The sequence below is a fragment of the Stenotrophomonas sp. G106K1 genome, from assembly GCF_037969685.1.
GTDB classification, from domain to species: domain Bacteria; phylum Pseudomonadota; class Gammaproteobacteria; order Xanthomonadales; family Xanthomonadaceae; genus Stenotrophomonas; species Stenotrophomonas lactitubi.
Window position 1 is genome coordinate 1 of the sequence record NZ_JBBPFR010000026.1, and the last position, 55,356, is coordinate 55,356.

Below are 55,356 nucleotides of genomic sequence, written 5' to 3' on the forward strand. Positions count from 1 at the left end.
TTGCGCCAAAAAACCGTTTCTTTTTACCCGGTTACATGGGTTTTCAGCGAAGGGCGCCGCCCCTGGGGGGGGGGGGGGGGTGGGGGGGGTCGCGGAAAGCCCGGTGGGATTTGTGGGGTTGGCCGGGCGGATGGGACTGCGCAGGGGGCGCTGCAAGTACGTCCCTGTAAGCTCGGTCGCCGCATCCATGCGGCTCACGCCCCTGCGCAGCCCACCCGCGCGGCCTTGGACGGTTTCCGTGGGCGCTCAGCACGGAATCAACAGAAGAAGCGAAAAGCAGAAAAGCCGCGGCGATGCCGCGGCTTTTCCTGTAGAGCCGAGCCCATGCTCGGCGAACGCGAAGGCCTTAGTGCTTGGCCTCTTCCTTGGCGGCAGTGGCCTTGGCGTCGTCGGCGACGTCGCGGGCCTTGTCTGCGACCTTCTGCGCGGCATCGGCAGTGGCGTCGCTGGCGTGCGCGGCGGCATCGGTCGCCGCGACCTTGGCCTTGTCGGCCGCGTTGGCGGTGGCTGCGGCAGCGCTGTCCAGCGCCTGCTGGGTGTCGGCGGCGGCCTGCTCGGAGGCGGCGGCGGTCTTGTCGGCGGCGTCACGGGTGGCTGCGGCGGCCTTGTCGACGGCATCGCGTGCGGCGGCACCGGCGCTGTCGGCGGCCTGCGCGGCATCCTGCTTGGCCTGTTCGGCTTCCGGGCCCTTGCAGGCAGCCAGTGCAAGCAGCAGGGAGGCGGCCAGCAGGGTAGTGGTCAGCGGGCGAATCTTCATGGCGGTCTCCGGCACTGCAATGGATGGGGACGCCAGCCTATTCATATCGTTGTGAAGACGTGGTGGTGACCTGCGCCCTGCGCACGGAACGGCGCGCAAAGAAAAAGCCGCTGGCGAACCAGCGGCTTCTTCAGAACAGCTTGAAGAAAGAAGTTATTACTTCTTGGCTTCTTCAGCAGCGTCCTTGGCCTTCTCGGCGGTGCCTTCAGCAGCCTTGGCAGCGTCGGCAGCAGCGCCGGCAGCAGCGTCGGTGGCAGCGCCAGCAGCCTGGGCAGCGGCGTCAACCGAAGCGTCAGCAGCGGTGGCGGCGGTGTCAGCGGCCTGCTGGGCAGCGTCGGCGGTCTGGGCGCCAGCAGCGGCGGCCTGGTCGGCAGCAGCCTGGGCTTCGGTGGCGGCCTGGTTGGCCGAAGCAGCGGCGTCCTGGGCAGCTTCCTGCTTCGAGCAGGCGGCCAGGGCCAGAGCCAGGGACATCGCGACCAGCAGCTTGTTGATGCTCATTGTGTAAATCCTCGTCGTTAGAATTAGGCAACGCGCATGCTGCGCGCCGACAACATGATGACAAGCCAAGATTGGGTGTCAAGCGATCCCGCATTCATTTTTGCGAAATAGACGTTAAACCCTTTCAGATCAACTCGATGGCGATAGCCGTCGCTTCGCCGCCGCCGATGCACAGGGTGGCAATGCCGCGCTTGCCGCCGCGCGTGCGCAATGCGTTGACCAAGGTGACCACCAAGCGTGCGCCGGAGGCACCGATGGGATGGCCCAGCGCGCAGGCACCGCCATTCACGTTGAGCTTGTCGTGCGGGATGCCCAGTTCGCGCATCGGTGCCATCGCCACCACGGCGAAGGCCTCGTTGATTTCGAACAGATCGACCTGGTCCAGCGACCAGCCGGTCTTCGCCAGCAGGGTGTGGATGGCGCCGATCGGGGCGGTGGTGAACCACTCCGGTTCCTGCGAATGGGTGGCATGGCCGACGATGCGCGCCAGCGGCTGCAGGCCGCGCGCGGCAGCATCTTCTTCGCTCAGCAGGACCACGGCGGCAGCGCCGTCGGAAATGCTGGAGGAACTGGCGGCGGTCACGCTGCCGTCCTTCTTGAAGGCCGGGCGCAGGGTCGGGATCTTGGCAATGTCCGAGCGGCCGGGCTGTTCGTCGCTGGCGACCTCGACGTCACCCTTGCGGGTGGCGACCTTCACCGCAACGATTTCGTCGGCGAAGGCGCCGTTGGCCTGGGCCGCCTGTGCGCGCTTGACCGATTCGATGGAGTAGGCGTCCTGCTCTTCGCGGGTGAACTGGTACTTGTCCACGGCACATTCGGCGAATTCGCCCATGGCCTTGCCGTCGTAGGCATTGACCAGGCCGTCGTGGGCCATATGGTCCACGGCCTGGAAGTTGCCGAAACGGTTGCCGGTGCGCGAGTTGGGCAGCAGGTGCGGGGCGTTGGACATCGATTCCATGCCGCCGGCGACCACGACCTTGGCCGAGCCGGCCTTGATCAGGTCATGGCCGAGCATGATGGCCTTCATGCCCGAACCGCAGACCTTGTTGAGGGTGGTCGCGCCGACCGACAGCGGGATGCCGGCGGCGATCGCTGCCTGGCGGGCAGGGGCCTGGCCGAGGTTGGCCGGCAGCACGCAGCCCATCAGGACTTCGGAGACGTCGCTGGCAGGAACGCCCGACTGCTCCAGCGCCGCGGCGATGGCGGCCGCGCCGAGGGTCGGGGTCGGAACGCCGTTGAACTGGCCGAGGAAGGAGCCGATGGCGGTGCGCTTGGCGGCGGCGATGACGATGTTGGACATGGCAATCTCGTTGATGCGTGAGCAATGTTCGGAAAGGAGACGACGGGCGTTGGAAGCGGCGCCGTTTCCCGGCAGACTGCGTGGGGGTCGGCCCAGTATAGAGGGTCGGCGAAGACTGCCGCTGGGCAGTACTGGATGCCTGCCCGGATGGCGGCAGGCCAACGTTCATGGGAAGGAAACGATGGAACGTAAGACGATGGGAAGGTCGGTCCTGGCATCGGCGCTGGCGGTGGCGCTGTCGGCGTGTGGCGGTGGAGGCGGCGGCAGCAACGTGCGCGTCGACCCGCCACCGACGACGCCACCGGTCACGCCCCCGGTCACCCCGCCTCCCGCGTCCAAGCCGCTGGAACCGGCGGTGGATGCGCATCTGGCACAGACCAACGCGCGTGCCGCACTGGCCACGGGCGCGACCGGCCGCGGCGTGCGCATCGGCATTGTCGATTCGGGCGTGCTGCGCAACGCCGAGGCACTGAACGGACGGGTAGTGGCCAACCTCAACTACATCGACCCGAGCCGCAACAATCTCAACGTCGATGACGTGCTTGGCCATGGCACGGCCGTCGCCAGCCTGGCGGCCGGTGCATCGGTGGGTGTCTGGCCCGGAGGCATCGCACCGGGTGCGGAGATCGTCTCGGCGCGTATCATTTCCGACACCACGCCCCAGGATGACGGCAGCGGCAAGGGCAACTCCTTCAGCGGCACGCTGGGCGTGGCCGGGGTCCACCAGGATCTGATCGGCTACGGCGTGAAGGTGATGAACAATTCCTGGGGCGGCCTGTACTGGACCGACCTCGGTACCACCGCGCAGGTCGCGGCCGAATACCGCCCCTTCATCATCAACCACGGTGGCCTGGTGGTGTTCGCCGCAGGCAACGAGGGGCGCGACCAGCCCAGCAGCGTGGCCGCGCTGCCCAGCCAGCGTGGCCTCGGCGGATCGCTGCCGGCAGCCGACCTGGAAAAAGGCTGGCTGGTAGCCACCGCGATCGATCCGAACAAGCCAGGTGAGCGTGCCCCCTGGGCCAATGCCTGTGGCGACGCCGCACGCTACTGCCTGACCGCTCCCGGCAGTGCCGTGTTCCCCGAGCCGGGTACCGGCAAGTATCTGTGGAACTACGGCACGTCCTTCGCCGCGCCGCTGATCTCCGGTGCTGCTGCGCTGGTCTGGCAGCGCTACCCGTACTTCGACAACGACCTGGTGCGGCAGACCCTGCTCGGCACCGCCACCGACATCGGGGCGCCGGGCGTCGATCCGATCTACGGTTACGGCATGCTCAACGTCGGCAAAGCGGTGAACGGTCCCGGCCGCTTCGATTGGGGCGATGTCACGGTCAATGTCGATGCGGCTTCCTCTGGCTCGATCTGGAGCAACGACATCGCCGGCGCTGGCGGCCTGGTCAAGCGCGGCGATGGCCGGCTGGAACTGAGCGGCAACAACAGCTACAGCGGTGCCACCCGCATCGAGCGCGGCAGCCTGGCCCTGCGGGGCGGCGCTGTGATCCGTTCCAACGTCAGCATCTCTGGTGCCGGCGGTGCCTCGATGGCCGGCCTGCAGTTCATGCCGGGCACGCCGCGGGTGATCGGCAACGTCGACAACGGCGCCAGCGTGGTGCTGGTCAACGCCAACACCACCGCGACCATCGAAGGCAATTACAGTCAGCGGCCGGATGCGCAGCTGATCGTCGCGCTGGGCGTGAACCCGCTGCAGGTGACCGGCACCGCACGCCTGGCCGGTGGCGTGGTGGTCGATGGCATCGTTTCCGGTTACGTGCCGCAGGCCGGCAGCCGCCAAGGGCTGATCCATGCCAACGGCGGTATCAACGGTACGTTCACCACGCCGGTGGCCAACACCGGCGCCAACGGCCTGACCCTGCTGCAGGCACAGTACGGCTATGGCAGCAACGATGCGTGGATGGACCTGACCCAGGTCAACGTTTCCGCCGCCGCGTCCGGCCTGGGCGCCAATGCACAGGCATCGGCACTGCGGGTGGCATCGGCATTCACCGCGCTGGACCGCAATGCGGATCTGCAGGGTTCGGCATTCGGTGCGGCCGCCGGCGCGCTGCAGCGTACGGCGGGCGGGGCCGATGGCCTGTCGGCGAGCCTGGAGAGCCTGTCCGGACAGGCGCATGCGCGTGCTGAAGCGTCGACTTTCGACAGTGTGGACATGTCGCGCCGTGCGGTTGCCGAGCGCTTCGACCGGGTGCAGGCAGCACCGAAGCTGCGTGGCGCCTGGCAGAGCGCGCTGGGCGAAGCCGGACAGGGCAGCTTTGCCGGCAACGCCGCCGAAAGCCAGGGCTGGATGGCAGGCCAGGACGTGGCACTGGGCAGCAACGGTCTGCTGGGCATGGCCTTCGGCGAAACCCGCAGCAACGGCGGCAGCAACTTCAGTGGTGATCGTGGCCGCGATCGCCAGACGCAGGCGCAGTTGTATGCCGGCTGGAACCTGGGGCGTGGCTATGCCCTGGCCCAGTTCGGTACCGGCCAGTTCACCCGTGAGCTGGACCGCCAGTTGCTGCTGGGCGCCGGTGCCTACGGTGTGTCCGCGCGCTACGGCGGGCGTTTCAGCAGTGCCAGCATCGAAGGTGGCTATCGTTTCGGGCGCATCGGTGCGTCGTTGACCCCGTACCTGGGAGCCAGCAGCACGCGCCTGGATACCGATGGCTTCAGCGAGCAGGGCGGCTTCGGCTTCGGTCTGCGCGGTGAGGCGTCACATGCACAGCGCAGCCAGATGCTGGCGGGCCTGCGCGGCGAGCGGCAGTGGGGTCGTTGGACCCTGCGCGGCCATGCCGAGTGGCAGCAACGGCTGGATGGCAGTGAGCAGGCCTGGCAGGCAAGCTTCGTCGGTGTTGATGCCTGGGCGCCGTTGGCCGGTGTCGACGCACCGCGGGGCAGTGCCTTGTTCGGCCTGGCGCTGGAATCGTGGTGGGGCCGCAATGGCCGCCTGAGCCTGGGTATCGACCAGCGCGTGGGTGGCAGCGATGCACGTCAGGCGGCGCTGCGCTACAGCGCTGGCTTCTGATCGTAGCGCCGGGCCTGCTGCCCGGCGCGTTCATCCGGCGCTGCCGACCATGGGTCGGCACGCGCACGGTTCGCGAGGCGGCGATCAGCCGCCGCGCAGATTGCCCAGGCGCGGCGTGCTGCGGCCCAGCGGCATCTTCAGCTTGCCGATCGACAGGATGCGCGCTTCGGCGATCCGGTCGGCGGCACGCTGCGGGGCGATGTTCTCGCGCTGCGACAGTTCGAAGATGCGCGTCAGGTTGTGGTAGATGCTGCGGATCAGCCGCATCGCGCGCTCGCGGTTGTAGCCGTCGATTTCCAGCGACACGTTCATCACGCCACCGGCGTTGACCGCGTAGTCAGGCGCATACAGGATGCCGCGCGCATGTAGTTCGTCGCCGATCTCCAGGCTGGACAGCTGGTTGTTGGCGGTGCCACAGATGATCTTCGCCTTGATCCGCGGCAGGGTGTCGGCGTTGATCGCGCCTTCCAGTGCACACGGCGCGAACACATCGGCGTTCACTTCGTGGATCTCGTCCGGCTTGACGGCCTCGGCGCCGAAGTCGTTGACCGCACGATCCACCAGCGCGCTGTCCAGATCGGTGACATACAGCTTGGCGCCACGGTCGCGCAGCAGCTTCACCAGTTCCATGCCGATATGGCCCAGGCCCTGCACCGCGATGCTGGTCTTGCCCACTTCCTCATGGCCGAACTTGAAGCGCATCGAGGCCATCAGCGCCTGCAGCGCGCCATAGGCGGTGAACGGGGCCGGATCTCCCGAGCCGCCATGGACCTGGTGCACGCCGGTGACGAACTGGCTCTCCAGGTAGATGTTCTCCATGTCGTTGACGTCGGTACCGACATCCTCGGCGGTGATGTAGCGACCGCCCAGCGAATCGACATAGCGGCCGAAGGCGCGGAACAGCACTTCGGTCTTGTCGACCTTGGGGTCGCCGATGATCACCGCCTTGCCGCCACCGACATTGAGACCGGCCAGCGCATTCTTGTAGGTCATCGTGCGGCTCAGCCGCAGCACATCGGCCAGCGCATCGTCGGTGCTGGCGTAGGGGCGCATGCGCACCCCGCCCAGGGCGGGGCCCAGGGTGGTGTTGTGGATGGCGATGATCGCCCGCAGGCCGGCATCCTGGCTGTGGCAGAACACCACCTGTTCGTGGCCGGTAGTTGCGAGGGTTTCGAATAGCATGGGGTCTCCGATGGCGCGATCTGCGGTGAACTGCGGCGAACTGCCAATGAACGGTAGGGTCCGAAAACAAAAAAAGCGACGTCGTCGGTACAGGGGGACGGGTCGCGCGGCGCCATTCTAGTCCATTCGCCCGGGATATGCCGTCGACGCCGGAGGCGCCCGGGTTAAAGAAGATGAAAGTGCGGCCGATGCTGCGACGACGGCAGGTGGCCGGATGTGATGAAGGCGCAGGCAGTGGCAGCAGCAGGACAACGACAGGATGGGCGGCGATGACCGCAGCGTGGTGGCGATCTGTGCTCCGTTTGCTGTCGCGGCTGAGCGGGCAAGCCCCGGCACGCCTGGCCGCGGCGCCCCGCCAGGCCGTGGCCGCAGCGGCGGCCAGCCTGCGGGGCGACGCCTTGCCGGCGGCCGAGGTCGCCGCTCACCTGCAGCGCGGGCTGCATGCGCTGGCCCTGTATCCGCGCTTGGCCGGCGAACCGGCGGCGGTCAGCGCGTCGGGTCTGGCCGAGGCGGTGGACCGCGCGCTGCAGGACCGCGACTGGGCTACCCGACAGCTGCCGCGGCGTCCGCAACTGCTGCCGCAGCTGATCCAGACGGTCAATGATGACGTTGCATCGGCGCGGGTGATGGCCGCGATCATCGGCCAGGATCCGGTGCTGACCGGCAACCTGCTGCGGATCGCCAACAGTCCGGCCTACAAGGTGCACGAGCGGCCCGTGGAAAGCCTGCAGCGGGCGGTGACCCTGGTCGGCACCGAAGGCGTGCGGCAGATCATCAGCGCCGTGCTGGTGCAGCCGGTGATGCAGGTGCAGTGCGAGGTGTTCCCCCAGTTCAGTTCGATCATCTGGGAGCACGCGCTGCTGGCTTCGCGCGCGGCCGCCGACCACGCGCGCACGGTCACCTTCGGCGATGCCTTCGCTGCGCAATGGCTGGGCTTGGTGCAGGGCCTGGGCGCAGCGCTGGTCATGCGGCAACTGCTGCAGGAAGCACAGGCACGCGGCGAAGAGGTGGAGCCGGTGCTGGCCCTGCAGTTGCTGCAGCAGTGGTCACTACCGCTGGCACAGCGGGTGGCTGCCGCCTGGGAGCTGCCCGAACCGGTGCATCAGGCCTTGGCGGCGGACGCTGCCGGTTCGCTGGCCGACAGCCTTCGATTGGCCAGCGCCGCTGCGGCGGCCAGCCTGCTGTGTCGGCACGGGCATGCCAGCCAGGGCCGCATGCTGGCCTTGCTGGAGCAGTTGCCGGCAGCGCCGCCTCACGCGCTGCGCTGGATCTGGCGGCGCCTGCACGGGCGCAATGTGGAAACCCTGGACGAGAGCCTGCACGGCGATGGCGAAGGGCTCGCCCCCTGATCGTTACAGCTGCGATTCCAGCGGTAACCAGCTGATCACCCGCGCCGTCCAGCGCTTGCCGAGGCTGCTGCCGGGTTCGGCTTCGACCCAGTGCGGCGGTGGCTCGCGCTGCAGCCAGCGCAATTCGTCATCAGCGCCCAGTGCCAGCCACCAGCTGTGTTCCGGACTGGCCAGGCGCAGGTATTCCGCGCGCAGCTGCGCGCCCAGGACCGGGTCGTCGAACAGCACGCCCATCTCGGTGTTGAGATAGGCCGAACGCGGATCGAGGTTGAACGATCCGACGAACCCGCGCTGGTCGTCGACCAGCAATGCCTTGGTGTGCAGGCTGGCGCCACTGCTGCCGAACAGGCTGCTGTCACCGCTCTGGCCGCTCGCCTTCAGTTCGTACAGCTGCACGCCGGCCTTCAGCAGCGGCACCCGGTAGCCCATGTAGCCACCGTGCACGGCGGCCACATCGTTGGCCGCCAGTGAGTTGGTCACCACGCCGACCTGGGCGCCACGCCCTGCCATCGCCGAAAGGCCGTCCAGCCCTTCGCTGCCGGGCACGAAGTACGGCGAGATCAACAGGGCCTTGTAGCGCGTCGACTGCAGCTGCCGGACCAGCGCGGTGACCAGCCAGTCGTCATGCGCATCGCCGTGGTGCTTCATCGGTGGATCGGACAGGATCCTTACCTGCGTGCTCCAGTGCAGTGGCTCGGGGCTGGCGCGCTGGCGCTGGCGCGACTCTGCCACGCGCTGCAGGTACGGTTGCGCCAGGGCATGCAGCGCGTCCAGATCGGACTGGCGTACCAGCTGGCGCAGCTGCGCATCGGTGTAGGTCGCCAGCGCCGAGATCGGAATCGCCGCGTCGCTGTTCCAGTAGTCGTCGAAGATCTGGTTGGCCTGCTGCACGGCCGGGCCGGCCACCACCAGGTCCAGATCCTGGAAGTTCACGTCGCTGCGCGCGCTGAAATACTCCTCACCGATATTGCGTCCACCCACGATGGCGATGCGCCCATCGGCGATCCAGCTCTTGTTGTGCATGCGGTGGTTCACGCTGAAGGCGCGTTGCACCAGCTCCAGCGTGCGGGCGATGCCGCTACGGTTGCGGAACGGGTTGTACAGGCGAAGCTCGATGTTGGGATGCGCATCGAGCGCCATCATCAGCGCATCCTTGTCCTTGGCGTTCATGTCATCGAGCAGGATGCGCACGCGCACGCCACGTTCGGCAGCGTCGTACAGCGCCTTGGCCATCAGGTGGCCGATCAGGTCGTCGTGCCAGATGTAGTACTGCAGGTCCAGGCTGCGGCCGGCATGCTCGGTGATCATCGCGCGTGCAGCGAACGCATCCATGCCATCGCTGAGGAAGGCCACGCCCGATTGCCCAGGATGGGTAGCCTGCAGGGGCATGATCTGTCGATCGATGGTCGTCTGCGCAGGCTGCAGTGGCAGGACCTGCGACGCTTCACCGCGCGCCTGTGGGGCCAGGTGGTCGGCCAGCAGCAGGCCAGACAGGACCAGCAGAAGCAGGGCGGCGATGATGATCGCGGCAACGCGCAGCAGGCGTCGCCATAAGGGTTTGCGCAGGCTCATGACGCCGATGGTAGGTCCACACCGCGCGTAGATCCACGCCACACGTAGATCCACGCCACGTCTGGAAGTAGATCCACGCCATGCGTGGATGAGTAGATCCACGCCATGCGTGGATGAAGTGCCGTGACTCAGAACCGCTCGTCGCTGCCCAGGTAGCGCCATTGGCCCACGGCCAGCGGGCCCAGCGCCACCCGGCCGATGCGCAGGCGGCGTACGGCCACAACCTGCAGGCCGGCAGCCGTCACGGCGGTCCTCAGCCCCTTCGCAGTCAGCCCCTTGCCTGCAAAGCGCAGGCGCTGCTCGCTCTGCCAGCTGACCTTGGGGCCGCCTGCTTCGTGCTGCAGCCGGGCCATCAGCCACGGGCCACGTTCCGGGCCGCCTTCAGCCACTTCGACCAGATATTCCTGTTCGGTGCGGCCCAGGTTGCGCTGCAGGTGCGCGAGCACGGCCGGATCCTGGCTGACCACCACCAGCCCGTTGTCGTCGGCCGGCAGTGAGGAGGCCAGCTGCAGGCCGTGGAAGTGCCGCTGCAGCGGACGGATGTCACTGGCATCCAGTTCGCTGCGGGTCTCGGTGCGGATCAGCGCACAGAGGGCATCGGCGGGCACGCCCGCCGGTTTGTGCAGCAGCATGCTGGCGCGCTCGGCCTTGCTGTCGCTGGCCTGCTCGGCCACCACGATGCTGGCGCTCTCGTCCACCGGGCGTTGCGGCTGTTCCACCACCTCGCCATCGACGCTGACCCAGCCGCCCTCGATATAGCGCCGCGCTTCACCACGCGGGATGCCGAGCAGGGCGGACAGGCGTTTGTCGAGTCGGGTCGGTTCCATGGCGAAAGGTCGGGCAGGGGGCGCGCAGTGTAGCCGCTACGCGGTTTCAGCGCTGGCCACGGTTGGCCAGCTCGGTCAGGTACAGCCGGGTATCGAACTCCAGCTGCAGGTAATCGGGCTCCATGTGCTGGCACAGCTGGTAGAAGGCCTTGTTGTGGTCGGCCTCCTTCAGATGGGCCAGTTCATGCACCACGATCATGCGCAGGAAGGCGGCTGGCGCCTGCCGGAACACGGTGGCGATGCGGATCTCGCGGCTGGCCTTGAGCCGGCCACCGTGCACCCGGGAAATGGCGGTGTGGGTGCCCAGGGCGTGCTTGATGACCTCCAGCGTGTTGTCGTAGCAGACCTTGTTGAGCGGTACCGACTTGCGCAGGTAGCGGTCCTTCATGTCCTGGGTGTAGTCGTACAGCTGGCGGTCGCTGCGCACCTCATGCGGGTCCGGGTAGCGCTGCTGCAGCCACGGGCCGAGCTTGCCCTGTGCCAGCAGGTCGCTGACCTGGGCGACCAGGGGTTCGGGGTAGCCGGTGAGGTACTTCAGTACAGCCATGCAGGGGCGTCGGCGCGTCGGTAGAATGGGGCATCCAGATTACACGCGGTACGTATCGACCATGGCAAAGCCCAACGCGCTGCAGGAACAATTGCTCAAGGCCGGCCTGGCCAAGAAGTCGCAGGCCAGCGCCGCCGCGCGTGAACAGGCCAAGGCCCGCCAGGGCAAGGCCGAGTCGACGTCGGCGGAAGTCCAGCGTGAAGCTGAACGCGCTCGCGCCGAGAAGGTCGAGCGCGACCGCGCGCTGGCCGCCGAACGCAACGCGCAGGCCAAGCTGGCTGAGCAGAAGGCGCAGGCGAAACAGATCATCGCGGCCCACGCCGTGCCGCACAAAGGCGAGGACGAGTACCGCTTCAGCGATGGCGCGGTGATCCGCACCCTGTTGATCGATACCAAGCTGCGCAAGGCGCTGTCGGTGGGCGTGCTGGTCATCGTGGCCCACGGCGACGGCTACGCGGTGCTGCCGCGCGCGGCGGCTGAAAAAGTGCGTGAACGCGCCCCGGAAGCCATCATCGTCGACCATGGCACGCCCGGCTCCAGCGCCGAGATTTCCACCGGCAACGCCGAGGACGACGCCTACTACGCGCAGTTCCAGGTTCCCGACGATCTGGTCTGGTAAGGCGGCGCTGAACCGGCCGCAGCGTCCGCCGGGCATGGCCCGGCGCTACCGATTGCGGCGGGGTGTATCGTCCCCATATCAGGCGACACCCCTGCGGAGGATGGCCATGGCTACCGGTTGGGCCGGAGATGGCGCGGTCCAGGACCAGATCGACGCCACCGTCGACGATGCGATTGCCCGCGCGCGGCGCCAGCTGCGCCAGGGCCCGGGTCTGGAACACTGTGAGGAATGCGACGCGCCGATTCCGTTGGCGCGGCGTCAGGCAGTGCCTGGGGTTCGGCTGTGCGTGAACTGCCAGCAGGCGCACGACGAAGAGGAACAGGCGCAGAGTGGCTACAACCGGCGCGGCAGCAAGGACAGCCAGCTGCGGTAAGGGGTGTTCGGCAACTGCAACACCGTGCCCTCATGGCCGTTGCCGGTTTCCTGCAGCGTGGTGTAGATCAGGTTCACGTCGATCACCCGGCCCTTCAGCCCGGGCTTTTCGCCGTTTTCCAGCACTTCGATGTAGTCATGCAGGCGGAACGGTCGCGTGGTGAAGATCAGCAGCGTGCAGAAGATGTTGGACAGCACGCTCCAGGCCGCGAAGAACGCCACCGCGCCCACCGCAGCGAAACCGGTGAAGGCCGTCCACAACACCGAGGGCGAGGCGCCGAGCAGGCTCAGGATGTACAGCACCGCGCTGAAATAGACCACGAAACTGGTGATCCGGCGCGCACCCATCACCATTTCCGGTGGCAGCGTGTAGTGATCGGCGAAGCGGCGGATCAGGCGCCGGGCCAGCACCCGCAGCAGCCAGGCGGCCAGCAGGGTGATCAGGATCTGCAGGGCGATCCCGATGTCATGCAGCCAGGGGTGGGTCCAGGTGGGCAGGTGGTCCTTCAGCGACAACATCATGGGGCGACAACATGCGACGGAAACGGGTCTTGATGTTACCCGGCGCGTGTCGACGTATCGACCGCCTGTGCCCAGGCAAGGCAGACAAGGTCCTGTTTGTGCTGCTGCAGGCAGGCGCGGCCGCTCTCGGCACGCCAGTGCAGGGAAACGCTGAACGCCTGCAGCAGCATGCAGGCCACGATCGCCAGCAGGGCGGCGCAGGAAGGACTGGACATGGGAGGCTCCTGGCCGGGAAGGCCTGCGGGGGACCTGTGATGGATGCAGCCAGCCGCGAAAAGGTTGCAAGCAGAAAGCGCGTCGGCAGATCTAAACCTTTTTCCGGCTGGCCGCATCCAACGGATATGCTCGACACCACCATGCACGCGCCGCCTGCCGCCAACGACGTCGTCGACGAAACCGCTTTGGTGCGTGCGGCGGCGGCCGGCGATACCGCTGCCTACGAACTGCTGTATCGGCGGCACTCGCCGCGGGTGTTTGCCTCGTTGTGGCGCCTGTGTGGCGGCCAGCAGGCACGCGCCGAGGATGCACTGCAGGAAGCGTTCCTGCAGGCATGGAAGGCACTGCCCGGCTTCCGTTTCGAGAGCAGCGTGTCGACCTGGCTGCATCGGTTGGGGGTCAACGCCGCGTTGATGGAACTGCGCGGGCGTGCCGCCGGGCATGACCACGACAGCCTGGACGACGTTGACGGTGGGATACCAGAGATGGCGGTGCATGACGGCTGCGCCGGCACCGAACGCGATCTGGAACGCGCGTTGGCGACCCTGCCGCCGCGCGCACGTGCGGTGCTGGTGCTGCACGATATCGAAGGCTGGAAACACCATGAAATCGCCGGCCAGCTGCAGATGGCGGTCGGTAGTTCCAAAGCACAGCTGCATCGCGCGCGTGGCCTGCTGCGCGCGCGCCTGGGAGACATGAAATGAGTACGCACGACCCCGATCACGACCTGCTGGCGCACCTGCGCGCCCTTCCCACTGAACGCAGCGCACCGGCTGATGGCTGGGAACGCCTGTCGGCGCGGTTGCCACCCCGCGAACCGGTTGCCGCGCAGGTGCCGAAGGACAACGTGGTGGCCTTGCCACTGCGCAGCCGTCGACGCTGGTGGTTGCCGGTTGGCGCTGCGCTGGCGGCCAGCCTCGCGCTCTGCGCGGTGGCGCCGTGGCGGCATGCACCCGAGACGCTGCCTGCACCCAGTGGCCTGCAACTGCAGGCCGATGCGATGACCGAACAGTACCGGCAGGCCGTGGCGTCGCTGCCTGATGGGCGGGCGCCGGAATGGCAGCCCGCCCTGCACGAACTGGATGAAAGTGCGACACAGATCCGTGCCGCGCTGGCGCAGGACCCGCGTGCACCGCACCTGCTTGGCCAGCTCAAGCGCACTTACGCGCTGCGGCTCGAACTGACCCGGCAGGCGGCCTATGCCGCCGAATCCGGCTTGACGACCTGAGGAGACCCCCGATGACCCGAACCCTGATTTCCTGCTGTGTCGCGCTGCTGCTGGTGCCGGCCATGGCGCTGGCCGACACCCGCATCGACGAACGCCACACGCTGGCTGCGGGCGGTCGTATCGAATTGAGCAATGTGGCCGGCAAGGTGAGCGTGCGTGGCTGGGACCGCAACGACGTGCAGCTCACCGGCACGCTCAGCGATGGCCTGCAGCTGCGCCAGGAAAAGAGCGCCAACCGGGTGCGTTGGGAGATCGAGTATCCGCGACGCGGCAACAGTGGCGGCGCCACCCTGACCCTCAACGTGCCGCGCTCGGTGGAGCTGCTGCTGAGCACGGTCAGTGCCAGCCAGGACATCAGCGGCATTGACGTGCGCCGCCTGCAGGCCGATACGGTCAGCGGCAGCCTGAGTGCATCCGGTCGCAGTGGCGACAGCAAGCTCAACACGGTCAGTGGCAGTGTCAATGCGCGACTGCAGACGCCGAAGCTGGACGTGAACACGGTCAGTGGCCGCATCGAAGCCGGCGGCGGCGTGTCGGGCGATATCGGTGCGCAGACGGTGTCCGGCCGCGTCGAGGTCGACGCCGGTCGCGTGCAGCGGCTTGCGGTGGAAACCGTATCGGGCAGCATCGACCTGTCGGCGGCCGGGCTGGCGCCGGGTGGACGCATCAACGTGGAGTCGGTCAGTGCATCGGTCAGCCTGCGCCTGCCGCGCACGGTGTCGGCGCAGCTGTCGGTGAACAGCTTCAGCGGGTCGATCAACAGCGACGCCGGCAAGGTCGAGCGGCCGCGCTATGGGCCGGGCAGCAGCCTGGATGCCCGTCTGGGCAGCGGCGACGGCGATATCCGCGTGCAGTCGCACTCGGGCAGTGTGCAGGTACGCCTGGACCGCTGAGCGCGGCCCGGCAGGCCGCGGCGGCAGCGCCGCCGCGGTCGGGGGGGTCAGCTGGCTTTCTTCAGCGCCCAGGTGGTACCGAGAACTTCAATCTTGCCACCGCTCTTGCGGAACGCGGCCAGGTCGGAGGCGATCGAATCGCTGTTGACCGCGGTGCTGGCGGATGCGCCCTTGCGTTCGCTGCGGATGCTGTTGCTGGCCTTCGCGGGGGTCTTTGCCTTGCGGGGCATGGTTGCTCCTGTCAGGTGGAAGGGGAGGAAAGCGCGCAGGACTCAGCCTGGCGCAGGTAGTCCTGCCGCTCGCGGCGGCAGTCGTCGCCGCCCATCGAGAACTGGCGGCAGATCGCCGGGCGCTGCGAATAGATCGTGCAGCGCAGGTGATACGGATCGATCGCCGCGCACCAGCCTTCCTCGTTGCGCGCCATCACGGCACGGCCGTGTGCGTCGCGCGACAGGAACTGGCCGGGCACGTGGTCGCCGGGCTGCAGCAGCACCGGCAACCGGCAACAGACCGCGTCACAACGGCGGCAGTCGATGGGTGCTGGTTCAGCGTCAGGTTGTACGGCCACAGGGGCCAGGCGGGTGCCCAAAGCGGGTCTCGATGGCGGCTCGGGTAGTACGCGGACCATGATCGAGCCAGAGGGCATGGTCGCCAGACCCGCTGCGCGGGGCAGGCTGCACCATGGGTACACACACCGGCGAGACCAGTGGAAGGTGCAGCGGTTTTCTAGCCGGCCAAGGGTAGCGCAGACCGCGTAACGTTTTGTTAATCCCGGCTGGCTGCCGCCAGCGCAAGGCCCTGCACGACCCCCAGCGAGGGCTCGCCGTGGACCATCCGGGCGCCAGGGAAGGCCTCGGCAGCGGCCTGCCGCAGGTAGCCGGCGCGGGACATGCCGCCGGTCAGGAACACCGCGTCCGGGTCGCCGCCGATGTCATTGCGGACCTGCGCGAGCAGTTCGCGGATCTGGGTCAGGTAGCTGTGGGCGGCGGCGGCCAGACCGTCGGCGCTGTTGTCCACGTGCAGGTCGCGGGCGATGTAGTCCAGCGTGCTGCGATGCTGGCTGGCGCCGCTGAGGGCGATCTTGGCGCGCTCGACATCGCGGTACAGGCGGGCGGTGTTGCCGGTGTCCTGCAGTGCCTGCAGGCGCGCGCCCCACGGCGCATCCACGTTGTCGTAGTTGTGCTGGCGGAACTCGCGCTGGCGGGTCATGTCCTGCACGGTGGCCGCTTCCACGTAGTGGTGGGTGGGCACGCGGGTGATGCCACGGCCGAACAGCGGCATGTAACCGGACAGGCTCAGGGCCAGGTCGATATCGGTACCGCCGCGGGCGATGCCCCAGGCGCGGTGGATGCGTGGCGCTTCGCTTCCACCCACTTCGGCGTGTGCGATGTCGGTGGTGCCGCCACCGATATCGACGATCACCGCCTGGTGCCGATCGCTGCTTTCAGCGTGGTAATGCATCGCGGCGGCAGCGGGTTCTTCAAGGAAGTCGATCTGGTCGAAGCCGGCCTGGCTGGCCGCTTCGCGCAGGATGTCCAGGGCCTGGTCGTTGCCGGCCTCACCGATCGAACTGCGGAACTGCACCGGGCGGCCGAGCAGGGCGCTGCGCAGCGGCTGGCCGAGCTGGGCGCTGGCGGTCAAGCGGATGTGTTCGAGGATGTGCGCGGCGATGCCGGTGATGGTCTGCCGCGCGCGCGGATGCAGGTTGTAGCCGAGCATGGATTTCGGGCTCTGCACGAGGTTGCCCTCGTGCTCCTCGAAGTAGGCTTCCAGCGCGTCGTCGCCATAGACCGCGTTCTGCAGCAGGTCGCTGGCACTGCGTTCCTTGCCAGCGCGGGCCTCCATCCACTCCCGGCGCAGGGCGCGCAAGGCCTCGCGGCGCAGAGCCTGTGGCGTGCGTTCCTGGCCGGCGGCGCGGGCGGCACGGGCGGCGCTGTCGATCAGCTGCTGCAGTTCGTGTTCCTGCCCGGCGTCGAGCTGGAAATCGTCCGGATCGGGCACCACGCCGGGGAAGTAGACGCTGGTACGGAACTGTTCGGCCTCGCCGAAGCGGATCGGCAGCAACGTCCCATCACGCACGATGGCGGCGGCGGAGTTGCTGGTACCGAAGTCGATGCCGAGGCGCATGGGGAGGTCCGGGGACGATCAGGGGCCGCGCACTCTGCTGGAGTTTGCCGCGCGCTGCAAGTTCCGGTGCCTGCCTTGTGCGGGGGGCGGGCGGGGCTCCGCCCGGACCGCCGCCGGAAAATGAACGAAAAGGCCGGGCGGTTACAATGGCGGCTGTTGATTCATTTTGAGGTACTTGCGATGTCTTCTGTTCCCGCCTGCCCGCAGTGCACCCTGGAAAACACCTATGCCGACGGCGCGCTGTGGATCTGCGCCGACTGCGGCTTCGAGTGGACGGCCGAAGAAGGTGCTGGCTCGACCCTGGTCGTGCGTGACAGCAACGGCAATACCCTGCAGACCGGCGACACCGTCACCGTGATCAAGGACCTGAAGGTCAAGGGTTCCTCGATCCCGCTCAAGCAGGGCACAGTGATCCGCAACATCCGCCTGGTCGAAGACGATGCCGAACACATCGAAGGCAACTCGGACAAGATCAAGGGGCTGGTGCTGAAGACCTGCTTCCTAAAGAAGGCCTGATCGCGCCTCAGCGCTTGGCCTGCTGCGCCCGCCAGCGGGCCAGGCTGTCCAGCTTGGCCTGGTAGCGGGCCTGCTGCGTTGAACCGCCCAGTTCCTGCGCCCGCAGCAGTTCGCGGTCTGCACGTTGCAGCCGGCCCGTCAGGAAGTACACCCGCGCCAGGCCGAAGTGGAACTGGTGCGCGGTGTCGTACAGGCGCACCGCCCTCCGGTAGTACGTGATCGCCTTGTCCAGGTCGCCAGCGCGTTCGGCCTGGGCACCCTGCATGTACTGCGCGAACGGATCCTCGCGTTGCACCGACTGCAGCTTCTTCTGCATGGCCTGCGCCTGCGCCGTCATGCCGAGCTTGCGATAGAGCGCACTGGCGTTGTTCAGCGCGGCGCTCTGGCGGCCGTCCAGCCGCAGTGCGGTGTCCAGCGCGGTGCGGGCCCCCTGGTCGTCGCCCAAGCGGTTGTCGAGCACGCCAATGTTGTTCCACGTCGAGGCGAAGCTTGGGTCCTGCGCCAGCGCCGCGTCGAAGAAGGCACGCGCGCCACTCAGGTCGCCATCGGCCAGATGCTCCGCGCCGCGGTTGTTGTAGTAGTGCGCCAGCGCCCGCTCACGGCCGATGGGTTGCGGCCCATGGCGGTCGTACAGCACGTCGCGGTCCAGGTCGACGGTGCCGTAGCGGCCGCCGACATCCACGCCGGCGTTGACGTGCCCGACGTTGTAGACCACGCCCTGGTCCTGGTCCTGGTACCACGACACCACCTGGCCGACTTCCTGCACCCGCGCCTGGATGCCGGCCTCGCGGGCGAGCGTGACGAACAGCAGGGTGAAGGCGAGGCAGTTGGCGCGCTGGTGCTGCCAGATCTCGCTGACGGTGTAGGTCGCATCGGCGTCGTACTGCAGGTCCAGGCCGTGCTGGCTGAAGATCATTTCCACCAGCGCCTGCAGGCGCTGATCGCGCGAGTAACTGCGGCTGATCACCTGCTTCTGCAGCATCTCGCGCATCGCCGGCGGGATCGCGAACACCTGTTCGGGCGTCGGCACGCTGGCCGCGGTGACCTTTACGGTGGAGATGGTCGGGATGGCGGGCGCGGTAGCCGGAGCATCCTGCGCAGACAGGGCTGGCGCGCCGAGCGCAGCCAGGGACAGGAGAAAGCATCGAGCGGCAAGACGGCGCATGACGGTTTCCGGCAGCGGCGGGCGCTCCCGCCTGCGGCCAGTGTAGACCTGCATGTGGCGGTCCGCATCCACCGGCGATCAGCGCGTCGATCATCCACAGCCGGTGTGGACCAGCGCGCGACAAACCTGTGGACAACTGCTCTTGGGCCTTGCCCGGCGCGGCGCGTGAAGTGCTGGTGAAAAAACGGCCAGCTTGCCCGGCGTTGCCAAGGGCGGGATCATCCACGCATGGACTTCGCCCCGCTGACCCTCGCACCCGCGCACTGGCAGGCACTGCAGGATGCCTATGCGACGCCGCCGCGCGCCTACCACCACTTTGGCCACGTACGCGCGGTGCTGCAGCATTGCCAGGCGGTGGCCGAGGGGCCGGGCTGGCAGCAGCCGGCCGAGGTCTATCTGGCAGCGCTGTACCACGATGCGGTCTACCAGGCCGGCCGCAAGGACAACGAGGCAAAGTCGGCCGCGCTGGCGCTGCGGGCCATCGCGGACTCACCGGGGCTGGCATCGGTGGACGCCGGCCGGGTCGAGCAGTTGATCCTGCTTACCGCCCACCATGGCGAGCTGGGCCCGGCCGATGTCGATGCCGAAGCCGCGTTGTTCCTCGATTGCGACATGGCGATCCTGGCGGCGCCGGAAGCGGTGTTCTCTGCCTACGACCGTGGCGTGGCCGAAGAGTACAAGGGCGTGGTGCCGGGCTTCCTGTACCGCGCCGGACGCCGCCGCTTCCTGCAGGGACTGCTGCGCGCGCCGCGGATCTTCCTCAGCGACTTCTTCGATCAGCGTCTTGATGCTGCCGCGCGGGCTAACCTGCGCCGCCAACTGGGCGCCTGAGCGCGCCGCTACACTATCCACCTGCCATCGCGTGGTGCTGTTTCCAGCCGTGACCGTCTCCGATACCCCTGCCGATCCCCGTCCGCTGCCGCCGGAAGAACCCGGCCCCAACGAATGCTGCGGCAGTGGCTGCCCGCTGTGCGTGCTCGACCTGTACACCGAGGAGCTGCAGCGTTACCGCAAGGCGCTGGCTGACTGGAAGGCACGGCACCCGGACGCCGACCCATGAGCCGTGCCCGTCCAGCCGCGATGCTGGCGCTGGTGGCACTGCTTTTGTTCGTCGCGACCGCGTTGTGGACGCAGTTCGCGCGCGCGGATCTGGATTGGGTGAAGGCTACCCTGAGCCTGTACCTGCATGGGCCATGGGGCCTGGCGCTGCGCACCGCCTACTGCCTGCTGGCACTGGCCATCGCCGTGCTCGGCATCGCGCTGTACCGGTACAGCGTGGGGCCGCGGCGCAGCGCAGCGGCACCGTTGCTGTTCTGCGTGGCTGCCAGCGGCCTCGCCACCGTTGCCATCGGTGACAGCTGGCTGCCCGAGGCAACACCGTTGCTGGCACCGCTGATCCACGGGCTGGCCGCCAATACCGCCTTTCTGTGCGCCAGCGTGGGCATGCTGCTGCAGGCCTGGTACCTGCGCCGCGAGCCTGGCTGGCAAGGCAATGCGGCGCTGCTGTGGGGCTGGGCATGGCTGGCCTTCGTGCTGCTGTGGATGCACGTGCTCTGGCGCGGTGGGCCACCGCGCGGGCTGGGGCAGAAACTGGTGATCGCGGTGATCGTCGGCTGGTTGATCTGGCTGGCGCTGGCGCTGTATCGCCGCGGGCGTGCCGCCGGCACCCGCTGAATCGACCACCTGCTGTGTTGCAGGATGCCTGTACCGGTACGTGCCCTGCACGCAGCGGCGGCGTATCGTGTGCGCATTCCAACGGGATGCGAAACGATGCGTGCAGGGCTGGGCAGGGCGATGGGGCTGGTGTTGGCGTTGGCGGCGTTGCCAGCGATGGCCGCTGTGCAGCAGGTCAGCCACGGACGCTTCGATCAGGTACCGGTGCATGTGCCGGCCGGAGCGCCACAACGGGTGGTGATCTGGTTCCATGACGGCACCGATGCTGGCCATACGCCGATCGAAGCGCTGCGTGCCGATGGTGCGCTGGTCGCATCGGTGGATGTGGGCCACCTGCGCGGTGTGCTCAAGCGCGAAGGCAACAGCAGTTGCGCGTTCGGGGCGGGCGATGTCGAGAATTTCTCGCGCTGGGTACAGGCGTTCCTGCATCTGCCGGGGTACCACCTGCCGTTGGTTGGCGGCAGTGGTGAAGGCGCCGAACTGGCCTATGCGCTGGCAGCGCAGGCCGACACCCAGGTCTTTGCCGGCCTGTTGACCTCGGGTTTCTGCCCGGCCCACACGCACGAGCGCATGGTCTGCGGCGATGGCGTGAAGCACGACCGCCTGCAGCCCAGTGAACTGAATTTCCCGTGGTTGAACGCGGCCGGCGCGCCGGGGTGTTCAACCAACAGTGCAGGCCCGTTTGTGCAGCAGGTTGCGATGGCCCGTGAATTCAAGCGCACCGTTGCCGGCGATGCGACACCGGGGCTGGTGGCAGCCGCCCGGGTGATCGGCGCGCAGGCCGGGGTTGCGCTGGCACCGCCGCCGGATGCCCTGAAGGGGCTGCCGGTAGTGGAAGTGCCGGCGCAGGGCAGCGGCGACACATTGGCGGTGTTCGTTTCCGGCGATGGTGGCTGGGCCGGCCTGGACAAGGACGTAGCCGGTGCCCTGGCCGAACATGGCGTGGCGGTGGTTGGCCTCGATTCGCTGCGCTACTTCTGGAGCGAACGCACGCCGCAGGGATTCGCTGTCGATCTGCAGAAGATCATCGGCCACTACCGCCAGCAATGGCAGCGCGGCAAAGTGATGTTGATCGGTTTCTCGCAGGGTGCCGACGTGCTGCCGGCCACCATCAACCAGCTGGATGCAGGCACCCGCGCCGGGCTCGAGCGCATCGTGCTGCTGTCGGTGGGCAAGAACGCCGACTTTGAATTCCATGTCAGCAACTGGCTGGGCGGTGGTGGTGGCGGTCTACCGATCGCGCCGGAAGTTGCGAAGCTGCCGGCGGACAGGACCCTGTGCGTGTACGGCGACAAGGACGAGGACGCGCTATGCCCCGATCTGCCGGGCAACGACGGCGTGCACAAGGTCAAGCTGCCGGGTGACCATCACTTCGGCGGTGACTACGATCGCCTTGCCGAGGTGATCCTCAAGGGCGGCGCGTAAGCCGCTGGTAGACGCCGACCTTGGTCGGCGCTGCGGCTTGGACCATCACGGAAGGGAGCGTGTCGACCAAGGTCGACACCTACCGGGCGGCAGGTAGCGCCGGGCCATGCCCGGCGGATCGTGACCTCAATTCCGCCGCGGGTCCAGCGAGATCAGGCGCGTGGCATCCAGCAGTGCGGCCGGCAGGTGCATGCCGCCGGGTGCGGCGAGGTAGCGCGGTCGCCACTGCGGATCGAACTTCGACTTGAACCTGCGCAGGCCGCTGAAGCCATAGAAGCGCTCGCCATGCCGTGCGAGCAGGCCGGCGAGGCGGTTCCAGCGACCGGCCAGGCGATGCTGGGCCAGGCCGGACAGCGGGGCCATGCCCAGCGAGAACCGTGCATACCCCTGCGCGCGGCCCCACAGGAACAGCTCGATGAACAGGAAATCCATCGTGCCCTTCGGTGCGTCGCTGACGTGGCGCATCAGATCCACTGACAACTCAGCGCCGGCTGGTGCCTGCCACAGGTTGGCAAAGGCCACGATCCGGCCTTCGGCTTCGACCAGGGCGATCGGGAAACGCACCAGATAATCCGGGTCGTAGCTGCCCAGCGAGAACCCCTTCTCATCGCCGGACTTGTCCTCCAGCCAGGCGTTGGAAATGGCATGCAGGCGTGGCAGCAGGGCAGGGATCTCTTCCGCGGGTGCTACGCGGAACGACAGCCCACCGCGCTTGCCGCGGTTCCAGGCCTGCCGCAGGTCGGCACGCTCGCGGCCTTCCAGGCCGAAGCCGTGCAGCGGCACCATGGCTTCTTCGCCCAGCTTGACCAGGCCCAGGCCGAGATCGAGATAGGTCTGCCAATACGCCTCACCCACCTGGTAGAACACCGGGCGCAGTCCGAGCCGGTCGGCTTCTTCGCGGAAGCGCCATATCAATGCGCGCGCCACCTCCGGTGGCCCGACCGGATCGCCCATCGCGATCAGCGAGCCGCCGTAGCGCTGCATCATCACAAAGCCCTTGTGTTGCTCATCGCGCAGCACCGCCTTGTCGGCGGTCAGCACCAGGCAGGCCTGGGTGTCGGTAGCGCCGGCGAGCACCGGTGCCAGTGCCTGCAGGGTTGCGTCGTCGGCAGGCGGCAGCGGGCTGCGCGTGCTGTGCAGCAACCGCGCCAGCCCGAACATCACCAATGCCATCGCCACCAGCAGCAGCGCACGCAGCGCGCGCGGTGCATTGCCGGACACCGCGAACTGCCACCACAGCTCGTTCTGGTATTCGACATGGCTGTAAGTGAAGAACAGCAACCACGTCACCGCCACCAGCACCAGGCCGAGGTTGCGCAGCCAGGGCCACGACCAGGCTTCGTCCAGCAGGGCACCCTGGCGATAGAATTCGCGCCGCGCCGCCCACAGCGCCATCGCCACCAGTAGTGCCGACAAGGCGATCAGCGGTTGGCCACCGCGCAACCAGATCGGCAGCGGCGCGATCACGCAGATCGCCATCGCCAGCATCCAGGCCGCGTGGCTGCGGCGGGCCAGGCCCTGGCCGATCAGCAGCAGGGCGACGCCGCCGAGGCTGCCAAGCAGGTGCGAGGTTTCCAGGATCGGCAGCGAGGCATTGATCAGGTGCCGCCGTGGCGTGGGCAGGGTACCGTCGATGACCAGCGCGGCGCCGACACTGAAGGCGGCCAGCGCGATGATCTGTGGCAACCACGGCCGCAGGGCGTACCAGCCGGCGCGGGTTGCGCCTGCGCTCGCCTGCAGCGGTTGCCGCAGCGCGGGTGCCAATGCCAGCACGGTGGCCAGCAGCAGCGGCAGCACGTAGTAGCTGACGCGGTAGATCAATGCCGCTGCCAGCACCGCAGCGGGCGCCACCTGCGGCAGCAGCTTCAGCAGGCTCCACTCGAACACGCCCAGACCAGCCGGCACGGTGGAGACCAGACCGGCCAGTACGGCCACCAGGTACAGACCGACGAAACCAGGCAGGCCGGTCGGCGTGGAATCCGGCAGCAGCACGTAGAACGCCGCACTGGCCAATACCAGCTCGACCACGCTGAGCACGGTGACACCCAGCATGGTGCGTCGGTCGGGCAGCCACAGGCCATGGCCGAAGATGCGGAACTGGCGACCGTTGCGGCCAACCAGGACGAAGGTCGCGGCAAAGGCGATCAGTGCAACGATGCCGACCACGCGCACCGCCGCAGGGTCCAGCGGCAGCGCCAGCGCGGCAGCGGCCGGCTCCATGCACAGCGCCACGCCGATCAGCAGCCACGCGCCGAAGATGAAGCCCAGCGTGCTCATCAGCACCACCTGGCCGATCTGCGCCAGGTCCAGGCCGGCACTGCGGTAGCCACGCAGGCGCACGGCACCACCGGTGAGTGCGGCAAAGCCCACGGTCTGGCCCAGGGTGTGGGCCAGGAAGGCGGTGATGCCGATCCGTGCCGGGTGCACGCGGATGCCGCTGCGACGCAGGCCGATCGCATCGAAGCCGATCAGGCACGCGTAGCTGGCCAGGCCGAGCAGCACGGTCAGCGCGATCTGCGCACCGCTGAGCTGGCGGAAGGCCTGGCGGATCGCGCGATAGCCGTGCTCATCGAATTCACCGGCCAGCCCGTGCAGGGCCAGCGCCAGGATCAACAATGGAACGACGATGGTGACGACCCGCTTCCAGGTCGGTGTGGAAGGGGAGGTAGTGGAATCGGTGGGTGCGGTCATCGGCGCAAGGGTGCGGCAGTAAGGGCGAGGGCGGTGTCAACGCAGGGCGTCGCGCATCGTGCGCCTGCCAGTGCGGTTTGACCAGCGGTGCGGCTGTGCCGCCGCTGGCGGTATTCAGTGGCCGCACCAGGCACACACTTCCAACGCCGGCTGGGTGAGAATGCAGTCCAGACCACCCGCAGGAGCCACGCCCATGATGGAGCGTTACGACGTCGGACCGCGCATGTCCGAGATGACCGTGTACAACAAGGTCGCCTACCTTTCCGGCCAGATTCCGGAAGACACCAGCCAGGACATCACCGGCCAGACCCGGCAGGTGCTGGCCGAGATCGACAAGTTGCTGGCGCTGGTCGCCAGTGACCGCCAGCACGTGCTGCGTGCGGAGATCTTCCTGGCCGACATGGCTGATTTCGAGGGCATGAACAAGGCGTGGGACGAGTGGGTGGTGGAGGGCGCGACCCCGGCCCGCGCCACCGTCGAAGCCAAGCTCGCGCACGCCGAATGGAAGGTCGAGATCATCGTGACGGCGGCCGTGCCGTAATGACCGGGCGGGGGGCAGATCCGTTTTCCAATGGGAAAGGGATCTGACCCCACTCGCCGGGGAGTCGGCGCTACGACGACCGTTACAGCGGCGGCTGCAGTCGTGAGCTTGCCTGCGCGCACAAGGCCAGGCAGGCCAGCATCAACCCTTCCATGACCCGGTCGCCGACGTATTCCTCCGGCGCACCGTTCTGCCGGGCGCGTTCGGCGGCCAGCAGGACCTCCTGCACCACGCGCAGCCCGGCCAGCGCGCAATCGGCATCGGCCAGCGCCATGCACCGGCTGGGAAGTTGATGCCGCTCCGGCCACGGCTGACCGTCAGCGGCGGCACCGGTGCCGATGCGCCGCAGGGTTGCAATCAGTGTGGTGGGATCAAGCGCTGGCGACGGTTCCGTGTCCTCGTCGGCGTCTGCCGGGCCGAGGTAGGCGTGCAGATGGGGGAAATCCGATGGGTTCATGGCAAGGCTCCGTGCAGGACAGACGGTAGCCGCCACTCAAAGGTGGCGGACGGAGACGTGGCTCGAAAACCGGTGTCGAACGCTCCGGCTGGCCCGAAGACCCCCACGCCCCGTCCGCCATAGCCGGCAGACGGATTGCCAGCCGGCGCCACGCAAGGTGACGCCGGCTGGCAAGCGTAAACAACGTTCGACAAAACGGGTTTTCGAAGCCCGGCCACCCTTTTTCGGCGGCTCACCATCTGTAAACCTGCTGCTGCGCAATGCCAATCAGACGCGTTGCATTGCTCGCACCATCAAGACGCTTTCAGCATTCTTGCATGCTGTTGAACAGCCTCAAGCGCAGGTGGCGCAAGGGTCGCGAATGATCGAGCAATCTGCGACATGCATCGTGATTCGATAGTTGCCAGTGCACACAGGGCAGGTCGTTTGCGACGAAGGTCCATGACGTCGGACAGATAGTGCGGACCAAGGTCCGCACCCACCAAAAGCCGGGCCACACCATTCAAATACCAAACCCACGCTTCAAATACCAAACCCACGCTCCTGCTTCTGCAATTGACGTTGCAGTTGCAGTTGCAGTTGCAGTCGCGCTTGCCCCCGCCCACCAGCCCAGACCATGAAACCCAGCCAGCCGACGGCTCTTGCCGTTGCCGTTGCTGTTGCTCTCAGCGCAGCGCGACGCCGCCGCGTCGCAAAAAAACCTACACCAACACCAGCTCGATGCAATCCACCGGACACGGCGGAATACACAACTCGCAGCCGGTGCACAGATCGGCGATCACCGTGTGCATGTACTTGGCGCCGCCGACGATCGCATCCACCGGACACGCCTGTATGCACTTCGTGCAGCCGATGCAGTCAGCCTCCACGATCAACGCCACCTGCGGCGCCTTGTACTCGCCACGGCTGCGATCGAACGGCAGCGCCGGCACGCCCAGCACCTGCGCCAACGCCCGCGCCCCGGCATCACCGCCCGGCGGACAACGATCCACGCCCACCTCGCCACGGGCCATCGCCTGCGCATACGGGCGGCAGCCGTCGTAGCCGCATTGCCCGCATTGAGTCTGCGGCAGCAAGCGGTCCAGGCGTTCGGTCAGGGGCGGAATCAGGCTCATGCGTGGCGAAGGCTGCGCGTGTGGTTACTTCAGGGGTTTGCCGCGGTACCAGCGCTCGTGGGCCAGCGCCAGCATCGGCCGATCCTCGGCGCTGTCACCGTAAGCATGGATGCGTGTGTAGCGGGACAGATCGAACTGGCGACGGATGTGCTCGACCTTGCGCGGGCCACAATCGCCGCCGGCGTAGCGGCCGGTCAGGCGTCCGCTTTCGCTTTCCAGTCGATTGCAGATCAGCTGCAGGCCCAGTTGTTCGCACCACGGCCGCAGGTACAGATCCAGTGAACCGGATACCACCACTACGGTGTGCTGCTGCGCCTTGTGCCAGCGGATCTGCTCCAGCATTTCCGGACGCACGACATCGGGCAGGAACTCGCGGGAAAAGCCCGCTGCCAGCGTCTCGACGTCATCGGCATGGCGCTCGCTGAAGGTCAACCGGGTCACCCGTGCGCGGATGCGCTCGGCGGAGATCAGTTTCAGCTTGTACGCCAGCAGCCACGGGCCGACTTTCCACCACGCCTGTGCCAGCTGTTCGGCGGTGGCGACCCGGCGCAGGAAGCGGCCATAGGTGTCGCAGGTGGTAACGGTGTGGTCGAAGTCGAACAGCGCCAGTTCCAACGCAGCATCTCCCATCACGGTACCTCCCTTCGCGGTGCTCATGATCGGGCGCGGCCGGGGCCGCGCCCGTGTTGCATCAACGCACCGGCATGCCCGGCTGCGCGCCGCTGTCGGCGTCCAGCAGCGCCAGCGCGCCGCCATCGAAACCGGCCGACAGGATCATGCCTTCGCTCAGGCCGAAGCGCATCTTGCGCGGGGCCAGGTTGGCGATGAACACCACGTTGCGGCCGACCAGCGCTTCCGGCTCGCCGTAGCTTGCACGGATGCCGGAGAAGATCTGGCGCTTGCCGAGTTCGCCCGCATCCAGTTCGAAACGCAGCAGCTTGTCCGAGCCGTCCACGAACTCGCACACCAGCACCTTGCCGATACGCAGGTCGAGCTTGGCGAAGTCGTCGATGCCGATGTAGGCCGGCGCGTCAGCGCTGGTTGCTTCGTCCTTGGCCACCACCGGTGCGGCAGGCTTTGCGGCTTCCACCTTCGCTGCGGGGGCTGCAGCGGTAGCGGTCAGGGTGTCCTTGGAGGCGTCGATCATGGCGTCAATCTTCTTCGGGTCGATACGGGTGAACAGCGGGGTGTATTCGGTGATGCGGTGGCCCAGCAGCGGCTGTGCCAGCTCGGTCCAGTCATTGACCGGTGCAGCCAGGAAGGCCTCGGCCTGCGCGGCGGTGGCCGGCAGCACCGGCTTCAAGGCGGTGACCAGCACGCGGAACAGGTTCAGGCCCTGGCTGCAGACCGCCTGCAGCTGTGCGTCGGCGCCTTCCTGCTTGGCGATCACCCACGGCTTGACGTCGTCGATGTAGCGGTTGGCTTCGTCGGCCAGGGTCATGGTCAGGCGGATCGCCGCGGCCGGGTCATTGCGCTCATACGCCTCGCGGATCGGCGCCAGACCATCGACGAAGCGCTGGTACTGCGCCGCGTCGGGCAGCTGCGCGGCCAACTGGCCATCGAAGCGCTTGCTGATGAAACCGGCGCAGCGGCTGGCGAGGTTGACGAACTTGCCGACCAGATCGGCGTTGACGCGGGCGATGAAGTCGCCCAGGTTCAGGTCGAGGTCGTCGACGCCGCCACCGGACTTGGCGGCGAAGTAGTAACGCAGCGCTTCCGGTTCAAGACCGGCATCCAGGAAGGTACGTGCCATCACGAAGGTACCGCGTGACTTGCTCATCTTCGCGCCATCGACGGTCAGGTAGCCGTTGACGTGCAGGCGGGTCGGCGCGCGGTGGCCGGTGCCGTGCAGCACCGCCGGCCAGAACAGGCCGTGGAAATTGACGATGTCCTTGCCGAGGAAATGATGCAGTTCGGTGCTGGTGCCGGCACGCAGGTGCGCTTCGAAATCCTCGCCGATCTTGCCGCACAACGTCTGGAAGCTGGACAGGTAGCCGATCGGCGCGTCCAGCCAGACGTAGAAGTACTTGCCCGGCTGGCCGGGAATCTCGAAACCGAAATACGGCGCATCGCGCGAGATGTCCCACGCACGCAGGCCACCTTCGGCATTGAGCCATTCACCGAGCTTGGCCTTCACGCCGGGCAGGGCGACATCGCCGGCCAGCCAGTCGCGCAGGAAGCCGTCGAAGTGGCCGACCTCGAAGAAGAAGTGCTCCGAATCGCGCATTTCCGGGGTCGCACCGGAGATCACCGAGCGCGGTTCCTTCAGGTCGGTCGGCGCATAGGTGGCGCCGCAGACTTCGCAGTTGTCGCCGTACTGGTCGGCGCTGCCGCAGTTCGGGCAGATGCCCTTGACGTAGCGGTCGGGCAGGAACATGCCCTTGGCCGGGTCGTAGAACTGCGCCACCGAACGGCGGCTGATGTGGCCGGCCGCTTCCAGCTTCAGGTAGAACGCCTCGGTCAGCGCCTTGTTGGCGGCCGAATTGGTCGAGTCGTAGTGGTCGAAGGCGACGCCAAAGGCGGCGAAATCGCGTTCGTGACTGGCCTGGATGTTGGCGATGAAGGCTTCCGGGGTGACCCCGGCCTTCTCCGCAGCCAGCATGATCGGCGTGCCGTGGGTATCGTCGGCGCACACGAACCAGGCCTTGCCGCCGCTCATTCGACGCGCACGCACCCAGATGTCAGCCTGGATGTAGCCGACCAGGTGGCCCAGGTGCAGCGGGCCGTTGGCGTAGGGCAGGGCGGTGGTGACGAGCGCGGTACGGGTCATGGTCACGGGGTGCAGCCAGGGGGAACCGGGGATTATCGCATGCCCGCAATGAGGTGACCCGGCCGAGGCCGGGTCACGGGAACAAGGCGGGGGCCGGGGCGCTTATTCGCGCTGCCAGGTCTGCGCGCGGCAGATGAAGGCGATGCAGCCGGACACGTCCAGCTTGGTGCCGCCGGGCTGCAGTTCCATCTTCGACCGGTAGGTCTTGCCGTTGGCCGGGTCGAGGATGGTGCCACCGGACCACTTGTTGGCGCCGTCGGCCTTCAGGTTCCAGAGAATGGTCATGCCCTTCACCGGCTTGTTCTTGTTGGCGCCCTCGCAACCATCGCAGACCGGGTTCGGGCCCTTGTCCGAGTGCAGGATCTCGACCACCTTGCCGGACAGCGTGCCGTTGGCGGCCTGGCTGATCTCGACGATCGACTTTACCTTGCCGGTCTTGTCGTCGATGGTCTTCCAGCGGCCGGCGGCACTGTCGGCGGCCTGCGCGGAGAGCGCGGCCAGGCACAGCGGCAGCGCCAGCAGCAGGGTCTTGAAGGTCTTGCGCATGGTCCCCTCCCAGGGTTCATTCCGGCACGGTGCCGGTACGGGTCGACTGTATACCCATTCGGCGGGGTATGGGGAAGAGGGGCTCGGCCGGGCTGCGCCCGGCACCCGCAGAGGCAACGACCGGAGCAACGGCAAAAGCGGGCGTTCCGTGGGATGGCGGGGTGGCTCCGGTGGCGGGGGACGCCGTGAACCCATCCCTGAAGTGACCCCCGCAACCGGACCCACCTCGCCTTCGACAGGTTCCCGCAATCTGTCGGAATGGCATGGCCTGCTGTTGGTAGGTGTCGACCTTGGTCGACACACAGCATGGATGAACATCTGTCGGTGGATGAATCTCTGTCGATTGCGAGTAGATCCACGCCATGCGTGGATGAATCTCCTCGATTGAAAAACGCTCAACCGACCTCGTACAACTCCAGCGGCAGGTCGTCTGGGTCGGCGAAGAAGGTGAAGCGGCGGCCGGTGTATTCGTCCACGCGGATCGGTTCGTAGGCTACGCCGTGGCTGGCCAGGCGTTCGATGAACGGCTCGAGGGCGGCTACCCGGAACGCGAGGTGGCGCAGGCCCTGGGCTTCGGGGCGGCTGGGCCGTGCGGGCGGCGAGGGGAAGGAGAACAGTTCCAGTTGGCCGCCATCGGGCAGGGCCAGGTCCAGCTTCCACGAGTCGCGTGCGGCGCGGTGGTTCTCGGCCAATATTCGCAGGCCCAGCACACGTACGTAGAAGTCTTTCGAGCGCGCGTAGTCGCTGCAGATCAGTGCGGCATGGTGGATGCCCAGCAGGCCGGTGGTTTCAGGGGTCATTGCAGGGTGTCCAGCCAGCGCTGGGCGATCTTCAGCGCCAGCGGATAGGGTTCGGGGGCGTTGCGGTTGCTCAGCACGATCACGGTCAGGTGTTTGTCCGGGTAGCGCAGGATCACGTTGCGGAAGCCGATGCTTTCGCCGCTGTGCCACTGCATGCGGCCGTTCAAGCGCCAGCCGAAGCCGTAGTACGGCACGTCCGCTTCGGTGGTGGTGGTGGACGGGTTGAACATCGCCTTGCGAGATGCGGCTGACAGCAGCCGATCGTCGTACAGGGCGGCGTCCCAGCGGGCCAGGTCATCCAGCGAAGCGTAGATGCCACCGTCGCCGAGCACGGCGCTGGTGGTGCTCTGGTCGGTGCGTTGCCAGCGGCCGTCAACCTCGCTGTAGCCATAGGCACGCTGCGCCACCACGTCGACACCGTCCTGGTGGGCGACGGTATGCGCCATGCCCAATGGCCGGAAGATGCGCTGCTGCAGGAAGCTGGCAAAGTCGGTGCCGGCGGCACGAGCGACGATCAGCGCCAGCAATGCGTAGCCGCTGTTGCTGTAGCGGTACTGCGTACCGGGCGCGAAGGCGAGCCGATCTTCGCGGGCGAGCAGGGCCAGCACATCAGCGTCCTGCACCTGCCGGATGTCGGCAGGGTCCATCAGGTCTTCGTAGTTCAGCAGGCCGCTGGTGTGCGACAGCAACTGCCTCAAGGTGATGGTGGTAGCGGCGGGCGGCAGTTCCGGCAGCCAGCGCTGCGCCGGCTGGTCCAGCGCGAGGCGGCCGTCCTCGACCAGCAACAGCACGGCGGCGGCAGTGAACTGCTTGCTGACCGAGGCCAGGCGGAAATTGCTGGCCGGCGTCACTGCGCTGCCATCTTCGACCACAGCCAACCCGTAGCCGCGGCGGAATACCGGTTGCCCGTCGTGCAGCACCAGCACGGCCGCGCCCGGCACCTGGCCGTCATAGGCCTGCATCAGTCCATCGATGCCTGCATCAGGCGGCACCACCGGTGCCGCCGCCAGCGTGATCGACGGCAGCAGGGTGAGAACGGTGGCACACAGCAGGGCGGCAGGGCGCATGGCAGCTCCGTGACGGTCAGGGCGCGGGTGCAGGCGTGGCAGCAGCTGGCTGGGCCAGCCAGCGTTCGATCTTGTGGTCCAGCACATCCAGTGGCATCGAACCGTCCTTCAGCACTTCGGCATGGAAGCGACGCAGGTCGAACGCTGCGCCCTGGCGCGCCTTGGCCTTGTCGCGCAGGGCGATGATCGTGGTCAGGCCCGCCACGTTGGACAGCGCCTGGCCAGGCTGGGCCATGATCCGTTCCACTTCCGCATTGGCATCGTCAGCGCTCATGTCGACGGTCTTCTGCAGATAGGTCACGGCCTGCTGCTTGCTCCAACCCTGCGCATGCACGCCGGTATCGGCGACCACGCGCGCGGCGCGCAACAGGCGCGAATACAGATAGCCGATGCGGTCGTACGGATCGGTGTACACGCCGAGCTCGTCGCCCAGGGTTTCCGCGTACAGGCCCCAGCCTTCGACGAAGGCGAGGTCACCGCCGAGGCGGCGGAAGCGCGGCAGCTTGGTCAGTTCCTGCTGCAGGCCCAACTGCACATGGTGGCCGGGAATGGCTTCGTGCAGGTACTGCACCGGCACGTTCCAGCGCTTGCGGCTTGGCAGGTCACGAGTGTTGACGAACAGCACGCCGGGTTGTCCCGGCGGCGACGGCTGGTAGGAGGCGGCGGCGGCGGTCATGGCACGCTCCGGTTCCACTGCATGGATCTGCAGCGGCGCCTTCGGCAGGGTGTCCAGCACCTGCGGCAGGCGTGCATCGACCTGCTGCTGCACCTGCCGGTAGCGGTTGAGCAGCGCGTTGGCGTCGCTGTACTGGAACTGGCGGTCGTTGCGCATGCTGCGCAGCAGCTTGGCCTGCGAACTGCGCAGCTTGCCGTCGCGCATCACCGTGGTGATCTGCGCCTGCAGCTCCTGTACACGCTGCTCGCCCAGCGCATGCAGCTGCGCGGCGGTCTGCTGGCTGGCGGTGGTCTGCACGATCAGGTTGGCGTACCAGGCCTGACCATCGGGCAGGGCACCAAGGCCGCTGCTGCTGCGCGTGGCAGGCAGGTATTCGGTGGCGATGAAGCCACGCAGGGCGCGGTAGGCCGGCATGATGCGCAGTTCGATCATGCGCTTGTACTCGGCGCTGATGCGCGCCTTGTCTTCGGCGGAAATGGACTCGGGCATGGTCCGGATCGGCGACCAGAAGATGCTCTCTTCGGCGGTCGGCTTGATCACCGCATCCAGCTGCGGCAGTACTTTTTCCATCAGGTCGCGCGGCTGCACGACGCCGGCCTTCATGCCCTGGCGCATGTTGGCGATGGCCTGGTCGAACAGATCGGGAATGCCCAGCGAGCGGCGCGACCAGGTGTCGTAGTCCTTGGCCGTGTTGAACGGCTGCGCGCCCGCACCGGCGCCGAGGATGGCCATGATGCTGCCGACGTTGTAGTACTGGCTGATCGGCATCATCCAGCTCGGATAACGCTCGGCGGCCAGCGAGGCACGGGCATCACGCACGAAGATCTCGTAGCTGAGCAGGTCCTGCCCCTGCAGGCCGTCGCTGCCGATCTTCTCGACCTTGCCCAGCCATTCGGTGGTGAAGTCGTGCGATTGCTGGCGCCAGGCGGCGGACAGGATGTTGGGCAATTGGTCGTTGTAGCGCGGTTCGCCCTGGAAGGTGGCCTGCAGCGGGTTCAACCGCATGGAGGCATCCCAGTATTCGTCGTACAAGCGCTCCAGCTGCACCTGCTTGGGCACTGCGCGGGCAGGCGCGACCGGACGCGGCGCGGCGCGGCGCGCCGAACTGCCGCGGGCCGGCGGGGTGGCCCGTGTGCCGGTGCGGGCCTTCGGCTTGGCCGCCTGGCGGGTCTGCGCGGCGGCGGGGCGGCTGCCCTTCTTCTTCGCTGCTTCGGCCGGTGGAACGGCGCTGAACAGGAACAACGCGGCGATGGCGGCGGCCAGGACGCGGGGGGAATACGGCATCAAGAAGCTTCCGTGGAACACAGACCGTGGAGCTTGCACGATCCGCGCGCGTACGGCCAGCGTGAGGGCGCAGTCAGCTTGCGCGCCGCTGGGGCTTCAGTCAGCCGCGGCCGCAGCGCGCAGGTCGGCGGCGCGCTGCTCGCCCAGATAGCGGGTGATTGCACGCCGCATCAGGTACAGCAACGGAATCAGGGCGATCGCAAAGCCCATCTTGTAGACATAGTTGACACTGCTGACCGCCAGGAACAGCGATGTCGGCCAGTGCTGCGGGCCGAGCACGAAGGCGATCCAGATCACCACGAAGCTGTCCACCAGCTGCGAGACCGCGGTGGAACCCGTTGCACGCAGCCATACATGGCGCTCGCCGGTGGCTTGGCGGATGCGATGGAACACCGCCACGTCGATCAACTGGCCGAACAGGAACGCCACCAGCGAACCGGCGATGGTCCACATGCCCTGTCCGAACACCGCCGCGAACGCGGCCTGGTAATCGGGCACGCCGTGGGCATCCATCGAGGTCACCCACCAGCTGGCCGGCGCCAGCGAGATCGCAGCGAAGGCGAACAGGAAACCGTAGGCGATCAGCACCACCGCCAGCCACGAGATGAAACGCACCCCGCGTTTGCCGAAGAATTCGTTGATGGTGTCGGTCATGATGAACACCACCGGCCACAGCAGGGTGCCGGCGGTGAAGCTCAACGAGCCGGTCTGACCGAACAGGTTCCAGTTCAGCGGGTCGATGCCGAGGGTGTCTTCCAGGGCGAAGATCTTCACCCCGATCAGTTCGGCCAGTACGGCGTTGCCACAGAAGAACGCGGCCAGCACGATGAACAGCAGGACCGCGCGGTCCTGCAGCGGGCGCGCGTGCGACGCCTCGCTCATTCGGAACGATCGCCAGCGCGGGTGAACGGAACGCTGGAGGGCGCCACTGCACCGCCGGAAATGATGAAGCTCATCGCCTGGTCCACCGTCCAGTCGGTCGGGGTGAGCAGCTCGACGGGCACGATCTCCAAATAGCCCGAGGTCGGGTTCGGCGTGGTCGGCACATAGACGGCCGCCAGTTCGCGGTCGGTGCCCTGTTCCTTGATGACCCGGGTGACCAGGCCCACCGACTTCATGTCACGGTGCGGGAAGTCGATCAGCACCACGCGCTGGGTGCTGCCTGGCTCGGTCTGCAGCATGTCCAGCAGCTTCTTGGCGCTGTCATAGATGATGCTGGCCAGCGGAATGCGCTTGATGACTGCGCCGACCCAGCGCAGCAGGCGCTGGCCGACCACGCGGCGGCTGGCCACGCCCACCGCCAGGATCACCAGCAGAGTGGCCAGCAGGGCAATGGTGTTCTGGATCCATTCGGCGCGGACCCAGCCGAGGTAATGCGGGAAGCTGGTCGCGATCTGTTCGGACAGCGGCACCACCAGCGGGCTGGAGATGCCCGACAGCAGCACGAACACGAACTTGACCACCACCCAGGTCAGCCAGATCGGCAACAGGGTCAGCAGGCCGGTCAGGAACAGGCGCTGCAGGGAGGGGCGGGGAACCAGGGCGGGGGCATCGAGCGACATGCGCGCATTGTAGCGGTCGCGGCCGCTCGTTTACGCTGCCCGTTGGCGGCGCTGGCCAGGCAGGGAAGGGATGCTGTGTTGAGGATGCTGCGGTGGTTGGGCTGGGCAATGCTGGGTCTGCTGGTGATCGCCATCGCGGCATGGCTGCTGTCGAGGTTCTGGCCGTTGTCGGCCGCGCAGCGGGAGGACGTCCGCCTGCTTGAAGCCGCCCATCGAAGCGCGGGCAGGAATGGCTTCGCTTTGCTGTGGACGCTGCCCTTCGATGGGCTGGACCAGGCCCAGCGTGAGGCGGCATTGGCCGACGATCTGCAACGCTGGCAGACCACACCCACGCAGGCGTCGCACGCGTCGGTGCTGGCCGCCAGGCACGCACCGTTGAATCCGGGCCGGGCAGGTCGCTGTGCCGTCGGGCCGGTCGGCTGCCTGGCACAGGTACGCGCTGATCCGCAGCGCTTCGTTGACGCCCACGCCGGGCATGCCGGCCTGCACGAGCGACTGGCCCGGATGGCGGACTACGATCGCTTCGATTCCCCGTTCAGGCCCAGCGGAAGCGAGCCCCTGCCTCTGCCGGCCTACGCGCCGCTGCTGGATGGGGCAAGTGCACAGGCGTTGGCCTACCTGCAGGGCGATGTTGCCGGTGCCGTCGAGGGCAGCTGCAGCGCGGTGCGGTTTGGTCGGCGGATGATGCGGACCGGCAGCACGCTGGTGGATAGCATGATGGGCGCCGCCGTGGTGCGGACCCATGCCGCGTTGCTGGGCGAGATGCTGGTCGAGCAATCACCGGAGTACGTGCTGCCTGCTTCCTGCGAGGCGGCGCTGCAGCCGTTGGACGCCGACGAACAGAGCCTGTGCCAGGCAATGCAGGGCGAATTTGCGATGAACAAGGTGGCGGTGGAAGCGTCCACGCAGACAGCAGGCAGCCGTCTGCTGCTGGATCGCGACCACACCCTGGCCCGGATCGCCGGCACTTTCGGCTGGGCATGCCGGCCTGCTGCAGCCACGGCGCTGGCGGCCGACGTCCCGCTTCCTGTGTCGCCACCACTCGGATGGGATGTGCGCTGCATCGCCAATCCGCTGGGATGCACAGTGAGCGCCATCGCCGGGCCGTCCTATGCGCCGTACGCGGCGCGCAGCCAGGATACGGCGGCGATGATCCGCCTGCTCGGCGCGCAGCGCTGGCTGCGGCAGCAGCCCGGGCCCGCCGACGAGGCGCTGGCGCGGTTGCCGGCGCAATGGCGTTCGGACGCCCGTACGCCCGAGGTATCTGCCGATGGCCGCTACCTGCAGGTGCTGCGGCGCGGACGTGCGCGCGAAGGCGAAGGCCCGTATCTGTCAATGCCGTTGCGGGTTGATTGACCCGCGCTCAGCCGCCGTCGCCGAGCGGATTGAACGCCCAGCCATCGCCGACGCTGTCCAGTGTCCAGCGTCTGCGGTCACCCAGGGTCTGCCAGCGCACCTGTTCCTTGTCGTCCTGCATGCTGCCTTCGGTCAGCTTCACCTTGCCGGTGGAGAAGTTCACGCTGAGGCCTTCGGTCTGCCCGGAATTGCGCATCATCGAGTCGCGGTCGTAGCCGATCAGCGCGAAGGCGCCTTCCTGCCAGCGGAACGTGAAGGTGGTGGTGCTCGTCGACCAGCTGCCCGCGCTGGAGAACGAGTACAGCCCCACCCGCAGTGCGCCGCGCTGGATCGACACGCCGGTGCCTTCGGCGAGCACATCGCTGAGCACAGGCGAGTCCGGCCGCGGAATGAGGGTGTGGTTCTGCGCGGCCAGCAGGTAACCGGACGGCCGCGCGAAGGCGATGGCGAGGATGCGCGGGTTGCTGTCATACGGCGAAGGGCCAAACCCATCGTGCTCGATGATGTTGCGCGGGTCCTGCTGGCGCAGCACCAGCGCAAGGTCTGCGCGCCCGTCCTGCTCGAGGTCGCCTTCGATCCTGTATTCCAGCGTCCAGCCGGCAGGTACGAAGCCCTCGGCCGTGGCGGCGTGCGCGGGCACGGCGGGATAGCGCACCGGCGGTACATCCAGTGCAGTGGCGGCAAAGGGCAGGGCGGTCAGTGCCGCAGCAAAGAAGAAAAGGCGCATTGCAGCCTCCATGGCAGGGCTGCAGAGGATAGCCGCGCGTCAGCCGGCCTGCTTTATCGTGCGTGTGGCTTCAGGCGCACATAGACCTGCTTGCGTACCTGCGCGACGACCTCGCCAGCTTCGTCGACCACATCGTTGCTGAACCAGCGCAGCACTTTTTCGCCACCGGCCGCCGCCGTGCGCAGTTCATCCAGCAGTGCATCGTCGATGCGGAAAGACGTGCGCACCGTTCCACGACCGGGCTTGAGGAAATCGATTGCACCGGCGCGGTCCCAGACGTAGTAATCACGACCCAGCGTGTGCATCAAACCCAGCATCCAGAACGGATCGGTCATCGCAAACAGGCTGCCGCCGAAGTGGGTGCCGACGTAGTTGCGGTTCCAGGGGCGCAGGCGCAGTTCCACGTCGATCTGCCGGTAGTCCGGGGTGATCCGGGTGGCATGGATGCCGGTGAACAGGAATGGTGGCCACAGGTTGATGCCGAAGCGGAACGTGCTGGCTTTCATGCGGGAACCGGGCAGAGGCGGGGCTCCCAGTCTAACCATTCGCATGCGTATGTTGTAGCCCGTGGGGCCGCATCGGATCTGCCCGGCGCTATGGCTCGGGCGTGCCGCCGTCGATCACATAGCCATCGCGGCCATTGTCCTTGGCCCGGTACAGCGCGTTGTCGGCGCCTTCTACGAAATGATGCGGTTGCAGGTCGCCGTCCGGCACTCGGGTGTAGACGCCGATGGTCAGGGTGACACCGCTCTCGCTGCCATCGCCGGGCGGCGGCAGGGCGCGGATGCAGGAGATCAGGTCTTCGATCACCTGCCGTGCGCCTTCCACCGGGGTATCGGGCAGCACCAGGGCGAACTCGTCGCCGCCGTAGCGCGCGGCCATGTCACGGGGGCGCCGGGCATGCGCCTGGATCTGGCGGGCCACTTCGCACAACACGCGATCACCGACCTGGTGGCCGTGGCGATCATTGTGATGCTTGAAGTGGTCGACATCGATCAGCGCCAGGGTCAGTGGCTTGCCGCTGCGGCGTGCCGCGTCGCATTCCTGCTGCAGTGACTGTTCAAAGCGCAGGCGGTTGCCCAGTCCGGTCAGCGCATCGCGGTTGGCCTGGCGGTGCCAGGAGGCGATCCGCCAGATCGCCCACACGGTCAGTACCAGCACGATACCGAGCAGGGCGCTGGCCGGCGCCCACCAGACGCTGCCGGTGCGCAGCAGCAGCCAGCTCAGCAGCGGCGCGGCCGGCAGCGCGCACAGTGCAACCACCCAGGGCAGGCGCAGCCCGAGCAGCAGTACGCACATCGCCACCAGCAGCCCGGCCAAGGCGTGCTGCCAGGCGCGGGGCAACACGTCGATCTGCTTGTCCTGCAGCAGCATCGAGGCGATGTTGGCCTGATACTCGCTGCCGCTCATCCAGTATTCGCGGGTGGTGGGTGTCAACAGCCGCAGGGCGATGCCACTGGCCGTCATGCCGACCACGATGCGCCTGCCACGCAGCATCGAGGCATCCACGCGCCCTTCCAGCACATCGGCGTAGGACACCTGTGGCAAGCGTTCCGGTGGCCCGGCATAACGTACGCGCACGTAATCATTGCGGCGCCATTGATAGGGCGAGTCCAGCGCCGGGTCGGGGTCGGGCAGGCCCCGTGCGCGTTGCGGAGGCAGGCCGGTCAACGCCAGGCCGAGCGCCGGCCAGTGTGCCTGGCCGATGCCGGCATGCAGGTAGACCCCGCGGGCAACACCATCGCCGTCGACTTCAACGTCACTGTGGCCGATGGCGGCAGCGCTGGCAGCAATCAGCGGGATGGGCAGCATCTCCTCGGCCATGCGGTCGCCGGCCGCTGGCGCGGCCAGCACCGGCAACACCACGCGACCGTTGCGACGGATCGCCGCGGCCAGCTCGGCATCCTGGCGCGCATCGCGACGGTCGGGCTCGGACAGCATGAGGTCCAGCGCGACGCGCTCGGCACCGGCGTCGGTCAGGCGGTCCAGCAGGCGGGCATGCACCGAGCGCGGCCACGGCCACTGACCCAGCCGCTGCAGGCTGCCCTCGTCGATGGCGACGATCAGCACGCTGGGGTCGGGACGGTAATCCCAGCTGCCGACCATCATGTCGTATGCCGTTTCGTCCTGCCGCCACAGCCATTGGCCGTGGCTGACCACCGCAGTTGCTACACCTGCCAGCAGGGCCAGCAGGATCCGTCGCGACCACGGCAGCGGCGAGCGCCTCACAGCAACAGCCACAGCAGCAGGACACCGCCGCCCGCGCCGTAGCACAGGCGGCACGGCAGCTTGACCTGCTGGGCAGGCGAGAACGGGCCCGCGTGGCCGTCGTCGTCGATGTACTGCACACGGATGTGCAGCGTGCCGCGCCACGGGCGCTTGAAGCTGACCTGCGGTTCGTCAACGGTGGTATCGAGCAGCGGCGCGCTGAAATCACCGCGACGATCGACCTGCACCCGGTAGCGCTGGCCATCGCTTCCCGCCTGCCAGCGCAGGGTCAGCTCGCCATCGGTGGCTTCGGGCGGCTGCAGTGCCGGGTCCACCGGTTCATCGCTCAACTGCAGCGCCAACGCCTGGCCATAGCGACCCTGGTGGCCCTGACCATCACGCGAAGCGATCCGCCAGTAGTACTGGCCGGGCGGCAACGGCTCGCCCAGGCGCAGGTCGGTGCTGCCGGTGCTCTGCTCGCGCAGCGGCTGCAGGAACTGCGGTTCGTCGGCCACCTGCAGCACGCTGCTGCTGGCGCCGGGCGCCTGGCTCCAGTGGAAGCGCGGCCGGTCGCTGTTGACCGTCTGTCCCTGTACCGGGGAAATGGTCAGCGGCGGTGGCGGCTGGTCGCCGAGGAGGAAATCCTCGCTGGCATCGAGACCTTCCACGCCCTGTGCATCCACTGCGCGCAGCAGCAGGCGCAGCGCTCCCGGCGGCAGCTCGCCGATCACCAGCCCGGTGTCGGTGGCGGTGGCCGCAAACAACAGGATTTCCGGGGTGGCGGCCTGCACCACTTCCACCCGGTAGTGGTCGGCACCGGCTACCGGTTCCCAGGCGAGCTGGGCCGGCAAGGCGCCCAGGCGGATCGCATCGGCGCGCAGGCGTGGTGCTGGCAGCAGACCGGAAACCGCTTCGGGTGCTGTTCCGCTGCCCGCGCTGCGGCTGGCCTGGCCGGGGTGGACCAGACGCTGGCCATGCGGGTTGCCGACCTGCACCTTGCCCTCCAGTACTTCGGTGGCACCGGCATGGGCGTCATCGCCGGCGCTGACCCGGAACACGGTGCCGCGCACGCTGCTGGTGGCCGTGGGTGCATCGATGATGTAGCGCGACGCCGGCCCGCGCGCCGGGGTGACCCGGTTGCTGGCGCGCCCCTGCTGCAGGCGCAGGCGGGTATCGACCATGCCGGTGCGGCCATAGCGGCTGAGCTGGTCCAGGCGCAGGCGTGAGTATTCGCGCAGCAGCAACCGTGAGGCGTCGGCGAATTCAAGGGTGATGCTGGAATCGGCCTTGGTCTGGATCGCATCGCCGATGTGCAGCTCTTCGCCGGCGCGCACGGCGCGGGTGCTGCTGCCATCGGCTGCGCTCAGTTCAACCTGCCCACGCACGGCCAGTACCCGCGCCGGGGCGGGCTCAACGCGCAGCCAGCCGATCGGGAAGCGCAGCAGTTCGCCCGGCGGCAGCCGGTACGGGTTGTCGATGCGGTTGTGCTGCTGCAGCTGCTGCCAGCCCACGCTGGGCTTGAGATAGGCCGCGCCCAGATCCCACAGGGTATCGCCGGGGCGGACCCGATAGTTCCAGTCCTGCGCGCCGGCAAACGTCGGCAACAGGCAGAGGGCACACAGCAGTGTGCGCAGGAAACGCATGATGAAAGACGACGAGCGGCCAACGGTCACGGATTGCTGTCCCGGCAAAGCGGGGGCGCAGCTGCAAGACCCCATGGCCCCGACCTCATCCCCCCGAACGGATCGTGGCGGCCCTGGGGCCACCATCGCGGGCATTATTGCCCGCGTTCAGTGCAGGGATTCTGAACGATGCCGGTGCCGTTCAGAACAGCAGGGAGGCCATCCGGCGCCGCGAGCGGCCCACCAGGTCTTCATCGGCGATGACATTGAAGGCGTCGATCAGGGCCTTGCGCGGCAGCCCTTCCTGGAAACCGCGGTCGATCCGCAGCATCTCCAGGAACTGTTCCAGCGCGGCTTCGTCCTGGCCTGCCAGCAGCAGCAGCTGCACACCGCGCAGGTGACGCGCCTGCAGATCCTTGCCATCGGCGGCGATGCGCGCATCCAGCACCTCCGCGGGTGGGGCGTCCTTCAGTGCGGCAGCGAAGGACAGCCGGGCGCGGCCACGCACGGCGCGGTCGTCGGTGGCCAGGTTGGCGGGCAGGGCATCGATCAGCGTGCCGGCCTCGTCCACGCCGCCGACCTGCAGCAGCGCCAGGGCCAGGTCGAGCTTCAGCTCGTCCTTGTCCGGCTCGGCGGCGATCTGCGCGCGCAGCACGTCCACCTGCGCCTGCGGGTCCAGCGGGGCCTCGTCCTCGGCAATGCTGTCGCCGACATCGGCAGGCACCACGCCGTGCTGGGCCAGGAATTCACGTAGCTGGCCTTCCGGCAGGGCGCCGGGGAAGCCGTCCACCAGCTGTCCACCCTTGACCAGGAACACGGTGGGCACCGAACGGATCTGGAAGGCCGCGGCGATCTGCTGTTCCTTGTCCACATCGACCTTGGCCAGCTCGAAGGCGCCGTTATATTCGCCGGCCAGCTTCTCGAGCATCGGGCCGAGGGTCTTGCACGGCTCGCACCAGGTCGCCCAGAAATCCACCAGGACCGGCGTCTGCAGCGACTTCTGCAGCACATCCGCCTCGAAGGTGGCGGTGGTGGCGTCGAATACGTAGGTCGTCTCGGTCATGGGGCATCGTTCGGCATCTGGAGACCGATTCTATGGTGACGAACCTTGTCGGTCTCAACCCTGGGACCACGTCCTCATGAAATCCCGGACAGCTTGGCGGAGCTGCCAGCTGCCGCGACAATGTGCTGATGTTCTTGTGGAGAGTGGCTGCGATGTCCGTGGTTCGGCTGGATCGATGGGTGGGCGTGCTCGCCGCAGCCCTGTTCGTGCTGTCGGTGGCCGGCTTCGGTGCGGCGTTGCCGGACTATTCGCAGGCACTGCATCCGGTGACCTGGCTGGGCGCGCACGGCATTCCCCATGCGCTGGGCTTCAACCTGCTGGGCCTGATGCTGCCGGGTGCACTGGCGGTGGTCGTGGCCGAGCGCCTGCGCCGGCAACTACCGGTGGACGCCGCCTGGACGGCACGCGTGGGCAGCCAGATGCTGCTGCTGGCCGCGCTTGCCTTCATCGTGATGGGTGTGCTGCCGCTCGATTTCGAGGACCAGATGGACATGCAGGGCCCGGCCAGCAAGCTGCACGCCAGCGTGTGGATGGTCTGGGCGCTGGCTTTTGTCGCCGGCAGCGTGATGCTGGGGGCGGCGCGACTGCGGCATCCGGGAGGCCGAAGGCTGGGCCTGCTGGCGCTGGGCTGCGGAATCGGCGCTGGTCTGCTCGCGTTCGGCCTGCCGGGTGTACTGCCGGCGGCGCTGGCGCAGCGGCTGGCCTTTGCCTGCTGGGCGCTGTGGCTGGCCTTGGCCCTGCCGCTGTCGCGCAGGCGCTGAGACGCGTTCCAGCGCCTCGCCGCGCGCCGGCCCGGCAGGCAGGATTGGAGCCATTTGCCGCACTGCGGTACGCTGTACCGCTTTGCCGCCGCAACCGCGTGTTACATGACCAGCGTCGAACCCAACGTTTACGATCCGCAGCAGGTTGAATCCGCCGCCCAGAAGTACTGGGACGCTACCCGTGCCTTCGAGGTCGATGAAGCCTCGGACAAGCCGAAGTACTACTGCCTGTCGATGCTTCCGTATCCGTCCGGTGCGCTGCACATGGGCCACGTGCGCAATTACACGATCGGCGATGTGATCAGCCGCTACAAGCGCATGACCGGCCACAACGTCCTGCAGCCGATGGGCTGGGACGCGTTCGGCCTGCCGGCGGAAAATGCCGCAATCAAGAACAAGACCGCGCCGGCCGCCTGGACCTACAAGAACATCGACCATATGCGCAGCCAGCTGCAGTCGCTGGGCTATGCCATCGACTGGTCGCGCGAGTTCGCCACCTGCCGCCCGGACTATTACGTCCACGAGCAGCGCATGTTCACCCGCCTGATGCGCAAGGGCCTGGCCTACCGCCGCAACGCGGTGGTGAACTGGGACCCGGTAGACCAGACCGTGCTGGCCAACGAGCAGGTCATCGATGGCCGAGGCTGGCGCTCCGGCGCGCTGGTGGAAAAGCGCGAGATTCCGCAGTGGTTCCTGCGCATCACCGACTACGCCCAGGAACTGCTGGACGGCCTGGATGAGCTGGACGGCTGGCCGGACTCGGTCAAGACCATGCAGCGCAACTGGATCGGCCGCTCCGAAGGCCTGGAAATCCAGTTCGACGTACGTGACGTCGATGGCGCCGCACTGGATCCGCTGCGCGTGTTCACCACCCGCCCGGATACCGTGATGGGCGTGACCTTCGTGTCGATCGCCGGCGAACACCCGCTGGCCCTGCATGCGGCGAAGAACAACCCGGAACTGGCTGCGCTGCTGTCGGAAATGAAGCAGGGCGGCGTGTCCGAGGCCGAGCTGGAAACCCAGGAAAAGCGCGGCATGGATACCGGCCTGCGCGCCGTGCATCCGGTTACCGGTGCCCAGGTGCCGGTGTGGGTCGCCAACTTCGTGCTGATGGGCTATGGCACCGGCGCGGTGATGGCCGTGCCGGGCCACGACCAGCGCGACAATGAATTCGCCAACAAGTACAACCTGCCGATCCGCCAGGTCATCGCGCTGAAGTCGCTGCGCAAGGACGAGGCCCCCTACGACGCGACGCGCTGGCAGGACTGGTACGGCGACAAGACCCGCGAGACCGAACTGGTCAATTCCGACGAGTTCGACGGCCTGGACTTCCAGGGCGCCTTCGAGGCGCTGGCCGAACGGTTCGAGCGCAAGGCCCAGGGCCAGCGCCGGGTGAACTACCGCCTGCGCGACTGGGGCGTGAGCCGCCAGCGCTACTGGGGTTGCCCGATTCCGGTGATCTACTGCGACAAGTGTGGCGCGGTGCCGGTGCCGGAAGACCAGCTGCCGGTGGTGCTGCCGGAAGACGTGGCGTTCGCCGGTACCGGTTCGCCGATCAAGACCGATCCGGAATGGCGCAAGACCACCTGCCCGGAATGCGGCGGTGCGGCCGAGCGTGAGACCGACACCTTCGACACCTTCATGGAGTCGAGCTGGTACTACGCCCGCTACACCTCGCCGGGCGCCCGCGATGCGGTCGACAAGCGCGGCAACTACTGGCTGCCAGTCGACCAGTACATCGGTGGCATCGAGCACGCGATCCTGCACCTGATGTATTTCCGCTTCTACCACAAGCTGCTGCGCGACGCGCGGATGGTGGACAGCAACGAACCGGCGCGGAACCTGCTGTGCCAGGGCATGGTGATCGCCGAGACCTATTACCGCCCGAACCCGGACGGCTCGAAGGACTGGATCAACCCGGCCGATGTGGAAGTGCAGCGCGACGAGCGCGGCCGCATCACCGGCGCCACGCTGATCGCCGACGGCCAGCCGGTGGTGGTCGGCGGTACCGAGAAGATGTCCAAGTCGAAGAACAACGGCGTGGATCCGCAGGCGATGGTCGGCAAGTACGGCGCCGACACCGTGCGCCTGTTCTCGATGTTCGCTGCACCGCCGGAACAGTCGCTGGAGTGGAACGAAGCCGGCGTGGACGGCATGGCCCGCTTCCTGCGCCGCCTGTGGGCACAGGTGCAGAAGCACGCTGCCGACGGTGCCGCACCGGTGCTCGACGCGGCCGCGCTGGATGCCAGCCAGAAGGCCCTGCGCCGCAAGACCCACGAGACCATCGGCAAGGTCGGTGACGACTACGGCCGTCGTCACAGCTTCAACACCGCCATTGCCGCGGTGATGGAGCTGATGAACGCGCTGGCCAAGTTCGAGGACGGCAGTGAACAGGGGCGCGCCGTGCGCCAGGAAGCACTGCAGGCCATCGTGCTGCTGCTCAACCCGATTACCCCGCATGCCAGCCACGCCCTGTGGCAGGTGCTGGGCCATGGCGAAACGCTGCTGGAAGACCAGCCGTTCCCGCAGGCCGACAGCAGTGCGCTGGTGCGCGATGCGCTGACCCTGGCCGTGCAGGTCAACGGCAAGCTGCGTGGCACCATCGAGGTCGCCGCCGATGCCGCGCGCGAACAGATCGAAGCGCTGGCCCTGGCCGAGCCGAACGCGGCCAAGTTCCTGGAAGGCCTGACGGTGCGCAAGATCATCATCGTTCCCGGCAAGATCGTGAACATCGTCGCTGCCTGATGTACCCGGCACCGGTCGCCATCGTGGCGGCCGGTGCGTTGTCGCCACGCCGGGCGCGCCCGGCCGATGGCCCTGCGTTCACGCGGCCTCGGGCACCCTGTCTGTTGCCGTGATCGCCCGGCTCCGCCAGACTGTCTCCATGACCCGAATCCTGCTTGCCCTCGTTCTCGTCCTCGGCCTCGCCGGCTGTGGTTTCCACCTGCGCAACAAGCTGATGCTGCCGACCGACACGGCACCGGTGAAGGTGGTATCCACCGCGCCCTACAGCGAGCTGGTCAAGCTGTTGAACCGGAGCCTGCTGGCCTCCGGTGCACGCTTGGCCGATGAGGACAGCAAGGGCCCCAATGCCCAGTTGCAGGTCCTGTCCGAACGCTGGGGCGACCTGCCCATCGCGATCGACTCGCAGGGCCGCGCACAGGAATACAGCCTGCGCTATGCGGTGATCTTCATCTTCCGCCGCGAAGACGGTAGCGAGCTGGTGCCGCAGCAGGTGATCGAACTGTCGCGCGACTACGTGTCGCCGCCGACCGACGCCACCGGTACCACCACCGAACGCGAGATCCTGGCCGATGAACTGCGCCGGGAAATGTCGGCCTCGATCATCCGTCGCATCGACAGCGTGGTCCGCGCCGAGCTGGAAAAGGGCGGCAGCCTGTCGGCGCCGAAGCCGGTCGAGCACGATCCGGTCGAGCCCGCACCCGCCGTCAAGCACTGAGCCGGGCGCCTGATGGAACTGCGACCGGAACAGCTGGCCGGGCAGGGCGCTGACACGGCGCTGGCGCCGGTCTATCTGATCGCCGGTCCGGAAACACTGCGTGTGCTGGAGGCAGCCGACGCCGTGCGTGCCCGCGCACGCGCGGCCGGCATCGATGAGCGCGAAGTGTTCGATGCCGATGGCCGCGACTTCGACTGGAACCAGCTCGACGCCAGTTTCCACGCCCCCAGCCTGTTCAGTGCCCGCCGCCTGGTGGAAGTGCGCCTGCCCAGTGGCAAGCCGGGCAAGGAAGGTGGCGAGGTGATCAGCCAGTTCTGCGCCAATCCGGCGCCGGACGTGATCCTGATGATCACCGCCAATGAATGGAGCAAGGCCCACCAGGGCAAGTGGGCCGAGGCGGTGAACCGTGTCGGCGTGCTGTCGGTGGCCTGGGCGATCAAGCCGCACGAGCTGCCGGACTGGATCGAACGGCGCCTGCGCAGCAGGGGGCTGCGCGCCGAGCCCGCTGCCGTGCAGCGCCTGGCCGAGCGCGTGGAAGGAAATCTGCTGGCCGCTGCGCAGGAGATCGACAAGCTCGCACTGCTGGCCGATGGCCAGACCCTGGACGTGGAACGGATGGAATCGCTGGTGGCCGATGCCGCCCGCTACGACGTGTTCCGGCTGGTCGAATCCACCTTCTCCGGCCAGCCACAGGCGGTGCTGAGGATGCTGGCCGGTCTGCGCGGCGAAGGCGAGGCCGTGGCCGCGCTGATGCCGATCGTGATCCGCGAGCTGCTGGCCGGTGCCGGCCTGGCGCGGGTCCAGGCACGCGGCGGCAACCTGGCTGCGGAGATGAAATCCCGCGGTATCTGGGAATCGCGGCAGGCACCCTACAAGCGTGCGCTGCAGCGGCATCCGGAAGGCAAGCGCTGGGAGCGTTTCGTGGCCGAAGCCGGGCTGGTTGACCGCATCGCCAAGGGGCGAGCCGACGGCGATGCCTGGCTCGCGCTTGAACGCCTGCTGGTGGCGGTGGCCGAGGCACGCGCGGTACGGCTGCTCGCCCGGGCCTGATCCATGAGCCTGCGGATCTATTACGGCGGCACCTTCGACCCGGTGCATCTGGGCCATCTGGCGATCGCGCGCGCTGCACGCGATGAACTGCAGGTGGCGGTGCGCATGCTGCCTGCCGCTGACCCGCCGCACCGTGCGGTGCCGGGCGCGACCGCCGAACAACGCTGCACCATGCTCGGCCTGGCCATCGGCGATGAGCCGGGCCTGCTGCTGGACCGTCATGAGCTGGATCGGGCCGCGCGCTTTCCCGGTCGACCGTCCTATACCGTCGATACCCTGCGCGAACTGCGTGCCGAACTCGGCCCCAGCCGCCCGCTGGCGTGGCTGGTGGGGGCCGACAGTCTGCTGGGCCTGCCCAGCTGGCATGAGTGGCAGTTGCTGTTCGGGCTGGCCCATTTCGTCGTCGCCGAGCGTCCGGGCAGTCCGCTGCGGGCCAGTGTCGACGGCGCGCTGGGGCAGGCCACCGAGGGCCGCTGGGCCGACAACGAGCAGGCGCTGTTTGCCAGCCCGGCCGGCCGCATCCTGCGCCTGCACCACCCGCTGCGCGAGGAGTCGGCCAGTGCCGTGCGCACCCAGATCGCTGCGGGCGGCCCCTGGCGGGCCATGCTGGCACCGGCGGTGGCCGACTATGTTTCTGCCCATGGCCTGTACCGTTCCGCCACCTCGTGAATACGGTTGCCGCGATGTGGCCGTATAATCGTCCCCACGTTTATCGAGTCGACCCGCTTTGAGCAACCAGACCCAGCCCCAGACCATCAAGGTCGATCTGCCCAGCCCGCCGCCCTCCGTGCCGGAACTGCTGGCCAGCGTCCGTCAAGCCACCGAAGACCTGAAGGCCAAGGACCCGGTCGAGATCGACGTGCGCGGCAAGTCCAGCGTCGCCGACTACATGGTGGTCGTGTCGGGTACGTCGACCCGCCATGTGAAGTCCATCGCCGACGAAGTCGTGCGCTTCGCCAAGAACATCGACGTCATGCCGCTGGGTGTTGAAGGCGAGCGTGAAGCCGAATGGGTGCTGGTCGACCTGGGCGACGTCATCGTGCACGTGATGCTGCCGCGCGTGCGCGAGTTCTATGCGCTTGAGCGCCTGTGGACCGTTGGCGACCAGCCGCCGTCCTACGACGACGACGAAGTGGCCTGAGCCATTCGTTGATGCGGTTTTCGACGGCGCCGATGGCGCCGTCGACGTTTTGGAGGAATGTTGATGAAAGCCCGCCTGATCGCCACCGGCGAACGCGCGCCCAGTTGGGTGGCGCAGGGGTTTGCCGAGTACCAGAAGCGGCTCTCGCACTGGTTGCCCTTCGAGCTGGTGGAGATCGAGCCCGGCCTGCGCGGCAAAGGGAGGGACGCGCGTCGCGCCACCGAAGACGAAGGCAAGCGCGTGATCGCTGCGTTGCCGAAGAATGCCTATGTCGTTGCGCTGGACGTACCGGGCCGCCAGCTCAGTTCCGAACAGCTGGCGCAGCGCCTGGAGCACTGGCGTGGACAGGGCAGGGACCTGGCGTTCCTGATCGGCGGCCCCGAAGGGCACTCGCCGGAAGTGTCTGCGCTGGCCGACGAAAAGTGGTCGATCGGCCCGCTGACGCTGCCGCACATGCTGGTGCGGCTGGTGGTGGCCGAGCAGTTGTATCGCGCCGCTGCGATGTTGGCCAATCACCCCTACCATCGCGCGTGAAGAGTCGTTATACTGGCGGTCTGCCCGAATAGCTCAGCCGGTTAGAGCACTTGACTGTTAATCAGGGGGTCGTTGGTTCGAGTCCAACTTCGGGCGCCACATTCAAGAGGCCTGCATCGCAAGATGCAGGCCTTTTTTTTGTTGCGTCGTGCCGTGCAATCGCGTGATCTGGCAGATCCGCGCCATGCGTGCACGGCCTGCGCAGGTAGATCCACGCCATGCGTGGTTGTATTGCGCGAGCCCCTCCGACAACAGACACGGCGCTACAAGGTCAGCGCGCCACGGGCGAACGCCACCAGCATAGCAATCGCCACCACCAGGATCGCGCCGAACAACACCCCTTCCCAGCGGGTGAAAACCCGCTCGCCACGCTGGCGCCGGGTCAATGCGTACAGCACTACGCCTGGCACATACAGCAGAACCGACAGCAGCAGGTTGTCCAGGCCACCGGCATACACCAGCCACAGCGCATAGGCGCTGGCCAGCAGCGCGACGATGAAGTCGCGCCAGCGGGCCCCCGCCGCGCTGGCGTAGGCCTCGCCCTGCCAGGCCAGCTTCACGCTGAATGCGCTGGACAGGAAGTACGGCACCAGGCTCATCGACGCCGCCAGCAGCACCAGGCTGGTGTAGCTGCCCGAATTGAACAGCACCAGCAGCAGGAACAGCTGGATCAGCCCGTTGCTCAGCCACAGCGCATTGGCGGGCACGCCGCGCGCGTTCTCGCGGCCGAGAAAGGCCGGCATCGTGCCATCGCCAGCGGCGGCAAACAGCACTTCGGCGCACAGCAGCACCCACGCCAGCAGCGCGCCCAGCACCGAGATGATCGAGCCGATGATGATCACCGTCGCGCCCCATTCGCCAACGATCGCGCGCAGCACATAGGCCATCGAGGGGTTGGGCAGGCCCGCCAGTTCGGCCTGTGACAACACACCCATCGACAGCAGGCTGACCAGCACCAGCAGCAGCCACACGCCGATGAAGCCGATCACGGTGGCGCGGCCGACATCGGCGCGTCGTGCTGCGCGCCGCGAATAGATGCTGGCGCCCTCGATACCGATGAACACCCACACGGTGACCAGCATCATTCCGCGCAGCTGCTGGCCCATGTCGCCCAACGCGGGAACGCCGAAGAAGTCGGCGCGGAACACGTCCATGCGGAATGCAGCGGCCGCCAGGATCAGGAACAGCGCGATCGGCACCAGCTTGGCCACGGTGACCAGGCCATTGATGATTGCCGCGGTACGCAGGCCGCGCAATACCAGCAGATGCACCGTCCACAGCAGCAGGGAGGATGCGGCGATGGCGGCCGGTGTATTGCCTTCACCGAACACCGGCGCGAAGTGGCCGAGGCCGCTGAAGATCAGCACGAAGAAACTAGCGTTGCCGAGCACCGAAGCCACCCAGTAGCCCCAGGCGGCGGAGAATCCGATGTAGTTGCCGAAGCCTGCGCGCGCATACGCATAGATGCCGGTGTCCAGGTCAGGGCGACGATTGGCCAGGGCCTGGAACACGAAGGCGAGCATCAACATGCCGGCGCCGCTCACTGCCCAGCCGATCAGCGCGGCGGCCGGCCCGGCGCTGCGCGCCACGTTCTGCGGCAGCGAGAAGATGCCGGCACCGACCATCGAGCCGACCACCAGTGCGGTCAGGGCGGCCAGGCCAAGGCGTTGGTTGGAAGAGGGCATCACGCGCGCCGCAGCTGTCGGGGTGCCCATGATGGACGCTGCCGCGTGTGGAAAAAAGCAAAGGCCCGGGCGTGAGCCCGGGCCTTTGCATTGAATCGCCTTCGAGGATCAGTTGAAGGTGTACTTGGCACCGACGGTGAAGTAACGGCCAATCGCACCGCTGAAGTGCAGCGGGTTGTAGTTGACCGCGCCGTAGGTGGTCGGGTCGAGCGGGGCGATGCGGTCGAACACGTTCTGCACCGAGGCGTTGAGCTCGAAGGCTTCGGTGATGTTCCAGCGGCCGGACAGGTCGAAGGTGGTGAACGAAGAGATCTTCTCCACCGGCGTGCCGTCTTCATAGAACGCCAGGTAGTCGCCACCGCGGCGATCCTTGTTGTCCATGCTGTCGATGTAGTTGACCACGCCGCTGATGCTCCACGGCCCTTGCTTCCAGGTGGTGCCGAAGTTGATCTTGTCCTGCGGGGTGCCGATGCAGTTGGTCACATCGCAGTTGCCGTGGGTACCGACGTAGTCGACGGTGGTGTCACCCTCGGTACGCTCGAACTTCAGGATGTGGCTCCACTGCAGGTCCATTTCCAGCTGGCCCGGACCGAGGTCGAAGGTCTGGCGCACGTCGGTGTCGATACCGCGGACACGCGAGGAGTTGGCGTTCACATACTGGGTATTCACCGCCAGGATGGTGCCGCTGTTGGCCACGCCGCCGATGTTGTTGCTGTCGCGCAGCACGTTGCCGGCAGCGATCGCATCGGCGGTGCTGCCTTGGGCGATTTCATTGGTGCGCTTGATCTCCCAGGCGTCCACGGTCAGCGAGGTACTGGACGTGGGCTGCAGGACGATACCTACCGAGTAGCTCTTGGACTCTTCCGGCTTCAGGCCCGAGTTGGGACGGGTGATGATGGCCACCGAGCGCGCGGTGCACTCGTTGTCCGGATCGATGGCGCAGCGCACCGGGTCGCGGGCGTTGGAGAAAGCGGCCAGGCCACCGTCGCCGTTTTCGGCCGGGTTGGGGGCGCGGAAGCCCTCGGCGTAGCTGGCGCGCAGTGCGATCCAGTCGGCCGGGGTGAACTTCACGCCCAGTTTCGGCGTGGCCTTGCCTTCGCCGCTTTCGTACTTGTCATAGCGCAGCGCGGCCGAAAGTTCCAACTGCTCCAGCACCGGGGCCGACAGCTCGACATAGCCGGCGTACACGTTCTGGGTGCCGTCATAGGCGGAATACCCCAGGCCGATGATGTCGCCCTGGTCGGTGTAGGTCTGCGGGGTCAGGCTGTTGCTGGTCTTGCGCCACTCGGTACCAAAGGCCAGACCCAGCGGACCGCCCTTCAGGTCCATCAGGCTGCGCGACATGGTGAAGTCGAACATGTCCAGGCTGGACTTGGCGCGGGCACTGATGGTCGGCGAGATGTAGTCGTACAGCGCCTGCGTGTTCTGGCTGGCGTTGTCACCGATGCGCCACACGCCGCCGGCGCAGTTCGGGTTCCCCAGTGCGCAGAGCACGGAGCTGTAGCGCAGGAAGCCGGTGCGCTTGTTGGTCAGGTCCGTGCCCGAGTGCAGGTAGGCGGTGTCGTAGGTCCACTCGCCCCAGTTGCCTTTCACGCCTACCAGGAAGCGGTTGAACTCATTGGTGTTGTTGGTTACACGCGGACCGACATCCCAGGCCGAGTAGCGCAGGCGCGATGCCTGGCCGGGAATCGGATTGTCCGGATGGGTCGGGCTGAGCACCACCGCGCCAGCGCCGCTGCTGGCATTGACCGGGCCGCCGGGGTAGCCCCAGCCGCCGGATGTGCCCGAGGGCGTATTGCTGAAGATGGTTTCCTTCTTGGAGTAGCCGATCTCGGTGTAGACCTCGCCGCCTTCACCGAAGGCGAAGCTGGCGCGGCCGAACACGTTGACGTACTTCTCTTCCGGGCTCAGGTCGCGGTACTGCTGTGCCGGATTCCACAGGCAGCCCTGGGCTTGCGCAGTAGCGTCGGTCTGGCCGGGAATGGTGGTCAGGCCAGCACAGCCGGGCAGGGCCACCAGGAAGGCCGGATTGTCATCGTCCACGTTGCGGTCGTCGAACACCGAACCGTTCGGGCCGGTGCCGCCGGCAGTGCCGCCGGACAGGTAGGCGCCGCCAAGGAACTGCGCGTCCGCAGCGTCGTAGCCCCAGCGACGGATATCGCCGGTGCCGATCCACTTGCGGTTCTTGCGGTCGCTGATCTTGATGGCGTCGGTCTTGCCGACATCCAGGCTGAAGAATGCGTTCCAGCCATCGGTTGCGAGGTCGCCGGTACCAGCGGTCAGGGTTGCCTTCTTGGCATCGCCATCGCCGTCGCCGGAGACGCCGTAAGAGCCGCGCAGGATCGCGCCCTGGAAGTCGCTGCGCAGGATGATGTTGACCACGCCGGCGATGGCATCGGAACCATAGATTGCCGAGGCGCCATCCTTCAGGACTTCCACGCGCTCGACGGCGTCCAGGGGAATGGTGCTGAGGTCGGTGAATACCTTCTGGCCGTCATCGGCCAGGCCATAGGTCGCCATGCGGCGGCCGTTCAACAGCACCAGCGTGGAGCCGGCGCCGAGGCCGCGCAGCGAAATGCCCGCGCCGCCACCGGCGAAGCCGTTGCCGAAGGTCTTGGGAATGGAGCCGGCGCCATCGGCGGTCAGCGTCTGCAGGTATTCGGCCACCGTGGTCTTGCCGGTGCGATCGATTTCCTGGCGGGTCACCACCTGCACCGGCGACGGTGTCTCGGTGTTGGTGCGCGGGATGTTCGAACCGGTGACGGTGATCCGGTCAAGGTTGGTGGCCTGTTCCTGCGCGAATGCAGAAGAGGAAGCCACGGCGCCGGCGAGCAGCAGGGCGCCGCCGGTGAGGATATGGGTGACGGACGTTGCCAGGTGGTTGCGGCGGCGGCTGGCGGGCCGTTGGATCGGGTGTTTCACAGCTTCTCTCCTGACTGGAAAACTCGAGCATTGAGGGCCGTCCCGGTGTGTCCCGGGACGCATCAATCTAGGTTTCCGGCAGGTGACGGAGGCGTGAAGTTTTACTGAATTCGTAACGGTTTTCCAACGAAGTTCAAATAACCGGGCAGATTGGCCCTGTGCCGATCAAGTCACCGTTCTGGCCGGCCCGGCGCACTGCCGGGCCGGCCTCTGACTCAGTCGGGCAGGGAGAACTGCACTGGCACCATGCCGATGGCCGGAACGGGCATGCCATCACGCTCGGCCGGCACGAAACGCCAGTGGCGCAGCACCTGCTGGCGCGCGGCCTGGTCCAGGCTGCGCGAGCCGCTGCTGCGTTCGATGCTGACGTTCACCGGCTGCCCGCTGGGGTCGACCTCCACCCGCAACAGCACCGTGCCCTGCTCGTGGTTGCGCAGCGCCTGGATCGGGTAGCTGGGCGGCGGGTTGCTGCGGTACTGCAACTGGGCACCGGCCAACGGCGTGGACGGGGCGATCGTCGGCGCCGCCTGCACCGCTGTCGGCTCGGCCGCTGGCAGGATGATGCCCTGGGCTTCCTCGACGGTGGCGGTGGGCGTCGGCAGCGGTGCGGGCACCGGCGTGGCCTGCCGCTTGTGCACCACCTCCACCTTTTCGGGAACGGTCGGCAGCGGTACCGGCGGCTTCGGTTCTTCCTTCGGAATGAACCGGATCGTGGTCTGGTCGCGGGGAAGTGCGGTGACGGCCTGGTAGGTCGCCGGAATCAGCAACATCAGGAACGCAAGCAGATGCAGGGCGATGGCCGCACTCCAGGCGGCAACGCGGGCGGGATCGAAGTGCAGGGGTACTACGGGATACGTACGAACCATGGTCCACCTCCATGCCAGTGTCGAAGTCCTCAACGCACCAGGGCCGCCATCGGGGTTGCCGCACGCGGCTGGCAGTCAATCATTAGCGCGCCGCCTCCACCACTGCCTAGAGGCAGGGGCGGCAGCGTTGAGCTGGCCTTCATGTAACGCTGCCGGCACGGCGGTGGTGGAAACGAAAACGGCGCCCTGCAGGGCGCCGTCGGGTTGAACGGAAGGGGCCTCAGCGGCCCAGTTCGAACACCACGTCCAGGTTCACCGACACGGTCGATTCACCCGGGGCGACCGGGGTGGCCTTGTCCATGGCCATGCCGGCGGCCTGCGCACGCATCATCGGCATCGGGCGGAAACCGCCACCGGAATTCTCGGAGATGCTGACAATACGGCGCACCTGCAGGCCAAGCGACTTCGCATAGGTCTGGGCGCGGGCCTGGGCCTTCTTCAGTGCCGCAAGGCGGGCCTCGTCATAGACCGGTTCGGGCTGGTCGATCTCGAACTGCGGGCCGTTGATCTGGTTGGCGCCCTGCGCGGCCAGCGCGTCCAGCACCTTGCCGAGCTTGGCGATGTCGCGGACCTTCAGGCTGACGGTGTTGCTGGCCTGGTAGCCGGTGATCTTCGGTGCTTCGTTGTCGGCATAACGGTACTGC

54 protein-coding genes and 1 tRNA gene (1 of these 55 only partly in view) are annotated in these 55,356 nt (G+C 67.4%); 22 read left to right on the forward strand and 33 right to left on the reverse strand.

The features are described from left to right. Nucleotides 1-346: 346 nt before the first annotated feature. The 3 genes from WKB25_RS17990 to WKB25_RS18000 form a co-directional block, all read right to left on the reverse strand. Entirely contained in the window at nt 347-757 is a 411-nt protein-coding gene (locus WKB25_RS17990) for a hypothetical protein (protein WP_089236410.1), read from the reverse strand. Nucleotides 758-913: 156 nt separating this feature from the next. Beyond that, complete coding sequence (locus tag WKB25_RS17995) at nt 914-1,255, reverse strand: hypothetical protein (RefSeq protein ID WP_089236409.1); 342 nt, start codon at nt 1,253-1,255, stop codon at nt 914-916. Between the two features lie 124 nt (nt 1,256-1,379). After that, nucleotides 1,380-2,555, reverse strand: coding sequence for a thiolase family protein (locus tag WKB25_RS18000; protein ID WP_340572104.1), 1,176 nt, complete (start codon nt 2,553-2,555; stop codon nt 1,380-1,382). 181 nt (nt 2,556-2,736) lie between these two features. Between WKB25_RS18000 and WKB25_RS18005 the strand changes: the two genes are divergently transcribed. Next, the gene (locus WKB25_RS18005; RefSeq protein WP_340572106.1) at nt 2,737-5,574 is read left to right on the forward strand and encodes a S8 family serine peptidase; all 2,838 of its coding nucleotides are present in this window, start codon (nt 2,737-2,739) and stop codon (nt 5,572-5,574) included. Between the two features lie 84 nt (nt 5,575-5,658). On the opposite strand, the gene WKB25_RS18010 is transcribed toward WKB25_RS18005, so the two are convergent. Next, nucleotides 5,659-6,756 (reverse strand): Glu/Leu/Phe/Val dehydrogenase dimerization domain-containing protein, encoded by a 1,098-nt coding sequence (locus WKB25_RS18010; protein WP_340572108.1) that lies wholly within the window; start codon nt 6,754-6,756, stop codon nt 5,659-5,661. Nucleotides 6,757-7,025: 269 nt separating this feature from the next. Here WKB25_RS18010 and WKB25_RS18015 point away from each other — a divergent pair, with 269 nt between their 5' ends. Then, complete coding sequence (locus WKB25_RS18015; RefSeq protein ID WP_340572110.1) at nt 7,026-8,105, forward strand: HDOD domain-containing protein; 1,080 nt, start codon at nt 7,026-7,028, stop codon at nt 8,103-8,105. A gap of 3 nt (nt 8,106-8,108) precedes the next feature. Here the strand turns inward: WKB25_RS18015 and WKB25_RS18020 are convergent, their stop codons facing one another. From WKB25_RS18020 to WKB25_RS18030, 3 genes are all read right to left on the reverse strand, one after another. Beyond that, the gene (locus WKB25_RS18020; RefSeq protein WP_340572111.1) at nt 8,109-9,677 is read right to left on the reverse strand and encodes a phospholipase D family protein; all 1,569 of its coding nucleotides are present in this window, start codon (nt 9,675-9,677) and stop codon (nt 8,109-8,111) included. 128 nt (nt 9,678-9,805) lie between these two features. Next, complete coding sequence (locus WKB25_RS18025) at nt 9,806-10,504, reverse strand: RNA pseudouridine synthase (protein ID WP_025879164.1); 699 nt, start codon at nt 10,502-10,504, stop codon at nt 9,806-9,808. Between the two features lie 46 nt (nt 10,505-10,550). Beyond that, nucleotides 10,551-11,051: a M48 family metallopeptidase gene (locus WKB25_RS18030; protein WP_059064772.1), complete on the reverse strand. Its 501-nt coding sequence runs from the start codon at nt 11,049-11,051 to the stop codon at nt 10,551-10,553. Between the two features lie 61 nt (nt 11,052-11,112). Between WKB25_RS18030 and WKB25_RS18035 the strand changes: the two genes are divergently transcribed. Together WKB25_RS18035 and WKB25_RS18040 are read left to right on the forward strand one after the other, a co-directional pair. After that, nucleotides 11,113-11,670, forward strand: a complete 558-nt coding sequence (locus WKB25_RS18035) for a DUF2058 domain-containing protein (protein WP_340572113.1) — start codon at nt 11,113-11,115, stop codon at nt 11,668-11,670. Nucleotides 11,671-11,776: 106 nt separating this feature from the next. Next, complete coding sequence (locus WKB25_RS18040) at nt 11,777-12,043, forward strand: DksA/TraR family C4-type zinc finger protein (protein WP_025879161.1); 267 nt, start codon at nt 11,777-11,779, stop codon at nt 12,041-12,043. On the opposite strand, the gene WKB25_RS18045 is transcribed toward WKB25_RS18040, so the two are convergent. Next, on the reverse strand, nt 12,004-12,564 hold the full coding sequence (locus WKB25_RS18045) for a mechanosensitive ion channel family protein (protein WP_340572115.1): 561 nt from the start codon (nt 12,562-12,564) through the stop codon (nt 12,004-12,006). The genes WKB25_RS18040 and WKB25_RS18045 overlap by 40 nt on opposite strands. Nucleotides 12,565-12,599: 35 nt before the next feature. Beyond that, nucleotides 12,600-12,779: a hypothetical protein gene (locus WKB25_RS18050; protein WP_340572117.1), complete on the reverse strand. Its 180-nt coding sequence runs from the start codon at nt 12,777-12,779 to the stop codon at nt 12,600-12,602. A gap of 126 nt (nt 12,780-12,905) precedes the next feature. Here WKB25_RS18050 and WKB25_RS18055 point away from each other — a divergent pair, with 126 nt between their 5' ends. From WKB25_RS18055 to WKB25_RS18065, 3 genes are read left to right on the forward strand one after another with little or no spacing between them, the layout of a single operon-like run. Next, nucleotides 12,906-13,484 carry an RNA polymerase sigma factor gene (locus WKB25_RS18055; protein WP_340572119.1) on the forward strand — a complete coding sequence of 193 codons (579 nt, stop codon included), beginning with the start codon at nt 12,906-12,908 and terminating at the stop codon, nt 13,482-13,484. Continuing rightward, complete coding sequence (locus WKB25_RS18060; RefSeq protein WP_340572121.1) at nt 13,481-14,008, forward strand: hypothetical protein; 528 nt, start codon at nt 13,481-13,483, stop codon at nt 14,006-14,008. The genes WKB25_RS18055 and WKB25_RS18060 overlap by 4 nt, the downstream gene beginning before the upstream one ends. Before the next feature lie 11 nt (nt 14,009-14,019). Beyond that, nucleotides 14,020-14,901, forward strand: a complete 882-nt coding sequence (locus WKB25_RS18065; RefSeq protein WP_340572123.1) for a DUF4097 family beta strand repeat-containing protein — start codon at nt 14,020-14,022, stop codon at nt 14,899-14,901. Nucleotides 14,902-14,948: 47 nt separating this feature from the next. Here WKB25_RS18065 and WKB25_RS18070 read toward each other — a convergent pair whose 3' ends face one another. The 3 genes from WKB25_RS18070 to WKB25_RS18080 form a co-directional block, all read right to left on the reverse strand. After that, entirely contained in the window at nt 14,949-15,131 is a 183-nt protein-coding gene (locus tag WKB25_RS18070) for a hypothetical protein (protein ID WP_340572125.1), read from the reverse strand. Nucleotides 15,132-15,142: 11 nt separating this feature from the next. Beyond that, nucleotides 15,143-15,436: a YkgJ family cysteine cluster protein gene (locus WKB25_RS18075; protein ID WP_051501656.1), complete on the reverse strand. Its 294-nt coding sequence runs from the start codon at nt 15,434-15,436 to the stop codon at nt 15,143-15,145. A 230-nt stretch (nt 15,437-15,666) separates the two neighbouring features. Then, the gene (locus WKB25_RS18080) at nt 15,667-17,028 is read right to left on the reverse strand and encodes an Hsp70 family protein (protein WP_340572127.1); all 1,362 of its coding nucleotides are present in this window, start codon (nt 17,026-17,028) and stop codon (nt 15,667-15,669) included. Nucleotides 17,029-17,208: 180 nt separating this feature from the next. Here WKB25_RS18080 and WKB25_RS18085 point away from each other — a divergent pair, with 180 nt between their 5' ends. Then, a complete protein-coding gene (locus WKB25_RS18085) occupies nt 17,209-17,544 on the forward strand; it encodes a zinc ribbon domain-containing protein YjdM (RefSeq protein WP_099818962.1) in 336 nt (111 codons plus the stop codon). Between the two features lie 7 nt (nt 17,545-17,551). Here the strand turns inward: WKB25_RS18085 and WKB25_RS18090 are convergent, their stop codons facing one another. Continuing rightward, on the reverse strand, nt 17,552-18,709 hold the full coding sequence (locus WKB25_RS18090) for a tetratricopeptide repeat protein (RefSeq protein WP_340572131.1): 1,158 nt from the start codon (nt 18,707-18,709) through the stop codon (nt 17,552-17,554). A gap of 228 nt (nt 18,710-18,937) precedes the next feature. Here WKB25_RS18090 and WKB25_RS18095 point away from each other — a divergent pair, with 228 nt between their 5' ends. The 4 genes from WKB25_RS18095 (at nt 18,938) to WKB25_RS18110 (ending at nt 21,808) form a co-directional block, all read left to right on the forward strand. Then, nucleotides 18,938-19,540 carry a hypothetical protein gene (locus tag WKB25_RS18095; protein ID WP_340572132.1) on the forward strand — a complete coding sequence of 201 codons (603 nt, stop codon included), beginning with the start codon at nt 18,938-18,940 and terminating at the stop codon, nt 19,538-19,540. 49 nt (nt 19,541-19,589) lie between these two features. Continuing rightward, the gene (locus tag WKB25_RS18100; RefSeq protein WP_286041622.1) at nt 19,590-19,769 is read left to right on the forward strand and encodes an oxidoreductase-like domain-containing protein; all 180 of its coding nucleotides are present in this window, start codon (nt 19,590-19,592) and stop codon (nt 19,767-19,769) included. After that, nucleotides 19,766-20,383 (forward strand): DUF998 domain-containing protein, encoded by a 618-nt coding sequence (locus WKB25_RS18105; protein ID WP_340572135.1) that lies wholly within the window; start codon nt 19,766-19,768, stop codon nt 20,381-20,383. Before WKB25_RS18100 ends, WKB25_RS18105 begins: the two co-directional genes overlap by 4 nt. A 96-nt stretch (nt 20,384-20,479) precedes the next feature. Beyond that, entirely contained in the window at nt 20,480-21,808 is a 1,329-nt protein-coding gene (locus tag WKB25_RS18110; RefSeq protein WP_340572137.1) for an AcvB/VirJ family lysyl-phosphatidylglycerol hydrolase, read from the forward strand. Nucleotides 21,809-21,934: 126 nt separating this feature from the next. Here the strand turns inward: WKB25_RS18110 and mprF are convergent, their stop codons facing one another. Then, nucleotides 21,935-24,499 carry a bifunctional lysylphosphatidylglycerol flippase/synthetase MprF gene (gene mprF, locus WKB25_RS18115; RefSeq protein ID WP_340572139.1) on the reverse strand — a complete coding sequence of 855 codons (2,565 nt, stop codon included), beginning with the start codon at nt 24,497-24,499 and terminating at the stop codon, nt 21,935-21,937. A 193-nt stretch (nt 24,500-24,692) separates the two neighbouring features. Here mprF and WKB25_RS18120 point away from each other — a divergent pair, with 193 nt between their 5' ends. Beyond that, nucleotides 24,693-25,040 carry a RidA family protein gene (locus WKB25_RS18120; RefSeq protein WP_025879081.1) on the forward strand — a complete coding sequence of 116 codons (348 nt, stop codon included), beginning with the start codon at nt 24,693-24,695 and terminating at the stop codon, nt 25,038-25,040. Nucleotides 25,041-25,122: 82 nt separating this feature from the next. On the opposite strand, the gene WKB25_RS18125 is transcribed toward WKB25_RS18120, so the two are convergent. The 10 genes from WKB25_RS18125 to WKB25_RS18170 all read right to left on the reverse strand — a co-directional run bounded on the left by WKB25_RS18125 (nt 25,123) and on the right by WKB25_RS18170 (nt 35,317). Further along, nucleotides 25,123-25,497 (reverse strand): hypothetical protein, encoded by a 375-nt coding sequence (locus tag WKB25_RS18125; protein WP_340572141.1) that lies wholly within the window; start codon nt 25,495-25,497, stop codon nt 25,123-25,125. Between the two features lie 701 nt (nt 25,498-26,198). Continuing rightward, a complete protein-coding gene (gene rnfB / locus WKB25_RS18130; protein ID WP_340572143.1) occupies nt 26,199-26,612 on the reverse strand; it encodes an Rnf electron transport complex subunit RnfB in 414 nt (137 codons plus the stop codon). 24 nt (nt 26,613-26,636) lie between these two features. Then, nucleotides 26,637-27,227, reverse strand: coding sequence for an HAD family hydrolase (locus WKB25_RS18135; protein WP_340572192.1), 591 nt, complete (start codon nt 27,225-27,227; stop codon nt 26,637-26,639). A gap of 76 nt (nt 27,228-27,303) precedes the next feature. Beyond that, entirely contained in the window at nt 27,304-29,382 is a 2,079-nt protein-coding gene (gene metG, locus WKB25_RS18140; RefSeq protein ID WP_340572145.1) for a methionine--tRNA ligase, read from the reverse strand. 102 nt (nt 29,383-29,484) lie between these two features. Then, a complete protein-coding gene (locus WKB25_RS18145) occupies nt 29,485-29,928 on the reverse strand; it encodes a DUF2147 domain-containing protein (RefSeq protein WP_340572147.1) in 444 nt (147 codons plus the stop codon). A 395-nt stretch (nt 29,929-30,323) separates the two neighbouring features. After that, on the reverse strand, nt 30,324-30,728 hold the full coding sequence (locus WKB25_RS18150) for a VOC family protein (protein WP_340572148.1): 405 nt from the start codon (nt 30,726-30,728) through the stop codon (nt 30,324-30,326). Continuing rightward, complete coding sequence (locus tag WKB25_RS18155; RefSeq protein WP_340572150.1) at nt 30,725-31,795, reverse strand: serine hydrolase domain-containing protein; 1,071 nt, start codon at nt 31,793-31,795, stop codon at nt 30,725-30,727. The genes WKB25_RS18150 and WKB25_RS18155 overlap by 4 nt, the downstream gene beginning before the upstream one ends. A 16-nt stretch (nt 31,796-31,811) precedes the next feature. Continuing rightward, complete coding sequence (locus tag WKB25_RS18160) at nt 31,812-33,755, reverse strand: DUF885 family protein (RefSeq protein WP_340572152.1); 1,944 nt, start codon at nt 33,753-33,755, stop codon at nt 31,812-31,814. A gap of 96 nt (nt 33,756-33,851) precedes the next feature. Continuing rightward, the gene (locus tag WKB25_RS18165; protein ID WP_089236384.1) at nt 33,852-34,637 is read right to left on the reverse strand and encodes a queuosine precursor transporter; all 786 of its coding nucleotides are present in this window, start codon (nt 34,635-34,637) and stop codon (nt 33,852-33,854) included. Continuing rightward, the gene (locus tag WKB25_RS18170) at nt 34,634-35,317 is read right to left on the reverse strand and encodes a DUF502 domain-containing protein (protein ID WP_340572154.1); all 684 of its coding nucleotides are present in this window, start codon (nt 35,315-35,317) and stop codon (nt 34,634-34,636) included. The genes WKB25_RS18165 and WKB25_RS18170 overlap by 4 nt, the downstream gene beginning before the upstream one ends. An 84-nt stretch (nt 35,318-35,401) precedes the next feature. Between WKB25_RS18170 and WKB25_RS18175 the strand changes: the two genes are divergently transcribed. Further along, nucleotides 35,402-36,673 (forward strand): hypothetical protein, encoded by a 1,272-nt coding sequence (locus WKB25_RS18175; protein WP_340572156.1) that lies wholly within the window; start codon nt 35,402-35,404, stop codon nt 36,671-36,673. A gap of 7 nt (nt 36,674-36,680) precedes the next feature. On the opposite strand, the gene WKB25_RS18180 is transcribed toward WKB25_RS18175, so the two are convergent. The 5 genes from WKB25_RS18180 to trxA form a co-directional block, all read right to left on the reverse strand. Then, nucleotides 36,681-37,400, reverse strand: a complete 720-nt coding sequence (locus WKB25_RS18180) for a hypothetical protein (RefSeq protein WP_340572157.1) — start codon at nt 37,398-37,400, stop codon at nt 36,681-36,683. A 53-nt stretch (nt 37,401-37,453) separates the two neighbouring features. Further along, complete coding sequence (locus tag WKB25_RS18185) at nt 37,454-37,906, reverse strand: DUF4442 domain-containing protein (RefSeq protein WP_340572158.1); 453 nt, start codon at nt 37,904-37,906, stop codon at nt 37,454-37,456. An 88-nt stretch (nt 37,907-37,994) separates the two neighbouring features. Beyond that, complete coding sequence (locus tag WKB25_RS18190) at nt 37,995-39,629, reverse strand: CHASE2 domain-containing protein (protein ID WP_340572159.1); 1,635 nt, start codon at nt 39,627-39,629, stop codon at nt 37,995-37,997. Beyond that, a complete protein-coding gene (locus tag WKB25_RS18195) occupies nt 39,626-41,326 on the reverse strand; it encodes a FecR domain-containing protein (protein ID WP_340572160.1) in 1,701 nt (566 codons plus the stop codon). Before WKB25_RS18195 ends, WKB25_RS18190 begins: the two co-directional genes overlap by 4 nt. Nucleotides 41,327-41,432: 106 nt before the next feature. Further along, nucleotides 41,433-42,293: a thioredoxin gene (gene trxA, locus WKB25_RS18200; RefSeq protein WP_340572161.1), complete on the reverse strand. Its 861-nt coding sequence runs from the start codon at nt 42,291-42,293 to the stop codon at nt 41,433-41,435. Between the two features lie 152 nt (nt 42,294-42,445). Here trxA and WKB25_RS18205 point away from each other — a divergent pair, with 152 nt between their 5' ends. The 8 genes from WKB25_RS18205 (at nt 42,446) to WKB25_RS18240 (ending at nt 49,338) form a co-directional block, all read left to right on the forward strand. Next, the gene (locus tag WKB25_RS18205) at nt 42,446-43,054 is read left to right on the forward strand and encodes a DUF998 domain-containing protein (RefSeq protein ID WP_340572163.1); all 609 of its coding nucleotides are present in this window, start codon (nt 42,446-42,448) and stop codon (nt 43,052-43,054) included. Between the two features lie 105 nt (nt 43,055-43,159). Beyond that, nucleotides 43,160-45,799, forward strand: coding sequence for a leucine--tRNA ligase (gene leuS, locus WKB25_RS18210; protein ID WP_340572164.1), 2,640 nt, complete (start codon nt 43,160-43,162; stop codon nt 45,797-45,799). A 139-nt stretch (nt 45,800-45,938) separates the two neighbouring features. Then, nucleotides 45,939-46,514 (forward strand): LPS assembly lipoprotein LptE, encoded by a 576-nt coding sequence (gene lptE / locus WKB25_RS18215; protein ID WP_089236377.1) that lies wholly within the window; start codon nt 45,939-45,941, stop codon nt 46,512-46,514. A 12-nt stretch (nt 46,515-46,526) separates the two neighbouring features. Continuing rightward, nucleotides 46,527-47,564: a DNA polymerase III subunit delta gene (gene holA, locus WKB25_RS18220; protein WP_340572165.1), complete on the forward strand. Its 1,038-nt coding sequence runs from the start codon at nt 46,527-46,529 to the stop codon at nt 47,562-47,564. Between the two features lie 3 nt (nt 47,565-47,567). Next, a complete protein-coding gene (gene nadD, locus WKB25_RS18225) occupies nt 47,568-48,233 on the forward strand; it encodes a nicotinate-nucleotide adenylyltransferase (protein WP_340572167.1) in 666 nt (221 codons plus the stop codon). A gap of 58 nt (nt 48,234-48,291) precedes the next feature. Further along, the gene (rsfS, locus tag WKB25_RS18230; protein WP_025879295.1) at nt 48,292-48,705 is read left to right on the forward strand and encodes a ribosome silencing factor; all 414 of its coding nucleotides are present in this window, start codon (nt 48,292-48,294) and stop codon (nt 48,703-48,705) included. A gap of 63 nt (nt 48,706-48,768) precedes the next feature. Beyond that, the gene (gene rlmH, locus WKB25_RS18235) at nt 48,769-49,239 is read left to right on the forward strand and encodes a 23S rRNA (pseudouridine(1915)-N(3))-methyltransferase RlmH (RefSeq protein WP_025879294.1); all 471 of its coding nucleotides are present in this window, start codon (nt 48,769-48,771) and stop codon (nt 49,237-49,239) included. A gap of 22 nt (nt 49,240-49,261) precedes the next feature. Next, a tRNA-Asn gene (locus WKB25_RS18240) sits at nt 49,262-49,338 on the forward strand. 164 nt (nt 49,339-49,502) lie between these two features. Here the strand turns inward: WKB25_RS18240 and arcD are convergent. From arcD to WKB25_RS18260, 4 genes are all read right to left on the reverse strand, one after another. Next, nucleotides 49,503-50,924 (reverse strand): arginine-ornithine antiporter, encoded by a 1,422-nt coding sequence (gene arcD / locus WKB25_RS18245; RefSeq protein ID WP_340572170.1) that lies wholly within the window; start codon nt 50,922-50,924, stop codon nt 49,503-49,505. Between the two features lie 108 nt (nt 50,925-51,032). Next, nucleotides 51,033-53,846, reverse strand: coding sequence for a TonB-dependent receptor (locus tag WKB25_RS18250; RefSeq protein WP_340572172.1), 2,814 nt, complete (start codon nt 53,844-53,846; stop codon nt 51,033-51,035). Between the two features lie 215 nt (nt 53,847-54,061). Next, complete coding sequence (locus WKB25_RS18255; RefSeq protein ID WP_340572173.1) at nt 54,062-54,712, reverse strand: energy transducer TonB; 651 nt, start codon at nt 54,710-54,712, stop codon at nt 54,062-54,064. Nucleotides 54,713-54,932: 220 nt separating this feature from the next. After that, nucleotides 54,933-55,356: the 3' portion of an SIMPL domain-containing protein gene (locus WKB25_RS18260; RefSeq protein WP_340572175.1), read on the reverse strand. It continues 314 nt past the right edge of the window; only the last 424 of its 738 coding nucleotides appear in the window; the start codon falls outside the window, past its right edge — the gene reads right to left on this strand; its stop codon occupies nt 54,933-54,935.

Excerpts from the sequence above, each read along its gene's own strand:
- holA (WP_340572165.1), top strand. The coding sequence starts at position 46,527 with ATGGAACTGCGACCGGAACAGCTGGCCGGGCAGGGCGCTGACACGGCG.
- trxA (WP_340572161.1), bottom strand. The coding sequence starts at position 42,293 with ATGACCGAGACGACCTACGTATTCGACGCCACCACCGCCACCTTCGAG.
- WKB25_RS18195 (WP_340572160.1), bottom strand. The coding sequence starts at position 41,326 with ATGGGGTCTTGCAGCTGCGCCCCCGCTTTGCCGGGACAGCAATCCGTG.
- metG (WP_340572145.1), bottom strand. The coding sequence starts at position 29,382 with ATGACCCGTACCGCGCTCGTCACCACCGCCCTGCCCTACGCCAACGGC.
- arcD (WP_340572170.1), bottom strand. The coding sequence starts at position 50,924 with ATGCCCTCTTCCAACCAACGCCTTGGCCTGGCCGCCCTGACCGCACTG.
- WKB25_RS18050 (WP_340572117.1), bottom strand. The coding sequence starts at position 12,779 with ATGTCCAGTCCTTCCTGCGCCGCCCTGCTGGCGATCGTGGCCTGCATG.
- WKB25_RS18155 (WP_340572150.1), bottom strand. The coding sequence starts at position 31,795 with ATGCGCCCTGCCGCCCTGCTGTGTGCCACCGTTCTCACCCTGCTGCCG.
- WKB25_RS18150 (WP_340572148.1), bottom strand. The coding sequence starts at position 30,728 with ATGACCCCTGAAACCACCGGCCTGCTGGGCATCCACCATGCCGCACTG.
- WKB25_RS18085 (WP_099818962.1), top strand. The coding sequence starts at position 17,209 with ATGTCTTCTGTTCCCGCCTGCCCGCAGTGCACCCTGGAAAACACCTAT.
- nadD (WP_340572167.1), top strand. The coding sequence starts at position 47,568 with ATGAGCCTGCGGATCTATTACGGCGGCACCTTCGACCCGGTGCATCTG.
- rnfB (WP_340572143.1), bottom strand. The coding sequence starts at position 26,612 with ATGAGCCTGATTCCGCCCCTGACCGAACGCCTGGACCGCTTGCTGCCG.
- WKB25_RS18035 (WP_340572113.1), top strand. The coding sequence starts at position 11,113 with ATGGCAAAGCCCAACGCGCTGCAGGAACAATTGCTCAAGGCCGGCCTG.
- WKB25_RS18160 (WP_340572152.1), bottom strand. The coding sequence starts at position 33,755 with ATGCCGTATTCCCCCCGCGTCCTGGCCGCCGCCATCGCCGCGTTGTTC.
- WKB25_RS18000 (WP_340572104.1), bottom strand. The coding sequence starts at position 2,555 with ATGTCCAACATCGTCATCGCCGCCGCCAAGCGCACCGCCATCGGCTCC.
- WKB25_RS18145 (WP_340572147.1), bottom strand. The coding sequence starts at position 29,928 with ATGCGCAAGACCTTCAAGACCCTGCTGCTGGCGCTGCCGCTGTGCCTG.
- WKB25_RS18060 (WP_340572121.1), top strand. The coding sequence starts at position 13,481 with ATGAGTACGCACGACCCCGATCACGACCTGCTGGCGCACCTGCGCGCC.
- WKB25_RS18185 (WP_340572158.1), bottom strand. The coding sequence starts at position 37,906 with ATGAAAGCCAGCACGTTCCGCTTCGGCATCAACCTGTGGCCACCATTC.
- WKB25_RS18040 (WP_025879161.1), top strand. The coding sequence starts at position 11,777 with ATGGCTACCGGTTGGGCCGGAGATGGCGCGGTCCAGGACCAGATCGAC.
- WKB25_RS18005 (WP_340572106.1), top strand. The coding sequence starts at position 2,737 with ATGGAACGTAAGACGATGGGAAGGTCGGTCCTGGCATCGGCGCTGGCG.
- WKB25_RS18205 (WP_340572163.1), top strand. The coding sequence starts at position 42,446 with ATGTCCGTGGTTCGGCTGGATCGATGGGTGGGCGTGCTCGCCGCAGCC.
- WKB25_RS18090 (WP_340572131.1), bottom strand. The coding sequence starts at position 18,709 with ATGCGCCGTCTTGCCGCTCGATGCTTTCTCCTGTCCCTGGCTGCGCTC.
- WKB25_RS18175 (WP_340572156.1), top strand. The coding sequence starts at position 35,402 with ATGCTGCGGTGGTTGGGCTGGGCAATGCTGGGTCTGCTGGTGATCGCC.
- WKB25_RS18095 (WP_340572132.1), top strand. The coding sequence starts at position 18,938 with ATGGACTTCGCCCCGCTGACCCTCGCACCCGCGCACTGGCAGGCACTG.
- WKB25_RS18120 (WP_025879081.1), top strand. The coding sequence starts at position 24,693 with ATGATGGAGCGTTACGACGTCGGACCGCGCATGTCCGAGATGACCGTG.
- WKB25_RS18010 (WP_340572108.1), bottom strand. The coding sequence starts at position 6,756 with ATGCTATTCGAAACCCTCGCAACTACCGGCCACGAACAGGTGGTGTTC.
- mprF (WP_340572139.1), bottom strand. The coding sequence starts at position 24,499 with ATGACCGCACCCACCGATTCCACTACCTCCCCTTCCACACCGACCTGG.
- WKB25_RS18025 (WP_025879164.1), bottom strand. The coding sequence starts at position 10,504 with ATGGAACCGACCCGACTCGACAAACGCCTGTCCGCCCTGCTCGGCATC.
- WKB25_RS18105 (WP_340572135.1), top strand. The coding sequence starts at position 19,766 with ATGAGCCGTGCCCGTCCAGCCGCGATGCTGGCGCTGGTGGCACTGCTT.
- WKB25_RS18065 (WP_340572123.1), top strand. The coding sequence starts at position 14,020 with ATGACCCGAACCCTGATTTCCTGCTGTGTCGCGCTGCTGCTGGTGCCG.
- WKB25_RS18170 (WP_340572154.1), bottom strand. The coding sequence starts at position 35,317 with ATGTCGCTCGATGCCCCCGCCCTGGTTCCCCGCCCCTCCCTGCAGCGC.
- WKB25_RS17995 (WP_089236409.1), bottom strand. The coding sequence starts at position 1,255 with ATGAGCATCAACAAGCTGCTGGTCGCGATGTCCCTGGCTCTGGCCCTG.
- WKB25_RS18180 (WP_340572157.1), bottom strand. The coding sequence starts at position 37,400 with ATGCGCCTTTTCTTCTTTGCTGCGGCACTGACCGCCCTGCCCTTTGCC.
- WKB25_RS18080 (WP_340572127.1), bottom strand. The coding sequence starts at position 17,028 with ATGCGCCTCGGCATCGACTTCGGTACCAGCAACTCCGCCGCCGCCATC.
- rlmH (WP_025879294.1), top strand. The coding sequence starts at position 48,769 with ATGAAAGCCCGCCTGATCGCCACCGGCGAACGCGCGCCCAGTTGGGTG.
- WKB25_RS18055 (WP_340572119.1), top strand. The coding sequence starts at position 12,906 with ATGCTCGACACCACCATGCACGCGCCGCCTGCCGCCAACGACGTCGTC.
- WKB25_RS18165 (WP_089236384.1), bottom strand. The coding sequence starts at position 34,637 with ATGAGCGAGGCGTCGCACGCGCGCCCGCTGCAGGACCGCGCGGTCCTG.
- WKB25_RS18045 (WP_340572115.1), bottom strand. The coding sequence starts at position 12,564 with ATGATGTTGTCGCTGAAGGACCACCTGCCCACCTGGACCCACCCCTGG.
- WKB25_RS18255 (WP_340572173.1), bottom strand. The coding sequence starts at position 54,712 with ATGGTTCGTACGTATCCCGTAGTACCCCTGCACTTCGATCCCGCCCGC.
- WKB25_RS18020 (WP_340572111.1), bottom strand. The coding sequence starts at position 9,677 with ATGAGCCTGCGCAAACCCTTATGGCGACGCCTGCTGCGCGTTGCCGCG.
- WKB25_RS18110 (WP_340572137.1), top strand. The coding sequence starts at position 20,480 with ATGCGTGCAGGGCTGGGCAGGGCGATGGGGCTGGTGTTGGCGTTGGCG.
- WKB25_RS18125 (WP_340572141.1), bottom strand. The coding sequence starts at position 25,497 with ATGAACCCATCGGATTTCCCCCATCTGCACGCCTACCTCGGCCCGGCA.
- WKB25_RS18015 (WP_340572110.1), top strand. The coding sequence starts at position 7,026 with ATGACCGCAGCGTGGTGGCGATCTGTGCTCCGTTTGCTGTCGCGGCTG.
- WKB25_RS18070 (WP_340572125.1), bottom strand. The coding sequence starts at position 15,131 with ATGCCCCGCAAGGCAAAGACCCCCGCGAAGGCCAGCAACAGCATCCGC.
- WKB25_RS18030 (WP_059064772.1), bottom strand. The coding sequence starts at position 11,051 with ATGGCTGTACTGAAGTACCTCACCGGCTACCCCGAACCCCTGGTCGCC.
- lptE (WP_089236377.1), top strand. The coding sequence starts at position 45,939 with ATGACCCGAATCCTGCTTGCCCTCGTTCTCGTCCTCGGCCTCGCCGGC.
- leuS (WP_340572164.1), top strand. The coding sequence starts at position 43,160 with ATGACCAGCGTCGAACCCAACGTTTACGATCCGCAGCAGGTTGAATCC.
- WKB25_RS17990 (WP_089236410.1), bottom strand. The coding sequence starts at position 757 with ATGAAGATTCGCCCGCTGACCACTACCCTGCTGGCCGCCTCCCTGCTG.